Annotated in this window: 54 protein-coding genes (1 of these 54 only partly in view); 22 read left to right on the top strand and 32 right to left on the bottom strand. The window is 60.6% G+C overall.

All coding sequences use genetic code 11. From position 1 onward, the window contains the following. From cysN to VNV36_RS02955, 3 genes are all read right to left on the bottom strand, one after another. Positions 1 to 1,528, bottom strand: the 5' portion of a protein-coding gene (gene cysN, locus VNV36_RS02965; RefSeq protein WP_325716086.1) for a sulfate adenylyltransferase subunit CysN. The gene continues 371 nt to the left of window position 1, outside the view; 1,528 of the gene's 1,899 nt are visible here — the first part of the coding sequence; its start codon is at positions 1,526 to 1,528; its stop codon lies off the left edge, out of view. Between the two features lie 9 nt (positions 1,529 to 1,537). After that, a complete protein-coding gene (cysD, locus tag VNV36_RS02960) occupies positions 1,538 to 2,455 on the bottom strand; it encodes a sulfate adenylyltransferase subunit CysD (protein ID WP_007912374.1) in 918 nt (305 codons plus the stop codon). A 242-nt stretch (positions 2,456 to 2,697) separates the two neighbouring features. After that, positions 2,698 to 3,456 (bottom strand): Nif3-like dinuclear metal center hexameric protein, encoded by a 759-nt coding sequence (locus tag VNV36_RS02955; RefSeq protein ID WP_325716084.1) that lies wholly within the window; start codon positions 3,454 to 3,456, stop codon positions 2,698 to 2,700. A gap of 104 nt (positions 3,457 to 3,560) precedes the next feature. Here VNV36_RS02955 and algW point away from each other — a divergent pair, with 104 nt between their 5' ends. From algW to VNV36_RS02940, 3 genes are all read left to right on the top strand, one after another. Beyond that, entirely contained in the window at positions 3,561 to 4,718 is a 1,158-nt protein-coding gene (algW, locus tag VNV36_RS02950; RefSeq protein WP_016770590.1) for a Do family serine endopeptidase AlgW, read from the top strand. Between the two features lie 88 nt (positions 4,719 to 4,806). Then, complete coding sequence (locus VNV36_RS02945; protein ID WP_325716082.1) at positions 4,807 to 6,912, top strand: TonB-dependent siderophore receptor; 2,106 nt, start codon at positions 4,807 to 4,809, stop codon at positions 6,910 to 6,912. Positions 6,913 to 6,924: 12 nt separating this feature from the next. Further along, positions 6,925 to 7,644, top strand: a complete 720-nt coding sequence (locus VNV36_RS02940; RefSeq protein WP_325716081.1) for a DUF4198 domain-containing protein — start codon at positions 6,925 to 6,927, stop codon at positions 7,642 to 7,644. 116 nt (positions 7,645 to 7,760) lie between these two features. On the opposite strand, the gene hisC is transcribed toward VNV36_RS02940, so the two are convergent. From hisC to VNV36_RS02890, 10 genes are all read right to left on the bottom strand, one after another. Beyond that, entirely contained in the window at positions 7,761 to 8,813 is a 1,053-nt protein-coding gene (hisC, locus tag VNV36_RS02935) for a histidinol-phosphate transaminase (RefSeq protein WP_325716079.1), read from the bottom strand. A 2-nt stretch (positions 8,814 to 8,815) separates the two neighbouring features. Then, positions 8,816 to 10,153, bottom strand: coding sequence for a histidinol dehydrogenase (gene hisD, locus VNV36_RS02930; protein WP_325716076.1), 1,338 nt, complete (start codon positions 10,151 to 10,153; stop codon positions 8,816 to 8,818). A 125-nt stretch (positions 10,154 to 10,278) separates the two neighbouring features. Continuing rightward, positions 10,279 to 10,914 carry an ATP phosphoribosyltransferase gene (hisG, locus tag VNV36_RS02925; protein ID WP_007967226.1) on the bottom strand — a complete coding sequence of 212 codons (636 nt, stop codon included), beginning with the start codon at positions 10,912 to 10,914 and terminating at the stop codon, positions 10,279 to 10,281. Between the two features lie 128 nt (positions 10,915 to 11,042). After that, complete coding sequence (gene murA, locus VNV36_RS02920) at positions 11,043 to 12,308, bottom strand: UDP-N-acetylglucosamine 1-carboxyvinyltransferase (RefSeq protein ID WP_325716073.1); 1,266 nt, start codon at positions 12,306 to 12,308, stop codon at positions 11,043 to 11,045. Positions 12,309 to 12,330: 22 nt separating this feature from the next. After that, complete coding sequence (locus tag VNV36_RS02915; protein ID WP_007953556.1) at positions 12,331 to 12,570, bottom strand: BolA family protein; 240 nt, start codon at positions 12,568 to 12,570, stop codon at positions 12,331 to 12,333. Positions 12,571 to 12,685: 115 nt separating this feature from the next. After that, positions 12,686 to 12,991: an STAS domain-containing protein gene (locus VNV36_RS02910; RefSeq protein WP_325716071.1), complete on the bottom strand. Its 306-nt coding sequence runs from the start codon at positions 12,989 to 12,991 to the stop codon at positions 12,686 to 12,688. Next, a complete protein-coding gene (locus VNV36_RS02905; RefSeq protein ID WP_325716069.1) occupies positions 12,988 to 13,641 on the bottom strand; it encodes an MlaC/ttg2D family ABC transporter substrate-binding protein in 654 nt (217 codons plus the stop codon). The genes VNV36_RS02910 and VNV36_RS02905 overlap by 4 nt, the downstream gene beginning before the upstream one ends. Before the next feature lie 11 nt (positions 13,642 to 13,652). Next, the gene (mlaD, locus tag VNV36_RS02900) at positions 13,653 to 14,120 is read right to left on the bottom strand and encodes an outer membrane lipid asymmetry maintenance protein MlaD (RefSeq protein WP_186547255.1); all 468 of its coding nucleotides are present in this window, start codon (positions 14,118 to 14,120) and stop codon (positions 13,653 to 13,655) included. After that, positions 14,120 to 14,917, bottom strand: coding sequence for a lipid asymmetry maintenance ABC transporter permease subunit MlaE (gene mlaE / locus VNV36_RS02895; protein WP_325716066.1), 798 nt, complete (start codon positions 14,915 to 14,917; stop codon positions 14,120 to 14,122). The genes mlaD and mlaE overlap by 1 nt, the downstream gene beginning before the upstream one ends. Then, positions 14,917 to 15,726 (bottom strand): ATP-binding cassette domain-containing protein, encoded by an 810-nt coding sequence (locus VNV36_RS02890; RefSeq protein ID WP_325716064.1) that lies wholly within the window; start codon positions 15,724 to 15,726, stop codon positions 14,917 to 14,919. Before VNV36_RS02890 ends, mlaE begins: the two co-directional genes overlap by 1 nt. A 272-nt stretch (positions 15,727 to 15,998) precedes the next feature. On the opposite strand from VNV36_RS02890, the gene VNV36_RS02885 reads away from it, so the two are divergent. From VNV36_RS02885 to VNV36_RS02840, 10 genes are all read left to right on the top strand, one after another. Continuing rightward, on the top strand, positions 15,999 to 16,973 hold the full coding sequence (locus VNV36_RS02885) for a KpsF/GutQ family sugar-phosphate isomerase (protein WP_325716062.1): 975 nt from the start codon (positions 15,999 to 16,001) through the stop codon (positions 16,971 to 16,973). Further along, positions 16,973 to 17,497 carry a KdsC family phosphatase gene (locus VNV36_RS02880; protein WP_042608755.1) on the top strand — a complete coding sequence of 175 codons (525 nt, stop codon included), beginning with the start codon at positions 16,973 to 16,975 and terminating at the stop codon, positions 17,495 to 17,497. The genes VNV36_RS02885 and VNV36_RS02880 overlap by 1 nt, the downstream gene beginning before the upstream one ends. A gap of 8 nt (positions 17,498 to 17,505) precedes the next feature. After that, complete coding sequence (lptC, locus tag VNV36_RS02875; RefSeq protein ID WP_186547260.1) at positions 17,506 to 18,078, top strand: LPS export ABC transporter periplasmic protein LptC; 573 nt, start codon at positions 17,506 to 17,508, stop codon at positions 18,076 to 18,078. After that, positions 18,065 to 18,610 (top strand): lipopolysaccharide transport periplasmic protein LptA, encoded by a 546-nt coding sequence (gene lptA / locus VNV36_RS02870; protein WP_325716056.1) that lies wholly within the window; start codon positions 18,065 to 18,067, stop codon positions 18,608 to 18,610. Before lptC ends, lptA begins: the two co-directional genes overlap by 14 nt. Continuing rightward, positions 18,610 to 19,335: an LPS export ABC transporter ATP-binding protein gene (lptB, locus tag VNV36_RS02865; protein ID WP_008085069.1), complete on the top strand. Its 726-nt coding sequence runs from the start codon at positions 18,610 to 18,612 to the stop codon at positions 19,333 to 19,335. Before lptA ends, lptB begins: the two co-directional genes overlap by 1 nt. 167 nt (positions 19,336 to 19,502) lie before the next feature. Continuing rightward, complete coding sequence (locus VNV36_RS02860) at positions 19,503 to 20,993, top strand: RNA polymerase factor sigma-54 (RefSeq protein WP_325716053.1); 1,491 nt, start codon at positions 19,503 to 19,505, stop codon at positions 20,991 to 20,993. 73 nt (positions 20,994 to 21,066) lie between these two features. Next, positions 21,067 to 21,375 (top strand): ribosome hibernation-promoting factor, HPF/YfiA family, encoded by a 309-nt coding sequence (hpf, locus tag VNV36_RS02855; RefSeq protein ID WP_325716051.1) that lies wholly within the window; start codon positions 21,067 to 21,069, stop codon positions 21,373 to 21,375. Between the two features lie 12 nt (positions 21,376 to 21,387). Next, complete coding sequence (gene ptsN, locus VNV36_RS02850) at positions 21,388 to 21,852, top strand: PTS IIA-like nitrogen regulatory protein PtsN (protein WP_325716049.1); 465 nt, start codon at positions 21,388 to 21,390, stop codon at positions 21,850 to 21,852. A gap of 2 nt (positions 21,853 to 21,854) precedes the next feature. Beyond that, entirely contained in the window at positions 21,855 to 22,712 is an 858-nt protein-coding gene (rapZ, locus tag VNV36_RS02845) for an RNase adapter RapZ (protein ID WP_325716047.1), read from the top strand. 15 nt (positions 22,713 to 22,727) lie between these two features. Further along, positions 22,728 to 23,003 carry an HPr family phosphocarrier protein gene (locus tag VNV36_RS02840; RefSeq protein ID WP_325716045.1) on the top strand — a complete coding sequence of 92 codons (276 nt, stop codon included), beginning with the start codon at positions 22,728 to 22,730 and terminating at the stop codon, positions 23,001 to 23,003. A 108-nt stretch (positions 23,004 to 23,111) separates the two neighbouring features. Here the strand turns inward: VNV36_RS02840 and pmbA are convergent, their stop codons facing one another. Next, complete coding sequence (gene pmbA, locus VNV36_RS02835) at positions 23,112 to 24,458, bottom strand: metalloprotease PmbA (RefSeq protein WP_042608767.1); 1,347 nt, start codon at positions 24,456 to 24,458, stop codon at positions 23,112 to 23,114. Positions 24,459 to 24,566: 108 nt separating this feature from the next. On the opposite strand from pmbA, the gene yjgA reads away from it, so the two are divergent. Beyond that, complete coding sequence (gene yjgA / locus VNV36_RS02830) at positions 24,567 to 25,091, top strand: ribosome biogenesis factor YjgA (protein WP_042608768.1); 525 nt, start codon at positions 24,567 to 24,569, stop codon at positions 25,089 to 25,091. 105 nt (positions 25,092 to 25,196) lie between these two features. On the opposite strand, the gene tldD is transcribed toward yjgA, so the two are convergent. From tldD to mreB, 8 genes are all read right to left on the bottom strand, one after another. Next, on the bottom strand, positions 25,197 to 26,639 hold the full coding sequence (gene tldD / locus VNV36_RS02825) for a metalloprotease TldD (protein ID WP_093104683.1): 1,443 nt from the start codon (positions 26,637 to 26,639) through the stop codon (positions 25,197 to 25,199). Positions 26,640 to 26,643: 4 nt separating this feature from the next. Further along, positions 26,644 to 27,504 carry a carbon-nitrogen hydrolase family protein gene (locus VNV36_RS02820; protein WP_325716040.1) on the bottom strand — a complete coding sequence of 287 codons (861 nt, stop codon included), beginning with the start codon at positions 27,502 to 27,504 and terminating at the stop codon, positions 26,644 to 26,646. Positions 27,505 to 27,649: 145 nt separating this feature from the next. Next, positions 27,650 to 31,453, bottom strand: a complete 3,804-nt coding sequence (locus VNV36_RS02815) for a YhdP family protein (RefSeq protein ID WP_325716038.1) — start codon at positions 31,451 to 31,453, stop codon at positions 27,650 to 27,652. Positions 31,454 to 31,528: 75 nt separating this feature from the next. Continuing rightward, positions 31,529 to 32,986: a ribonuclease G gene (gene rng / locus VNV36_RS02810; protein ID WP_325716036.1), complete on the bottom strand. Its 1,458-nt coding sequence runs from the start codon at positions 32,984 to 32,986 to the stop codon at positions 31,529 to 31,531. A 58-nt stretch (positions 32,987 to 33,044) separates the two neighbouring features. Beyond that, on the bottom strand, positions 33,045 to 33,641 hold the full coding sequence (locus tag VNV36_RS02805) for a Maf family protein (protein ID WP_325716034.1): 597 nt from the start codon (positions 33,639 to 33,641) through the stop codon (positions 33,045 to 33,047). Positions 33,642 to 33,678: 37 nt separating this feature from the next. Further along, positions 33,679 to 34,170: a rod shape-determining protein MreD gene (gene mreD, locus VNV36_RS02800; RefSeq protein WP_042608773.1), complete on the bottom strand. Its 492-nt coding sequence runs from the start codon at positions 34,168 to 34,170 to the stop codon at positions 33,679 to 33,681. After that, entirely contained in the window at positions 34,170 to 35,273 is a 1,104-nt protein-coding gene (mreC, locus tag VNV36_RS02795) for a rod shape-determining protein MreC (protein WP_325716174.1), read from the bottom strand. The genes mreD and mreC overlap by 1 nt, the downstream gene beginning before the upstream one ends. A 142-nt stretch (positions 35,274 to 35,415) precedes the next feature. Further along, on the bottom strand, positions 35,416 to 36,453 hold the full coding sequence (gene mreB / locus VNV36_RS02790) for a rod shape-determining protein MreB (RefSeq protein ID WP_002555108.1): 1,038 nt from the start codon (positions 36,451 to 36,453) through the stop codon (positions 35,416 to 35,418). A 210-nt stretch (positions 36,454 to 36,663) separates the two neighbouring features. On the opposite strand from mreB, the gene gatC reads away from it, so the two are divergent. The 6 genes from gatC to VNV36_RS02760 all read left to right on the top strand — a co-directional run bounded on the left by gatC (position 36,664) and on the right by VNV36_RS02760 (position 41,879). Beyond that, positions 36,664 to 36,951, top strand: a complete 288-nt coding sequence (gene gatC, locus VNV36_RS02785; protein ID WP_024011606.1) for an Asp-tRNA(Asn)/Glu-tRNA(Gln) amidotransferase subunit GatC — start codon at positions 36,664 to 36,666, stop codon at positions 36,949 to 36,951. A gap of 16 nt (positions 36,952 to 36,967) precedes the next feature. Further along, positions 36,968 to 38,419, top strand: coding sequence for an Asp-tRNA(Asn)/Glu-tRNA(Gln) amidotransferase subunit GatA (gatA, locus tag VNV36_RS02780; RefSeq protein ID WP_325716029.1), 1,452 nt, complete (start codon positions 36,968 to 36,970; stop codon positions 38,417 to 38,419). A 10-nt stretch (positions 38,420 to 38,429) separates the two neighbouring features. After that, a complete protein-coding gene (gatB, locus tag VNV36_RS02775; RefSeq protein ID WP_325716027.1) occupies positions 38,430 to 39,875 on the top strand; it encodes an Asp-tRNA(Asn)/Glu-tRNA(Gln) amidotransferase subunit GatB in 1,446 nt (481 codons plus the stop codon). A gap of 147 nt (positions 39,876 to 40,022) precedes the next feature. After that, positions 40,023 to 40,394 (top strand): septal ring lytic transglycosylase RlpA family protein, encoded by a 372-nt coding sequence (locus VNV36_RS02770; protein WP_056782925.1) that lies wholly within the window; start codon positions 40,023 to 40,025, stop codon positions 40,392 to 40,394. A 40-nt stretch (positions 40,395 to 40,434) separates the two neighbouring features. Next, on the top strand, positions 40,435 to 41,502 hold the full coding sequence (locus VNV36_RS02765) for a calcium/sodium antiporter (protein WP_325716172.1): 1,068 nt from the start codon (positions 40,435 to 40,437) through the stop codon (positions 41,500 to 41,502). Then, on the top strand, positions 41,499 to 41,879 hold the full coding sequence (locus VNV36_RS02760; protein WP_243242883.1) for a carboxymuconolactone decarboxylase family protein: 381 nt from the start codon (positions 41,499 to 41,501) through the stop codon (positions 41,877 to 41,879). The genes VNV36_RS02765 and VNV36_RS02760 overlap by 4 nt, the downstream gene beginning before the upstream one ends. Before the next feature lie 100 nt (positions 41,880 to 41,979). Here the strand turns inward: VNV36_RS02760 and VNV36_RS02755 are convergent, their stop codons facing one another. The 5 genes from VNV36_RS02755 to kdgD all read right to left on the bottom strand — a co-directional run bounded on the left by VNV36_RS02755 (position 41,980) and on the right by kdgD (position 48,599). After that, the gene (locus VNV36_RS02755; RefSeq protein ID WP_325716024.1) at positions 41,980 to 42,921 is read right to left on the bottom strand and encodes an AEC family transporter; all 942 of its coding nucleotides are present in this window, start codon (positions 42,919 to 42,921) and stop codon (positions 41,980 to 41,982) included. A gap of 159 nt (positions 42,922 to 43,080) precedes the next feature. After that, entirely contained in the window at positions 43,081 to 44,634 is a 1,554-nt protein-coding gene (gene garD / locus VNV36_RS02750; RefSeq protein ID WP_325716022.1) for a galactarate dehydratase, read from the bottom strand. Between the two features lie 11 nt (positions 44,635 to 44,645). Beyond that, positions 44,646 to 46,010, bottom strand: a complete 1,365-nt coding sequence (locus VNV36_RS02745) for an MFS transporter (protein WP_039759710.1) — start codon at positions 46,008 to 46,010, stop codon at positions 44,646 to 44,648. Between the two features lie 161 nt (positions 46,011 to 46,171). Continuing rightward, positions 46,172 to 47,617, bottom strand: coding sequence for an aldehyde dehydrogenase family protein (locus tag VNV36_RS02740; protein ID WP_325716018.1), 1,446 nt, complete (start codon positions 47,615 to 47,617; stop codon positions 46,172 to 46,174). A 70-nt stretch (positions 47,618 to 47,687) separates the two neighbouring features. Beyond that, positions 47,688 to 48,599: a 5-dehydro-4-deoxyglucarate dehydratase gene (gene kdgD / locus VNV36_RS02735; protein WP_039759443.1), complete on the bottom strand. Its 912-nt coding sequence runs from the start codon at positions 48,597 to 48,599 to the stop codon at positions 47,688 to 47,690. 298 nt (positions 48,600 to 48,897) lie between these two features. Between kdgD and VNV36_RS02730 the strand changes: the two genes are divergently transcribed. Further along, positions 48,898 to 49,278 carry a hypothetical protein gene (locus VNV36_RS02730; RefSeq protein WP_325716015.1) on the top strand — a complete coding sequence of 127 codons (381 nt, stop codon included), beginning with the start codon at positions 48,898 to 48,900 and terminating at the stop codon, positions 49,276 to 49,278. A 158-nt stretch (positions 49,279 to 49,436) separates the two neighbouring features. Here the strand turns inward: VNV36_RS02730 and VNV36_RS02725 are convergent, their stop codons facing one another. The 4 genes from VNV36_RS02725 to VNV36_RS02710 all read right to left on the bottom strand — a co-directional run bounded on the left by VNV36_RS02725 (position 49,437) and on the right by VNV36_RS02710 (position 54,001). Further along, entirely contained in the window at positions 49,437 to 50,183 is a 747-nt protein-coding gene (locus VNV36_RS02725) for a FadR/GntR family transcriptional regulator (RefSeq protein ID WP_325716013.1), read from the bottom strand. Positions 50,184 to 50,361: 178 nt separating this feature from the next. Continuing rightward, entirely contained in the window at positions 50,362 to 52,089 is a 1,728-nt protein-coding gene (locus VNV36_RS02720; protein WP_325716011.1) for an ABC transporter ATP-binding protein/permease, read from the bottom strand. 96 nt (positions 52,090 to 52,185) lie between these two features. After that, the gene (locus VNV36_RS02715; RefSeq protein ID WP_003221630.1) at positions 52,186 to 52,746 is read right to left on the bottom strand and encodes a response regulator transcription factor; all 561 of its coding nucleotides are present in this window, start codon (positions 52,744 to 52,746) and stop codon (positions 52,186 to 52,188) included. After that, entirely contained in the window at positions 52,739 to 54,001 is a 1,263-nt protein-coding gene (locus VNV36_RS02710; RefSeq protein ID WP_325716008.1) for an ATP-binding protein, read from the bottom strand. Before VNV36_RS02710 ends, VNV36_RS02715 begins: the two co-directional genes overlap by 8 nt. A 254-nt stretch (positions 54,002 to 54,255) precedes the next feature. Between VNV36_RS02710 and VNV36_RS02705 the strand changes: the two genes are divergently transcribed. Beyond that, the gene (locus tag VNV36_RS02705; protein WP_325716007.1) at positions 54,256 to 54,972 is read left to right on the top strand and encodes an SIMPL domain-containing protein; all 717 of its coding nucleotides are present in this window, start codon (positions 54,256 to 54,258) and stop codon (positions 54,970 to 54,972) included. Between the two features lie 105 nt (positions 54,973 to 55,077). Here the strand turns inward: VNV36_RS02705 and VNV36_RS02700 are convergent, their stop codons facing one another. Further along, the gene (locus VNV36_RS02700) at positions 55,078 to 55,440 is read right to left on the bottom strand and encodes a DUF6124 family protein (protein ID WP_325716005.1); all 363 of its coding nucleotides are present in this window, start codon (positions 55,438 to 55,440) and stop codon (positions 55,078 to 55,080) included. Positions 55,441 to 56,070 lie beyond the last annotated feature (630 nt).

The following is a 56,070-nucleotide window of genomic DNA, read 5'->3' as shown; positions in this document are numbered from 1 at the left end:
CTTTGTTGAGGTCGTGACGCAGGTTCTGACCATCGAGTACGAACACCGCGCGGCCCATGTCGAACAGCTTGCGCTCCACTGCATAGGCCAGGGTGCTCTTGCCCGCGCCGGACAGGCCGCTGAACAGCACGGTCGCCGGTTGCTGGCCGAAGCGCTGTGCACGTTCTTCGGTGGCAACGTGGGCCAGTTTGCCGTGGTGCGTCGCACTGCCATGAGTCACAGGCTGGGCGACGATCATGCCGGCGCCAACGGTGCCATTGGTCAGACGGTCGATGACGATGAAGGCGCCGGTGGTGCGGTTGCTTTCGTAACCGTCGAGGGCGATCGGCGCATCGAGCGCGATCTTGACCTTGCCGATTTCGTTGAGCTGCAACGCGCTCGCCGGGCCTTCTTCGAGGGTGTTCACGTCGACCTTGTTGACGATGCTGGCGATCGAGCCCGGCACGTAACTGGTGGCGCGTTTGATGTCGTATTTCTTGCCTGGCAGCATCGGCTCTTCAGCCATCCACACCAGCATCGCTTCGAAGCTGTCAGTGACCGGTGGCACGTTGTCGGCATGCACTAGCAGGTCGCCACGGGAGATGTCGATTTCATCTTCCATGGTCAGCGTCACCGCCTGACCGGGACCGGCATGCTCCAGCTCACCTTCGAAGGTAACGATGGATTTCACCCGGCTGCTCTTGCCCGACGGCAACACCACGACTTCGTCGCCCTTGTGCACGATGCCGCTGGCCAGGGTGCCGGCGAAACCGCGGAAGTTCAGGTTCGGCCGGTTGACGTACTGCACCGGGAAACGCAGGTCAGTGAAGTTGCGATCGCCCGCCACTTCCACCGTCTCGAGGATCTCCATCAGCGACTGACCGGTGTACCACGGCGAGCGTTCAGACTTGTTCACCACGTTGTCGCCCTTGAGGGCCGACATCGGCACGAAGTGCATGCTGGTGGGCTTCATCTTCAAGCCTTCGGCGAACTTCAGGTAGTCAGCCTTGATCGACTCGAACACGCCTTCGTCGAAGTCCTTCAGGTCCATCTTGTTGATGGCGACGACGATGTGTTTGATGCCCAGCAACGAAGCGATGAAGCTGTGGCGACGGGTCTGGGTCTGCACGCCGTAACGGGCGTCGACCAGAATGATCGCCAGGTCACAGGTGGAGGCACCCGTGGCCATGTTGCGGGTGTACTGCTCATGGCCGGGGGTGTCGGCGATGATGAATTTGCGCTTGGCGGTAGAGAAGTAGCGGTAGGCGACATCAATGGTGATGCCCTGCTCACGCTCGGCCTGCAAGCCGTCGACCAGCAATGCCAGATCGATGTCTTCACCCGTGGTGCCGACTTTTTTCGAGTCGCGGGTGATCGCTTCCAGATGATCTTCGTAGATCATTTTCGAGTCGTGCAGCAGGCGCCCGATCAGGGTGCTCTTGCCGTCATCGACGTTACCGCAGGTCAAAAAGCGCAGCAGCTCTTTACGTTCGTGCTGGCCCAGGTAGGCGAGGATGTCCTCGCTGATCAAATCAGATGCGTGCGACATGACAGCCCCTTAGAAATAGCCTTGACGTTTTTTGTCTTCCATCGAGCCTGCGCCATCGTGGTCGATGACCCGGCCCTGGCGCTCGGAAGTTCGCGTCAGGAGCATTTCCTGAATGATGTCCGTCAGGCTTTCGGCCTCGGACTCCACCGCGCCCGTCAACGGGTAGCAGCCAAGGGTGCGGAAGCGCACTTTCTTTTTGACGATGCGCGCTTTGTCCTCGTCGGACAGGTGCTCGAGGATGCGCTCGTCGTCGATCATGATCAGCGTGCCGTTCTTCTCGATCACTTCGCGTTCGGCGGCGAAGTACAGCGGCACGATCGGGATGCCTTCAAGGTAGATGTACTGCCAGATATCCAGCTCGGTCCAGTTCGACAACGGGAAAACACGGATGGATTCGCCCTTGTTGACCTTGCCGTTGTAGACGTTCCACAGCTCCGGACGCTGGTTTTTCGGGTCCCAGCGGTGCTTGCTGTCGCGGAACGAGTACACGCGCTCTTTGGCACGGGATTTCTCTTCATCGCGACGGGCGCCGCCAAACGCTGCGTCGAAACCATGCTTGTCGAGTGCCTGCTTCAGACCCTCGGTTTTCATGATGTCGGTGTGCTTGGCGCTGCCGTGAGTGAACGGATTGATGTTCTGTGCCACGCCATCGGGGTTGATGTGGGTGATCAGGTCCAGGCCCAGTTCTTCGACCATCTTGTCGCGGAACTTGTACATCTCCTGGAATTTCCAGCGGGTGTCGACGTGCATCACCGGAAACGGCAGTTTGCCCGGGAAGAACGCCTTGCGTGCCAGGTGCAGCATCACGGCGGAGTCTTTACCGATGGAGTACAGCATCACCGGGTTGTCGAACTCGGCGGCCACCTCGCGGATGATGTGGATGCTTTCCGCCTCCAGCTGTTTCAGATGCGTCAGTTTGTCGACCATGGCTACTCACGAAAGCTTTCTTATGAACGGCCAGCGGGCCGTGTTCGAGCGGGGAATCCTAGCACAGCGACCTCTTCTGATCAGGACGCCAACTAGATCGAAAGGGTATATGAATATGCCTGCTCGTTTGGGCGCGCCGACCCATGTAGGAGCTGCCGAAGGCTGCGATCTTTTGATTGTGTTTTAAAGATCAAGATCAAAAGATCGCAGCCTTCGGCAGCTCCTACACAGGGACCGATGTGTCAGATCGGATTCGGGCAATCGATGAAGATGTGTTCAAGGGCAAAGCGCTTCGCCAGGTACTCGCCCAGCGCCTGCACGCCGTAGCGTTCGGTAGCGTGATGACCGGCGGCGATGAAGCTGATGTCGTTTTCCCGGGCGCTGTGGAAGGTCTGCTCGGAGGCCTCACCACTGATGAACAGATCGACGCCCGCCGCCACGCCCTGATCGATATAGCCCTGGCCACCGCCGGTGCACCAGCCGACGCGGCGGATCATGCCGCTGCCTTCGATCAGCAGCGGTTCGCGGCCCATGGCTTCCTGCACCTTGCGCGCGAAATCTCGCGCAGTCATCGGCTCATTCGCCGAACCAACCAAACCGACGACTTTCGGGTTGCTCGGGTCCAGCGGTCCCTCAACGGTGATGTCGAGCTGACGCGCCAGTTGCACGTTGTTGCCAACGTCCGGGTGCAGGTCAAGCGGCAGGTGATAGGCGAGCAGACTGATGTCGTGCTTGAGCAAGGTCTTCAAGCGACGCTGCTTCATGCCGGTGACGCAGGGATTTTCGCCCTTCCAGAAATAACCATGGTGAACCAGGATCAGATCGGCCTCGGCTTCAACGGCGGCGTCGAGCAACGCCTGGCTGGCGGTGACGCCGCTGACGATACGCATCACCTGCGGGCGGCCTTCGACCTGCAAACCGTTGGGGCAATAATCGGCAATTTTCGCACTGGCGAGATAGCGGTCGGCTTCTTCGACGAGGGTGCTGAGGGCAACAGCCATGAAAGACTCCTAAATATCCCGTTCAGAGGCGCGCGCGGCCTCGTATAATGCGCGACATTATGGGCGGTCTGACCTCGCCTGCAACCTTTCCAGGAACGTGCTTAATGCTCAAGGCGCTGCGTTTTTTTGGCTGGCCGCTGTTGGCCGGTGTGCTTATCGCTCTGTTGATTATTCAGCGTTACCCCGAGTGGGTCGGGCTGCCGAGCCTCGACGTCAATCTGCAGCAGGCCCCACAGACAACCATTGTGCAACAAGGGCCGGTGTCCTACGCCGACGCTGTGGGCATCGCCGCGCCCTCGGTGGTCAACCTGTACACCACCAAGGTCATCAACAAACCGGCGCATCCTCTGTTCGAGGATCCGCAGTTCCGCCGCTTCTTCGGTGACAATTCGCCCAAGCAAAAGCGCATGGAATCGAGCCTCGGTTCCGGGGTGATCATGAGCCCGGAGGGCTACATTCTCACCAACAACCACGTAACCAGCGGCGCCGATCAGATCGTCGTGGCGCTCAAGGATGGCCGTGAGACCCTCGCCCGCGTGATCGGCAGCGATCCCGAGACCGACCTCGCCGTTCTGAAAATCGACCTGAAAAACCTCCCGGCCATCACCGTCGGACGTTCCGACAGCATTCGCATCGGCGACGTGGCGCTGGCCATCGGCAACCCGTTCGGCGTCGGCCAGACCGTGACCATGGGCATCATCAGCGCCACCGGGCGTAACCAGCTGGGCCTGAACAACTACGAAGATTTCATCCAGACCGACGCGGCGATCAACCCGGGCAACTCCGGCGGTGCGCTGGTCGATGCCAACGGCAACCTCACCGGCATCAACACGGCGATCTTTTCCAAGTCCGGCGGCTCGCAAGGCATCGGTTTTGCCATTCCGGTAAAACTGGCAATGGAAGTGATGAAGTCGATCATCGAGCACGGTCAGGTGATTCGTGGCTGGCTGGGCATCGAAGTGCAACCGCTGACCCAAGAGCTGGCCGAGTCGTTTGGCTTGTCCGGGCGTCCGGGGATTGTCGTCGCGGGGATCTTCCGCGACGGCCCGGCACAGAAGGCCGGCCTGCAACTGGGCGACGTGATTCTGAGCATCGATGGCGAGCCGGCCGGCGATGGCCGTCGTTCGATGAACCAGGTCGCAAGAATAAAACCGACCGACAAGGTGACGATTCAGGTGATGCGCAACGGTAAAGAGTTAAAGCTGACCGCTGAAATCGGCCTGCGCCCACCGCCGGCACCGGTCAAAGAAAAAGAAGAATAAAAATGTTTTCGCGCCAGCGGCGCGAATAACAGACATTCTCAACAGGCATGTTATATTGTTTCAATTCTGACAATTGGAACAACATAACATGTCGTCTCGCAAAAAGGCCTCGTTGCTGGGCCTGACCTTGGGTTTGCTCTGCGATCCCACCTTCGCCGATGAGCCGCAAGCCCTTGAGCTTGAAGCGATCAGCGTTACCTCCGACTACGAATCCCCCACCGGCCCGGTCAGCGGTTACCGCGCGACCCGCTCCGCCAGCGCGACCAAAACCGACACCGCGATTCGCGATATCCCACAAGCCATCAGCGTGGTACCAGCCAGTGTGCTCAAGGATCTGGGCAGCAGCAGCGTCGAGCGCGCGCTGGATTTCGCCGGCGGTGTATCCAAGCAAAACAATTTCGGCGGCCTGACCCTGTACGAATACAGCGTGCGTGGCTTTACCACTTCCGAGTTCTACAAGGATGGCTTCAGCGCCAATCGTGGTTATCCAAGCACACCTGACGCAGCGAACATCGAGCGCATCGAGGTGCTCAAAGGTCCGGCCGCCAGCCTGTACGGTCGAGGAGATCCCGGCGGCACGGTCAACATCGTCACCAAAAAGCCGCAGCCGGAAGCGTTCACCACCCTGCAAACCAGCGCCGGCAGCTGGGATCGCTATCGCACCGCGCTGGACGTCAACGCGCCACTTGATGAGCAGGGCGATGTGCTCTCGCGCATCAACCTTGCCGTGGAGGACAACAACAGCTTCCGCGACCACGTCGACAGCCAGCGGGTATTTGTCGCGCCTTCGATCAGTTGGCAGCTGAACCCGGACACCTCGTTGCTGGTGGAAAGCGAAATCGTCCGTCACAACTCGACGTTCGATCGCGGCATCGTGGCGCCGAACAATAAATGGAGTGGCGTATCGCGTTCGACCTTTCTCGGCGAACCCGACGACGGCAACATCGACAACCACAACAACCTGCTCCAGGCCACGCTCGAACATCATCTGAACGACAGCTGGAAACTGCGCCTGGCCAGTCACTACAAGGAAGGCAAGCTCTGGGGCGACGCCTCGGAACAACGAGCGCTGAACGCCGACGGCCGCACCGTCAATCGCCGCTTGCGCGAGCGCGATACGAGTTGGCACGACAGCATCACGCAACTGGAGCTGCGCGGTCTGTTCGACCTCGGGCCGTGGCAGCATGAATTGCTGATCGGCACCGAGTACGAGAATTACCGCAAGAACGAGCGCGTCACCACCATCGCCGGCGGCCCGTATGCCATCGACATCTATCAGCCGATCTACGGCCAGCCAAAACCCGATGGCGAGCGCTCGGGCACCGACTTCTTCGAACACGTCGAAAGCCATGCGCTGAACCTGCAGGACCAGATCATCTTCACCGACAAACTGCGCGGCATGGTCGGCGCGCGCGTCGAGCATTTCGATGAGCGCATCGATGACCACAGCCGTAATGCCAAGAGCCAGCAGCGACACGACGCCCTGACCCAACGCGCCGGCCTGCTCTATCAGCTCACGCCGAACACCGGCCTGTTCGCCAACGCCTCGACCTCGTTCAAACCGAACAACGGCCTGGACGCCTCCGGTAAATCCTTCGACCCGGAAGAAGGTGTCGGTTATGAAGTGGGGATCAAGAACGAGCTGTTCGATGAACGCGTGAGCAGCACCCTCGCCTTCTTCCACATCGACAAGGAAAACGTCCTCGCCCTTGATCCGGGAACCGACACCAGCCGCGCCATGGGCAAGGCGCGCAGTCAAGGCTTCGATTGGCAAGTCACCGGCCAGCTGACCGACGCGGTGCGGGTCATCGGCGCCTTCGCCTATATAGACGCCGAGGTAACCAAAGGCGACGCCACCATTCCTACAGGCAGCCGCATCCTCGGCGTGGCCAAACGCAGCGGCAGTCTGCTGGGTGTATATGAGTTTCAGGATGGCCATCTGCGCGGCTCGGATGTCGGTGCAGCGTTCACTTATGTCGGCGATCGCTCGGGTGAATCAGGCAGCGATTTCGAATTGCCGGCTTATCGAACCGTCGACTTGCTCGCGCACTACAAGGCCAGTGACAACGTCACGCTCGGCCTGAACCTGAACAACATTTTCGACGAGAAATACTACGAGCGCTCGTACAGCAACTACTGGGTCAACTCCGGCGAGCCGCGCAATTTCACCGTCAGCCTGACACTCAACCTGTAAAAGGACGTTAACATGCACTACGGCAAATCCCTTCTGCTTATCGCTGCGCTGTTCACCGGCCAGGTCTCGGCCCATGGCCTGTGGACAGAACAACGGCGTGGCAACATCGAAGTGGTCTACGGCCACGGCGCCGAAGACAACGCTTTCAAGGCGCAGAAAATCAGCGGGGCCTGGGCGTATGATGCCGGCGGCAAGATGATCCCGGTCAGCGTCGAGCGCCTGCCCGATCACGCCCGACTGAAACCGTTGAAAGCCCCGGCAGCCATGGCCGTGGCATTGAACAACGGTATGTGGTCACAGACGGCCGACAAGAAGTGGGTCAACGAAGGACGCAGCAAAGTGCCGGGCGCCACCGAGGCTACCCAGACCTTCAAATACAGCCTGGCGATCTATCAGCCGGGGGCGAAGTTACCGAAGCTCGACCAGATCAAATTGCTGATTCTGCCGGAAGTTGACCCGCTGACCGTGGGGCCAGGCAAGTCATTGCCGGTGCGGGTATTGCTCGATGGCAAACCGGCGGCAGGAGTGAAGTTGTATGGCGACTATCGCAGCGCACCGAACACGCTGAGCACCGAAACAGACAAGGACGGGCGCGCGCAGGTGCTGGTCAGAAATGAGGGTTTGAACGTGATCGCGGCGCAGGTTGAAGTGCCGGTAAAGGACAGCGCGGATGTGGATAGCCGGGGGTTGTTCAGTTCGCTGACATTCCTCGGTGAACCGCATCACGAATAATCACCACAAATCCCCTGGAGCGAGCCTGCTCGCGATTGCGCCGGGTCAGCCAACATCAATGTTGAATGTCCATCTGCTATCGCGAGCAGGCTCACTCCTACAGAAAGCAGAGCTGGTCAGAGCTCGCCAAGCCCATCGATCAGTGCCTGATTCTGCTCCGGCGTACCCACCGATATCCGCAGGAACTGCGCAATCCGCTCCTGCTTGAAGTGCCGCACAATCACGCCCTGCTCGCGCAGCCTGGCGGCCAGCCCCGCCGCGTCATGCTGCGGATGGCGGGCGAAGATGAAGTTCGCCGCCGACGGCAGCACTTCAAAGCCCTTGCCCTGCAATTGCGTAACGACCCACTCGCGGCTCTCGATGACTTGGCGGCAAGTCTTGTCGAAATACTCGCGATCGGCAAAAGCCGCCGCAGCTCCGACAATCGCCAGACGATCCAGCGGATAGGAGTTGAAGCTGTTCTTGATCCGCTCCAGCGCCTCGATCAGATCCGGGTGGCCGACCGCCAGACCGACGCGCAGCCCGGCCAGCGAGCGCGACTTGGACAGGGTCTGGGTCACCAGCAGATTCGGATAACGATCCACCAGACTGATCGCTGTTTCTCCGCCGAAGTCGATGTACGCCTCGTCCACGACTACGACCGAATCAGGACTGGCCTTGAGGATTTGCTCGACCGCATCCAGCGCCAGCAGGCAACCGGTCGGGGCGTTCGGGTTAGGAAAAATGATCCCGCCGTTCGGCTTGGCGTAGTCGGCCGGGTTGATCTGGAAGTGCGAATCCAGCGGCACCGCGTCGAATTCAATGCCATACAACCCGCAGTAAACCGGATAGAAGCTGTAGCTGATGTCCGGGAACAGCAGCGGTTTATCGTGTTGCAGCAGACCATGAAAAATGTGCGCGAGCACCTCGTCCGAACCGTTGCCGAGGAACACCTGATTGGTCTGCACGCCGTGGTAATCGGCCACGGCGGTTTTCAGCAGATCGCTGTTCGGATCAGGGTACAGACGCAGGTTGTCGTTGAGCTCGGCTTGCATCGCGGCCAGTGCTTTGGGCGATGGGCCGTAGGGGTTTTCGTTGGTGTTGAGCTTGACCAGTCTGGTCAGCTTCGGCTGTTCGCCCGGCACATAAGGCACCAGATCCTTGACGAACGGGCTCCAGAATTTACTCATGCTCACTCCCCCTGCCCTTCAAGAAAGTCCTGGTCTTTGATGCGGTATTCAGCGCTGCGGGCGTGAGCACTGAGCGATTCGCCACGGGCCAGTACCGATGCAGTCTTGCCCAGCTCGGAAGCGCCGGCCTCGGAGCAGAAGATAATCGACGAACGCTTCTGGAAGTCATGCACCCCCAGCGGCGAGGAGAATCGCGCAGTGCCGGAAGTTGGCAGCACATGGTTTGGACCGGCGCAGTAGTCGCCCAGTGCTTCGCAGGTGTGGCGGCCCATGAAGATCGCACCAGCGTGGCGAATCTGCGGCAGCCACGCTTGCGGATCGGCGACCGACAATTCCAGGTGTTCAGGCGCGATGCGGTTGGCGACTTCGATGGCCTGGGCCATGTCACTCACTTGGATCAGCGCACCACGGCCATTGATCGAGGTTTCGATGATGGTTGCGCGGTCCATGGTCGGCAGCAGTTTGTCGATGCTCGCAGCGACCTTGTCGAGAAACTCGGCGTCCGGGCTGACCAGGATCGCTTGCGCGTCCTCGTCGTGCTCGGCCTGGGAGAACAGGTCCATGGCGATCCAGTCCGGATCGGTCTGGCCGTCGCACACCACGAGGATTTCCGACGGGCCGGCGATCATGTCGATACCGACCTGGCCGAAAACGTGGCGCTTGGCCGTGGCGACATAGATGTTGCCCGGGCCGACCACTTTGTCGACGCGCGGCACGCTTTCGGTGCCGTAAGCCAGCGCGGCAACCGCTTGCGCGCCGCCGATGGTGAACACGCGATCGACACCGGCGATGCAGGCAGCGGCCAGCACCAGTTCGTTGAGTTCACCGCGCGGGGTTGGCACGACCATCACCACTTCGGTGACGCCGGCGACCTTGGCCGGAATCGCGTTCATCAACACCGATGACGGATACGAGGCCTTGCCGCCCGGTACATACAGACCGGCGCGATCCAGCGGTGTGACCTTCTGGCCAAGCACCGTGCCGTCGGCTTCGGTGTAGCTCCAGGAATCCTGTTTCTGTTTTTCGTGGTAGCTGCGCACACGGGCGGCGGCTTTTTCCAACGCTTCGCGCTGCGGCACAGTGATGCGGGTCAGGGCCAGTTCCAGGCGTTCGCGCGGCAGGATCAGGTCGGCCATCGATGCCACTTGCAGGCCGTCAAACTGCTGGGTGAACTCGACCAGCGCCGCGTCACCGCGCTCGCGCACAGCCTTGATGATGTCCAGAACGCGCTGATTGACCGAGTCGTCAGACACACTTTCCCAGCTCAGCAGATGATCCAGATGATGCGCGAAATCCGGGTCAGCAGCGTTGAGTCGGCGAATTGCAGTCGGTGCGGTCATAGCGAGAGCCTCATAGGAATGGCAAATAACTCAGGCGCCCGAAACTATCATTCGATCCGCTTGGGCACCTGAGAATTCTGGCTATGAGGCGGATAGACGGCGCGACCTAGGATCGCGCAAGTGAATCAGCCGCGGTGTCGCGATTCCACTGCGTTGCGCAGGGTGTCGATCAACGCCTGGATCCGGGCGTGTTGCATTTTCATCGAAGCCTTGTTGACCACCAGGCGCGAGCTGATCGTGGCGATCAGTTCCTGCGGCTCCAGGCCGTTGGCGCGCAGGGTGTTGCCGGTGTCGACCACGTCGATGATCTTGTCGGCCAGACCGATCAGCGGCGCCAGTTCCATCGAGCCGTACAGCTTGATGATGTCGACCTGACGGCCCTGCTCGGCGTAATAACGCTTGGCAACGTTGACGAATTTGGTCGCCACACGCAGACGGCCCTTGGGCTCGGCCGCGCCAATCTTGCCGGCGGTCATCAGCTTGCACTGGGCGATTTGCAGATCCAGCGGCTCATACAGGCCCTGGCCGGTGTATTCCATCAGCACGTCCTTGCCGGCGACGCCGAGGTCGGCCGCGCCGTGTTCGACATAGGTCGGCACGTCGGTGGCACGCACGATCAGCAGACGCACATCGTCCTGAGTCGTGGGGATGATCAGCTTGCGGCTCTTGTCCGGATTCTCGGTCGGCACGATGCCCGCTTCAGCGAGAAGCGGCAGGGTGTCGTCAAGGATGCGGCCCTTGGACAGTGCGATGGTCAACATGGGAAACGTCAGTCCTTATCAAGGTACTCATGCCCGGTCACAATTGGCGCCGGACACACATCGAGGGTGCGCACACCCTCGACTCAAAACGAATTCAGTGGACACGTCCCTGTGTCCCGATGCAGCGATCAGCCCGGAACGCGACGGATCTTGGCGCCGAGCATTTGCAGTTTTTCTTCGATGCACTCGTAACCACGGTCTATGTGGTAGATACGATCGATCAGCGTGTCGCCTTCAGCGACCAGCGCCGAGATCACCAGACTGGCCGAAGCCCGCAGGTCGGTCGCCATCACAGGCGCGCCCTTGAGAATTTCGGTACCGGTAACGATGGCGGTGTTGCCTTCGACCTGGATCTTGGCGCCCATGCGGTGCAGCTCGTACACGTGCATGAAGCGGTTTTCGAAGATTGTCTCGATCACCGCACCGGTGCCTTCGGCAATGGCGTTGAGCGAGATGAACTGCGCTTGCATGTCGGTCGGGAACGCCGGGTACGGCGCAGTGCGCACGTTGACCGCTTTCGGACGCTTGCCGTGCATGTTCAGCTCGATCCAGTCTTCACCGCAAGTGATTTGCGCGCCGGCTTCACGCAGCTTTTCCAGCACCGCTTCGAGGATGGTCGGATCGGTGTCCTTGACCTTGACGCGGCCACCGGTCACGGCAGCAGCGACCAGATAGGTGCCGGTTTCGATACGGTCAGGCATGACCTTGTAGAAAGCCGAACCCAGGCGCTCGACGCCATCGATGGTGATGGTGTCGGTGCCGGCACCGGAAACCTTGGCGCCCATGGCGTTGAGGAAGTTCGCCAGGTCGACCACTTCAGGCTCGCGAGCGGCGTTCTGCAACACGCTGCGACCTTTGGCCAGTGCAGCGGCCATCATGATGTTCTCGGTACCGGTCACGCTGACGGTATCGAAGAAGAAGTGCGCGCCGCGCAGGCCACCTTCAGGCGCCTTGGCCTTGATGTAGCCGCCTTCGACGTCGATGACCGCGCCCATGGCTTCCAGCCCGCGGATGTGCAGGTCGACCGGACGCGAGCCGATGGCGCAACCGCCAGGCAGTGCAACTTCGGCTTCGCCGAAACGCGCGACCATCGGGCCCAATACCAGAATCGACGCACGCATGGTTTTCACCAGTTCGTACGGCGCGATCAGGGTCTTGATGGTGCGCGGGTCGATTTCGACGCTGAGTTTCTCGTCGATCACCGGCTCAATGCCCATGCGCCCGAACAACTCGATCATGGTGGTGATGTCGTGCAGGTGCGGCAGGTTGCCAACGGTGACCGGGCCATCGCACAGCAGCGTAGCGGCCAGAATCGGCAGGGCGGAGTTTTTCGCGCCGGAAATGCGGATCTCGCCATCAAGACGAGCGCCACCGGTAATAATCAATTTATCCATAAGAATCTCAACGCCCTAGGGCTCAGGTGCGCTCGGCCCAGGCCGCGCTGCTGAAAAATTTCATAGTGACCGCGTGGATGCTGCCATCGGCGATCCATGGGTTCAAATGGGCATAGATGCTCTGCTGACGCTTGACCGGGCTTAACGCCGCCAGTTCATCGCTAATCACGTTCAGCTGAAAGTTGCAGCCTTCGCCTTCGACTTCCACCTGGGTTCCTGGCAGCTTCCCTTCAAGGAAGCTCTTCACTTCTACGGCCTGCATGCTCAACCTCAATCGGCGCCCTGTGCGCACGGGTCGGACATCATACAAAAAAGCCCCGCGCCTGCGAACCCCGCAACGCAGGACTCTGACGGGGGGCTTCTTTATAGATGCTGGTTCAGGGGTGCGCCAACAGCTCGGTCAATTCACTGACCTGAGCGATTTCGCGCATGTCTTCGGGCATCGCGCGGATGCTGACGGCTTTGCCGGCCGCCTGCGCATCCCGCATGAAGCACAGCAGCAACGACAGCCCGACGCTGCTGGACTTCTGCACCGCCGAACAGTCGATGACCAGTGAAGACGCCTTGCTCGACTTGATCAGCGCCTGACCTTCCTTGCGCAGTTCAGGTCCGGTGCGGTAATCCAGCACGCCGCTGAGCACCAGCTCGTCGACATCACTCATACGTACTGCCGCCTCACTCATTGCGCTGGCTTCGCGGCGGCTTTGTCGGTTTCCTGCTTGGCCTTGGCCACTTCACCGGCCCAGCCATCGATGGTCTTGTCCAGGTCGTTGCCATTGCGCTGCATCGCGTCGGCGAACTGGTCACGGAACAGCTTGCCGATATTGATACCGTTGATGATCACGTTGCGCAGCTTCCACTCGCCGTTGATCTTTTCAAGGGTGTACTGCACCGGATAGATCGCGCCGTTGCTGCCCTTGACGGTCATGTTGACGCTGGTGCGATCGCCGGACTCGTCCTTGGCCGGGTCAACGGTGATGCCCTGGTTGTTGTACTCAAGCAGAGCATTGCCATAGAACTGAAACAGGCCACGCTTGAAGTTTTCCTGGAAGCGTTGCATCTGCTCAGGCGTTGCCTTGCGCGAATACTTCACGGTCATGATGCTTTTGGAGATGCCCTCGGCGTCCACCACCGGGCCAACGATGCTATTCAGCGCCGCGTAGAAATCCTGCGGATCCTGCTTGTACTTCTCTTTGTTGGCCTGCAGGTCGGCAAGCATCCGGTTGGTGGTGTCCTGAATAAGGTCATGGGCCGATTGTCCCGGTGCAGCGTTAGCCATCAACGGCAGGGCCGCGAGCAACACCAACAGGCCACGTCGCAAGATAGAGATCATTTAAAAGCTCCTCATTTGGCGTCTTTGCTAACGGTATTGAGCAGGAATTTACCGATCAGGTCTTCCAGTACCAGTGACGACTGCGTGTCATGGATGGTTCCACCGTCTTTCAACTGGGTGTCCTCGCCGCCGACGCTGATACCGATGTATTTCTCGCCCAGCAGACCCGCGGTGAGGATAGACGCTGTGGAATCGACCGGCAGGTTGTCGACCTTTTTATCCACTTGCAGCGTGACCCGACCGGTGAAGCTGTCGCGATCCAGATCGATAGCAGTGACCTTGCCGATGGTTACACCGGCCATGGTCACTTTCGCTCTGACCGTCAGACCGGCGATATTGTCGAAGTAGGCATAAAGTTTATAAGTGTCGGTGGACGAAGTCGCAGACAGACCGCTGACGCGCAAGGCGAGCAGCAGCAAAGCCAGGATCCCTGCCAGCAGGAACAGGCCGACACCGATTTCCAGGGTGCGGTTTTGCATCAGAAATCTCCAAACATCAAAGCGGTCAGAATAAAGTCCAGGCCGAGCACTGCCAGCGAGGCAAACACCACGGTCTTGGTGGTGGCACGACTGATTCCCTCGGAAGTGGGTTCACAGTCATAGCCTTGGAATACGGCAATCCAGGTCACGACAAAGGCGAAAACGATACTTTTGATCACGCCATTGAGCACGTCACTGGTGAAGTTCACGCTGTTCTGCATGTTCGCCCAGTACGAGCCTTCATAGACGCCCAGCCAGTCGACCGCGACCCACGAACCGCCCCAGATACCCACAACGCTGAAAATCATCGCCAGCACCGGCAGGGAAATGAAGCCGGCCCACAGGCGCGGGGCAATGATGTACTTGAGCGGATCGACACCGATCATTTCCAGGCTGGACAACTGCTCGGTGGACTTCATGTTGCCGATTTCGGCAGTCAGCGCCGAACCGGCCCGCCCGGCAAACAGCAACGCCGTGACCACCGGCCCCAGTTCACGCAGCAGCGTCAGGGCCACCATCTGCCCCACCGCCTGTTCCGAACCATAGCTGGAAAGAATGCTGAAGCCCTGCAGTGCGAGGACCATGCCGATGAAAATGCCGGAGACCACGATGATCACCAGCGACATCACGCCGACTGAATGCAGCTGCTTGACCAGCAGGCCGAAACCACCGCTGATACCGCCACGGCCCAGCAGGGCATGAAACAGGAACAGGGTCGCTCGACCAAACACCGCGACCGCGTCGATCGCCGATTCGCCGAACCGACGCACGCGCTCCATCAATGAAATTCTGCGCATCAGCGCTTCCCCAGAAGATCTGCGCGGTAATCCGTCGCTGGAAAATGATACGGCACCGGGCCATCGGGATCGCCGGTCATGAACTGGCGGATCCGCGGCTCAGCCGAATTCATCAGCTCATCCGGCGTGCCCTGCCCCAGTACCTGACCATCGCCCACTACATAGATGTAGTCGGCAATGCTCGCGGTTTCCGCCAGATCGTGGGACACCACGATGCTGGTAATCCCCAGGGCATCGTTGAGCAGGCGGATCAGGCGCACCAGCACGCCCATGGCAATCGGGTCCTGGCCCACAAAAGGCTCGTCATACATGAGAATCTGCGGATCGAGGGCAATCGCCCGGGCCAGCGCTACACGCCGCTTCATGCCGCCGGACAATTCGTCCGGCATCAGTTCGATAGCCCCACGCAGCCCTACCGCCTGCAATTTGAGCAGGACGATGTCGCGGATCATGTCTTCTGGCAACTGGGTGTGAACCCGCAGCGGAAAGGCCACGTTCTCGAACACATCAAGGTCGGTGAACAGCGCGCCGCTCTGAAACAGCACGCCCATGTGCTTGCGCGCATCGAACAGATCGCTGCGCGACAGCGTCGGCAGGTTCTGCCCGTTGACCCAGACTTCACCGCTTGACGGTCGCAATTGTGCGCCCATCATGCGCAGCAGCGTGGTCTTGCCGCAGCCGGAAGGCCCCATGATGCCGGTGACCTTGCCACGCGGGATGCGGATATCGACGTTATTGAAAATGCTCCGCGCACCGCGCTTGAAGGAGACTCCCTTCAGCTCGACCGCGTAGGCGTTATCGGCACTCATCTAAACTCCTTGCGATGCAGCCTCTCACTGGGATGCCAGACTTTCCTCGGAAACACCTGCATCCCGGGCAGGCCGAACTGGCGGCGAACTATATCACTGCAAAGGCGGAGCGCCCAAGCGAGAACCCGGTCGAGATCGCCGTTAGACGAGGGTCGGAGCAACTTTCAGAATGTTTTGGTAACCAGTAATGACAAAGCACGACGAACTTGCGTGAGGCTTTGCCACATAACCGCTATAATCGCCGCCTTTTCATCGGGCCATACGATTCTGACATGAGCAAAACCCGCGACCTGATTCAATCGGCACAACGCACCATCCGCCTCGAAGTGGAAGCCGTCCAAGGCTTGATGGCCCATATCGACGCCGATTTCGTACGCGCTTGCGAGATGATTCTGGCCAGCAAGGGCCGTGTGGTCGTGGTCGGCATGGGCAAATCCGGGCACATTGGCAACAAGATCGCCGCCACCCTGGCCAGCACCGGCACCCCGGCGTTTTTTGTCCATCCGGCCGAAGCCAGCCATGGCGACATGGGCATGATCACCCGCGACGACGTGATTCTGGCCCTGTCGAACTCCGGCTCGACCAATGAAATCGTGACCCTGCTGCCGCTGATAAAACGCCTGGGCATCCAGCTGATCAGCGTTACCGGCAACCCGCAGTCGCCGCTGGCGAAGGCTGCCGAGGTCAATCTCAATGTGCATGTCGAGCACGAAGCCTGCCCGCTGAATCTGGCACCGACGTCCTCGACCACCGCCGCGCTGGTCATGGGCGATGCCCTGGCCGTGGCGTTGCTCGAAGCACGTGGTTTTACTGCCGAAGACTTTGCTTTCTCGCATCCGGGCGGAGCCCTTGGCCGTCGCCTGTTGCTGAAAGTGGAAAACGTCATGCATGCCGGGCAAGAGCTGCCGCAGGTACAGCGCGGCACCCTGCTCAAGGACGCGCTGATGGAAATGACCCGCAAGGGCCTCGGCATGACCGCCATCCTTGAAGCCGATGGCAAGCTCGCCGGGATCTTCACCGACGGCGATCTGCGCCGCACCCTGGATCGCGCCATCGACATCCGCAGCGCCACCATCGACCAGGTGATGACCGCACACGGCAAGACCGCCCGGCCCGAGATGCTCGCCGCCGAAGCCCTGAAAATCATGGAAGACCATCGAATCAACGCATTGGTAGTCGTCGACGAGGAGGATCGCCCGATCGGCGCCTTCAACCTCTCCGATCTGCTGCGCGCGGGAGTCATGTAATGAACAACGATCTGCTGCAACGCGGCAAAGCGATCAAACTGGCAGTCTTCGACGTCGACGGTGTCCTCACCGACGGTCGCCTGTACTTCCTCGAAGACGGCAGCGAGTTCAAGACGTTCAACACCCTCGACGGCCAGGGCATCAAGATGCTGATGAACGCCGGCGTGCAAACCGCGATCATCAGTGGCCGCAAGACCCCGGTGGTCGAGCGTCGCGCGAAGAACCTCGGCATCCCTCACCTGTTTCAGGGGCGCGAGGATAAATTGGTGGTGCTCGACGGTCTGCTGGCACAACTGGGCCTAAGCTATGAAGAAGTCGCCTACCTCGGTGACGATCTGCCAGACTTGCCGGTGATCCGCCGCGTAGGGCTGGGCATGGCGGTGGCCAACGCTGCCGATTTCGTCCGCGAACACGCCCACGGCGTCACCCGCGCCCGTGGCGGCGAAGGTGCCGCCCGCGAATTCTGCGAATTGATCCTGCGCGCTCAGGGCCGCCTCGAAGCGGCCAACGCCGCGTACCTGTGAGCCAGACCATGTTTAGCAAAAAGTTTCGCAACTTCCTGCTGTTCGGCTGCATCGCGGCGATTTTCGCCGCGGTCGGCTATTGGAACATCAGCCCGGAACGCTTTCTCGACAAGCCACCGGTCTCGACCGCCGAGAACCCGATCGACTGGTACGCGACCAACACGCATACCATTCAGTACCTGCCCGACGGCAAGGTGCAGTACGAGATGACCTCCGACAAGGCCGAGCACGTCAAGGCCACCGATGTCACTCTGGTGACCAAGCCTGACTTGAACATGTATCGCGGCACCGACTTCCCGTGGCACGTGACCAGCGAACGCGGCGAAGTGAACTCGGGCGGTACCGAAGTGGAATTGATCGATTCGGTCCGCGTACAGCGCACCGATGAGAAAAACCGCGGCACCCTGATCACCAGCACGCGCATGACCGTGTTCCCGCAGCAGGAATATGCGCAGACTGCGCAACCCGTTAGAATCGAGGGCGCTGGCGGTGTATCGACTGGCGTCGGAATGAAAGCGTACCTGAAGGAAAGCAGGATACACCTGCAATCGAACGTAAGAGGACAGTATGAGGCTCGTTAAAACCCTCCCTATTTTGCTCAGTCTGGGCGCAGCACTGGGAAGCGCGAGCGCCTGGTCCCTGCCGAACGATCAGCAGCAACCTATCCGCATTCAGGCCGACGACGCGCAACTGGACGACAAGAATGGCATCGCTACCTATAAAGGTGACGTGATCATTACCCAGGGCTCGATGATCGTTAAAGGCAACACGGTGACCATGACTCGCGCGCCCAATGGCGATATCGACGTGGTGACCTCGGTGGGCAACCTGGCTTACTTCGAGCAGTTGCAGACCCAGGGCGATGCCAAGCCTGTTCAAGGCTACGGTGTGACGATTCAATACCTCGCTCAGCAAAACCGCGTGGTGCTGATCGACAAGGCCAAAGTCGTCGACAAAGACGGCAACGTCACCCAAGGCGAAAAAATCGTCTATGACACCGTGAAGAAACTGGCCAGCGCCGGTCGCGCCACGGGCAGCAAGGTCACCGAAGCGCGTCCGCGCATCGACATGGTGATCCAGCCGAAGAAGAAAACCGACGAGAAACCCCAGTAATGGCAACTCTGAAAGCTCAGCACCTGGCCAAGGCCTATAAAAGCCGCCAGGTCGTGCGGGACGTCAGCCTGTCGATCGACAGCGGGCAGATCGTCGGTCTGCTTGGCCCGAACGGCGCCGGCAAGACCACCTGCTTCTACATGATCGTCGGCCTGGTGCAGGCAGATCAGGGCCGTGTGCTGATCGATGATCTGGACGTCAGCCACCAGCCGATGCATGGTCGCGCCAAGGCCGGTATCGGTTATCTGCCGCAAGAAGCGTCGATCTTCCGCAAACTGTCGGTGGCCGACAACATCATGGCGATCCTCGAGACCCGTCAGGAACTCGACAAGGCCGGCCGTCGCAAGGAGCTGGAAAGCCTGCTGCAGGAATTCCACATCAGCCATATCCGCGACAACCTGGGGATGAGCCTGTCCGGTGGTGAGCGCCGCCGGGTGGAAATCGCCCGTGCGCTGGCCACGGCGCCGAAATTCATCCTGCTCGACGAGCCGTTTGCCGGCGTCGACCCGATCTCCGTCGGCGACATCAAACAGATCATCCATCACCTCAAGGCCAAGGGCATCGGTGTGTTGATCACCGACCACAACGTCCGTGAAACCCTGGATATCTGCGAAACCGCTTACATCGTCAACGACGGTCAATTGATCGCTGAAGGCGATGCCGAGACCATCCTGGCCAACGATCTGGTCAAGGAAGTTTATCTGGGTCACGAGTTCCGCCTGTAAGCGCGACAGCGCTGTATCGATTCAAGCAGCATTTAATCCGCTTTAATTGTTACAGCGCTCTAGGCAAACACTTCAGTTTCAGGCATATAATTTGCTTAAGTTTGGCGCTTCGGCGCCCTGTAGTGGATGGCGCAAAGCGCCGGCGAATAAGGTGTTAAGCCCCTGCCATGAAACCATCGCTAGTCTTGAGAATGGGCCAGCAGCTGACGATGACACCGCAGCTGCAACAGGCCATCCGCCTGCTCCAATTGTCGACCCTGGACCTGCAACAGGAAATCCAGGAGGCCCTGGAATCCAACCCGATGCTCGAACGCCAGGAAGACGGCGACGACTTCGATAATGCCGATCCCCTGGCCGACAGCGCCGAACAGAAGCCGGCCGAAATTCAGGAACCTTCCTACCAGGAAGCCGCCCCGACGGTGGACAACCTCGAGGATGGCGAATGGAACGAGCGCATCCCCAACGAACTGCCGGTGGATACCGCTTGGGAAGATGTCTATCAGACCAGCGCCAGCAGCCTGCCCAGCAGTGATGACGACGAGTGGGATTTCACCACCCGCACCTCCGCCGGGGAGAGCCTGCAGAGCCATCTGTTGTGGCAACTGAACCTGGCGCCGATGTCCGACACTGACCGACTGATCGCCGTTACCCTGATCGACTGCATCAACAATCAGGGTTATCTGGACGAAACGCTCGAAGAGATTCTTGAAGCGTTCGATCCGGAACTGGACATCGAACTCGACGAAATCGAAGCCGTCCTGCACCGCATCCAGCAATTCGAACCCGCCGGCGTAGGCGCGCGCAACCTCAGCGAATGCCTGCTGCTGCAACTGCGCCAGTTGCCGGCGAAGACCCCATGGCTGATCGAAGCCAAACGACTGGTCACCGATTACATCGACCTGCTGGGCAGCCGCGACTACAGCCAGTTGATGCGGCGCATGAAACTCAAGGAAGACGAGCTGCGCCAGGTCATCGAGCTGGTGCAGAGTCTCAATCCGCGTCCCGGCTCGCAGATCGAGTCGACCGAAGCCGAATACGTCATTCCCGATGTAATCGTACGCAAGGACAACGAGCGCTGGCTGGTCGAGCTGAACCAGGAATCGGTGCCACGTCTGCGCGTCAACGCCCAGTACGCCGGTTTCGTGAAGCGCGCCGACACCAGCGCCGACAACACTTTCATGCGCAATCAGTTGCAGGAGGCCCGCTGGTTCATCAAAAGCCTGCAGAGCCGCAACGAAACCCTGATGAAAGTGGCCACGCAGATCGTCGAACACCAGCGCGGTTTTCTGGAATACGGCGACGAAGCCATGAAGCCGTTGGTACTGCATGACATCGCCGAAGCGGTCGGCATGCACGAATCGACGATTTCCCGGGTGACCACACAGAAATTCATGCATACCCCGCGCGGTATTTATGAGCTGAAATACTTTTTCTCCAGCCACGTCAGCACCTCCGAAGGCGGCGAATGCTCGTCCACGGCGATCCGCGCGATCATCAAGAAACTGGTCGCTGCGGAAAATCAGAAAAAGCCGTTGAGTGACAGCAAGATCGCTGGTTTACTGGAGGCACAAGGCATTCAGGTGGCTCGCCGCACGGTCGCCAAGTACCGCGAATCTCTCGGGATCGCGCCTTCGAGCGAACGCAAGCGGTTGATGTAAGCCACGTTACAGCGTTCCAGTGGCAGGCTTTTCGGCCTGCCGCTTTATGCACTGGCAACGAAGGAGAAGCTGTATGCAAGTCAACATCAGTGGACACCAACTGGAAGTGACCCAACCTCTGCGTTCCTACATCGAGGAAAAACTCCAACGACTGGAGCGACATTTCGACAAGATCACCAACGTGCAAGTCACGATGTGTGTCGAAAAGCTGAAGCAGAAGATCGAAGCCACCTTGCATATCCCCGGCAACGAAGTGGTCGCCAACGCAGAAGATACTGACATGTACGCTGCGATCGACTCACTCACCGACAAGCTGGATCGCCAACTCAAAAAGCATAAGGAAAAGACCCAGAGCCTCCTTCAGGGCGCGACCGGTCGTTAACACCCCTATCCCATGATCCGACTTGAAACCATCCTGACCCCCGGCCGTTCCCAAGTGAACGCGCCGGGCGGCAGCAAGAAAAAAGCCCTCGAACAGATTGCCAACCTGATCCACCGCGAAGTGCCGGATCTGGTTATGCAGGATGTCTTCGAGGCGCTGATCGCCCGTGAAAAACTTGGTTCTACGGGTTTTGGCAACGGCATCGCCATTCCGCACTGCCGTCTAAAGGGCTGCACAGGCCCGGTGAGTGCCTTGCTGCACCTCGAAGCGCCTATCGATTTCGACGCCATCGACGGCGCCCCGGTTGACCTGCTGTTCGTGTTGCTGGTCCCGGAAGCCGCGACCGATGCGCATCTCGAACTATTGCGTCAGATCGCCAGCATGCTCGATCGCAAGGAAGTGCGTGAAAAGCTGCGCAGCGCTCCGACCAACGAAGCCTTGTACCAGGTAGTACTGGACGAGCAGAACGGGCACTGAACATGCGTTTGATTATCGTCAGTGGCCGTTCGGGCTCCGGCAAGAGTACCGCCCTGAATGTTCTTGAGGACAACGGTTACTACTGCATCGACAACCTGCCGGCCGGTTTGCTGCCGGAACTGGCCGAACGCGCGCTGATTCACACCGAGCTGGCACAACCGTTGGTCGCCGTGTCTATCGATGCGCGCAACTTGCCCAGTCATCTGTCACGTTTCCCGGAATTGCTCGAAGATGTCCGCGCCAAGCACATCCAGTGCGATGTGCTGTATCTGGACGCCGACGAAGAAACCCTGCTCAAGCGTTTTTCCGAGACGCGCCGTCGCCACCCGCTGAGCAACGCCAATCGCTCGCTGGCCGAGGCGATTCAGGATGAAACCGCCCTGCTCGGTCCGATCGCTGATCTGGCCGACCTGAAAATCAACACCACCAACCTGAATCTGTACCAATTGCGCGACACCTTGAAGTTGCGCCTGTTGAATCAGCCGGAGCCCGGCACCGCGTTTCTGGTCGAGTCATTTGGCTTCAAGCGCGGCATGCCGGTCGATGCCGATCTGGTGTTCGATGTTCGCTGCCTGCCCAATCCTTACTGGAAACCGGAATTGCGCGCGCAATCGGGCCTCGATGCCCCCGTGGCCGAATATCTGGCGCAGCAGCCCGATGTCGAAGAAATGTATCAGGACATCTTCGCCTACCTGCACAAGTGGCTGCCGCGCTTCGCCGCCAGCAACCGCGCCTACGTCACCGTTGCCATTGGCTGCACCGGCGGGCATCACCGCTCCGTCTACCTGACCGAACGCCTGGGTCAGGCCCTGCAGAAAACCCTGAAGAACGTCCAGGTTCGCCACCGCGACCTCACCTAAAGGATTCACACCGCGATGCCTGTTCGTGAAATCGAAATCATCAACAAACTGGGTTTGCATGCGCGTGCGTCGGCGAAATTCGTCGGCGTTGCTGGCAAGTTTCCAGAGACCACGATAAGAGTTGGCCGCACAGCCGAGACCACGGTGGATGGTAAAAGCATCATGGCAATGATGATGCTGGCGGCGGGCAAAGGCACCAAAATCCATTTGAGCACTGAAGGCGACCAAGCTGAGGAAGCCATGGAGGCCTTGGTGGAATTGATCAACAACTACTTCGATGAAGGTGGTTGAAAGTCAAAAGCAAAGATCGCCGCCTTCGGCAGCGCGTATGCGAGAACAAAAAAAGGCGCGCCATCCAGATCGGATGGCGCGCCTTCTTTTGCCTGGCTAGATCGCAGTTCAGCTGCCCGCGACAGTCATCCGCTCGATCAACACCGAACCGGTGCGGATGTTGCTGCGCAGTTCCAGGTCGTTACCCACCGCGACAATCTGCTTGAACATGTCGCGCATGTTGCCGGCGATGGTCACTTCCTGCACGGCGAACTGGATTTCGCCGTTCTCGACCCAGAAACCCGCCGCCCCGCGCGAATAATCGCCGGTAACCATATTCAGTCCGTGGCCCATCAGCTCGGTAACCAACAGGCCTCGGCCCATGCGCTTCAACAGCGCTGCCTGATCCTCATCGCCATGGGTGACGAACAGATTGTGCACGCCGCCCGCGTTGGCGGTGCTCGGCATGCCCAGTTTGCGCCCGGAGTAGGTGCCAAGAATGTACGAGACCAGTTCGCCCTTCTCGACGAACGGTTTGGCGTAGGTCGCCAGACCATCGCCATCGTAGGAAGCACTGCCCATGGCGCGCATCAGGTGCGGACGCTCATCAATGGTCAGCCATTCGGGGAACAGCTTCTGCCCCAGCGTGCCCTCCAGAAACGACGATTTGCGATACAGACTGCCACCGGACACCGCCGACAGAAAGCTGCCGAACAGACCGCCCGCCAGCTCAGCGGAAAACAGCACCGGCACTTCGCAGGTCGGTACCGGACGCGCGCCCAGACGGCTCGCCGCCCGTTGCGCTGCACGCTGACCGATGCTCACCGGATCGGCGAGCAAACTGCCCTGGCGATTGACGTCGTACCAGTAATCACGCTGCATCTGGCCGTCGGCTTCAGCGATCATCACGCAACTCAGGCTGTGCCGGGTCGACGCATAACCGCCGATGAAACCGTGGCTGTTGCCGTAAACACGGCAACCCTGATGGGTGCTGAGGGTGGTGCCATCGGCGTTTTTGATACGCGCATCGGCATCGAAAGCCGCTGCCTCGCAGAGCAGGGCCTTTTCGATGGCCTGCTCAGGGGTGATGTCCCATTCGTGAAACAGGTCGAAATCCTGCACGTCCCTGGCCATCAGTGCCGCATCAGCCAGGCCCGAGGCTTCGTCCTCGGAGGTATGTCTGGCGATGGCCAGTGCAGCGGCGACCGTTTCGCGAATCGCCTCAGGGCCAGTGGCCGAGGTGCTGGCCGAGCCTTTGCGCTGGCCGACGTACAGGGTGATGCCAAAGCCTTGATCACGATTGAATTCAACGGTTTCAACCTCACGCTGGCGCACCGAGGTCGACAGCCCCTGCTCCAGCGACACCGCGACTTCACAGGCGCTGGCGCCCTGGCGCTTGGCTTCGGCGATGATCTGCTCCACCTGTTCTTGCAGTGCCGGCAATGCCTGCGGGCCGACGCTTTGAACTGCACTCATGCTCATCTCCACTCAAATTCTGCTTTCGGCTGGGGTCATCGAGCGACCGGGCCGGACAAGCGGCCCCCGACTGGTTATCATGGCGGCGTTTCTTTGCGGACTGCCACCATGGTTGATTCTTACGACGACTCCCTCGATACGGGAGAAAAAAGCAAATCTCAGGTCAAACGCGAGTTGCATGCGCTGGTTGACCTCGGCGAGCGCCTGACCACACTCAAGCCTGATCTGGTCGCCAAACTGCCGTTGACCGACGCCTTGCGCCGCGCACTGGCCGATGCGCCCAAGCACACCGCGAACATCGCGCGTAAACGGCATTTGCAGTTCATCGGCAAACTGATGCGCGACCAGGACACTGACGCGATTCTGATTCTGCTCGATCAACTCGATGCCTCCACTCGCCAGTACAACGAGCGTTTCCATAATCTGGAACGCTGGCGTGATCGCCTGATCGCGGGCGATGACGCCGTGCTGGAGAAATTCGTCGTCGAGTACCCGGACGCCGATCGCCAGCAATTGCGTTCCCTGATCCGACAGGCCCAGCATGAGGTTGCGCAAAACAAACCACCTGCTTCCAGCCGCAAGATCTTCAAATACATCCGCGAGCTGGACGAGACACAACGCGGCCTGCGTTAAACCTCGCCCCCTGTAGGAGCTGCCGAAGGCTGCGATCTTTTGCTTGTGATTTTAAAAAACAAGATCAAAAGATCGCAGCCTTCGGCAGCTCCTACACACGTTCATTTATGCGCCCGTGCCACCCACGGTGATCGCATCGATTTTCAACGTAGGCTGGCCGACACCTACCGGCACCGATTGCCCATCCTTGCCGCACGTGCCCACACCGCTGTCCAGCGCCAGATCGTTACCGACCATCGACACCCGGCTCATCGCTTCGGGGCCGTTGCCTATCAAGGTCGCGCCTTTGACCGGCGCGGTGATCTTGCCGTCCTCGATCAGATAAGCCTCGCTGGTAGAGAACACAAACTTGCCGCTGGTGATGTCGACCTGACCGCCGCCGAGGTTGGCGCAGTAGATGCCCTTCTTCACCGAAGCAATGATTTCCGCCGGATCGCTTTCGCCACCGAGCATGTAAGTGTTGGTCATGCGCGGCATCGGCAGATGCGCATAGGATTCGCGGCGACCGTTACCGGTGCGGGCCACGCCCATCAGGCGTGCGTTGAGCTTGTCTTGCATGTAGCCCTTGAGGACGCCGTTTTCGATCAGCGTGGTGCACTCGGTCGGCGTGCCTTCGTCATCGACACTCAGCGAACCGCGCCGGCCGCTCAAGGTGCCGTCGTCGACGATGGTGCAGAGTTTCGACGCAACCATCTCGCCCATGCGCCCGCTGTAGGCGGAACTGCCTTTGCGGTTGAAGTCGCCTTCCAGACCGTGACCGACCGCTTCGTGCAGCAGCACGCCGGACCAGCCGGAACCGAGTACCACCGGCAAGGTACCGGCCGGGGCCGGAATCGCTTCCAGATTGACCAGCGCCTGACGCAGTGCTTCACGGGCATAGCCCATGGCGCGGTCTTCGGCGAGGAAATAACGGTAATCGGTACGTCCGCCGCCGCCATGTCCGCCACGTTCGCGACGGCCGTTCTGTTCGACGATGACGCTGACGTTGAAGCGCACCAGTGGACGCACATCGGCGGCCAGGCCACCGTCGGTGGACGCGACCAGAATCCGCTCCCAGACACCGGCCATGCTCACGCTGACCTGTTGGATGCGCGGGTCGAGGGCGCGGGTGGCGACGTCGATGCGTTTGAGCAGCTCGACTTTTTCGGCGCGGCTCAGCACTTCCAGCGGGTTATCCGGCGCATACAACTGCGCGACATCCTGGGTGCTGAACGCCTGCACCGTGCCGTTCTGCCCGGCGCGGGAGATTGAACGCGCAGCACGGGCCGCAGCACCGAGGGCCTCAAGGGTGATCGCGTTACTGTAGGCAAAACCGGTCTTCTCACCGGACTGCGCACGCACGCCGACCCCTTGGTCGAGGTTGAAACTGCCTTCCTTGACGATGCCGTCTTCCAGCGCCCACGACTCGGAGATCTGGCCCTGAAAATACAGGTCGGCGGCATCGATGCCCGGCCCGGCCAGATCGCCGAGCACGCCTTGCAGGCTCTCGATCGTCACACCGCCGGGTGCCAACAGGTGATCACTGACTGAGGACAACAACTCGCTCATAGGTTTACGCCTTAAATTCGTGTTCTGAAGCAGGCCGCTGGGCGCCCTGCGAGAAAAACCGCCGATGACGCGTCACCGGCATGCGCGCCCGGATGGACGCCTGTTCATCGCTGTCGCGTGCGGCCAACAGTACCGCCTCGCCTTGATCCTGCTGGGCCAGTACGCGCCCCCACGGATCGACGATCGCCGCATGCCCGAAGGTATCGCGCGGCCCCGGATGGCTGCCGCCCTGTGCGGCCGCCAGCACATAACATTGTGTTTCGATGGCCCGCGCACGGATCAGTACATCCCAATGCGCAGCGCCGGTCACGGCAGTAAACGCCGACGGTGCGGTAATCAACTCGGCCCCGGCGGCGCGCAATTCGCTGTACAGCTCCGGGAAGCGCAAGTCGTAACACACGCTCAGACCGACGCGGCCTACCGGCGTATCGGCGACCACTACGCCAGTGCCATAAGCATAGTCATCGGATTCGCGGTACCGGCCGCGATTGTCCGCGACATCGACATCGAACAGGTGCAGCTTGTCATAGCGCGCGACGATCTCGCCGTGGTCGTTGACCAACAGCGAGCAGGCATTGGCTTTGGCCGTGGGCTGACCCTGCGGCGGCAACGGTAATGTGCCGGCGACTATCCATAAGGTGAGGTCGCGGGCGGTCTGTTTCAACCACGGCAGGATCGGCCCTTCGCCCAGGGCTTCGGCGCGGCCGATGGCGGCGACGTCGCGACGGCCCATGGCAGCGAAGTTTTCCGGCAGCACCGCGAGTTTCGCCCCGGCGGCGGCCGCCTGTTCGAGCAGGCGCCGGGCCTGGGCCAGATTGGCCAGCACGTCACTCTGGCTGACCATTTGAATCACCGCGAAAGACATGGCAGCTCCTCGGGATTTACGCAGAACTGTGTAGGAGCTGCCGAAGGCTGCGATCTTTTGATCTTGATCTTCAAAAACAAGATCAAAAGATCGTCCGATCGCGGCCCGAGCCTTCGGCAGCTCCTACCGGGGTAGTGTCTGCTAGTTAAAAAGGCTTGTCGAAGGTGATTTTCGGTTCTTTCCATGGGCCTTTGACGGTGTACTTGACGCTGGCGAAGCGCGCCACGCGATCACCGATCAGTTTATCGATGAGGAACAGTGCACCGCCGACCGCCGGTGCGCCGACGATCAGCGCGGCGATTGGCAGGTTGTTGGTCACCGGCAAGGTCACCAGCAATTTTGCATCGACCTTGTCGTCGACCAGATCCAGCGTGCCGTCCAGTTCAAGGTTGCTCGAAGGCCCGGTCAGGCGAATCGGCTCACGGGTGACATAGACGCCATTGTTCGCCACCAGCAGACCTTTGACCCGGTCGTAGCTCAAGCCTTTGCCGAACAGGTCGGAGAAGTCCAGCCGCAGACGCCGGCCGATCGAGTTGAAGTTGAGCAGACCGAACACCCGCAGCGCCTGGGCACCGCCCTCCACTTCGACGAACTGGCCCTTGTTCAGCGAGGCATCGAGGGTGCCGGAGAAGCGCTTGGTCGCCAGCCACGCCGGCGAACCCGGCCAGCGTCCGTCGACGTCCATATGGAATTCTTCGCTGGTCACGCTCGGCGCAAACCCCCAGCCCTTGAGCACGTCAGCCAGATTCTTGCCACCAATGCGGCCCTTGTACCAACTGCTGGTCGAACCCGGCGTGCCTTCCCAGCCGCCGTTGCCTTGCAGGAGGATGCCCTTGAGGCCCATGTCGAGGTTGTTCAGCGCGATGCCTTTGGCGGTCGGCCTTATTTTCAGCGACCAGCCACCGACCAGATCCGGGCCAAGGAACAATTGGTTGAGGGTGATATCCAGCGCTGGAATTTTCGTCGGGTCGACCGACGCCAGCGGATCAGGCGCGTTCTCGTCAGCCTGCACTGCCGGGTCCGGCGCCGGCAGCTTCACGTATTGCAGATTCACCGCAATCGGCACGCCCTTGGCATCCGGCAGGCTGGCGGTGCCCTTGGCCTGTTGACTGTCGAGCGCCAGATTCCACGCGCCGGGCTTGCGATTGATCTGTACCGAGGCCTGATCCAGGGTCGTGCCGAACGCGGTGAGTTTGCCGACCTTGAAGTCAGCGCTGCTGAGCAATTGCCTCGCGCTGCCGCCCGGATCCTGCCCGGCATATTTACTGGCCAGGTCCTGCCACGGCGCAACGTCCAGCTCCGACAGCACCCCACGAATCCGCAGGCCCTTGGCGCCGGGCAATACCGCTTCGCCGGCACCGAGAAACAGCTCGCCACGGCCCTCGGCAAAATTGCCCGGCGGTGCGGCAAAGGTGAAATTGGCCAGTTGATCGTAATTGACCCAGTAACGCCGCTCCGGCCCTTGCAAGGTCATGCGGAACACCGTGTCCCGCCCGACATCGGCCGCCATGCCGAACGGCGCCGGCAAGTCGACCGCCACGCCTTTGAGGCTGGAGCTGACCATCAACTGGCTGTCAGCCCCCTCAAGATTGACCTGCAGTTGATAGGGAATCGTCCCGGACACCGGCAACGGCTGCGTCACACCCAACCAGTCGGTGAGCTTTTTGACTTCGACCTGCCCCGCTGCAGCGACGCGGGTCTTGATCTGGTTGGGGCTGCCGTCAGCGAAGATCTGCGCGGTCACCGGTTTATCGAAGGCCCGCGCCGAGATGTTCTGGCCGCTGAGGCCTTTATTGCTGTCGAAGCGGAAATCGCCTTTGAGTTGGCTCAGTTCCAGCGCCGGTTCGGCCAGCTTCAGCCGCGCATTGGCGGTTTTGAAATCGACGAGGATTTTCGGCTGATCGCCCTTGGCCAGAGGAATGTCCAGCTTGAGCTTGCCAGTCAGGTCACCCGCGCCTTCCCACCCGGCAAACGTCTCGCCTGTGCCGATCGGTGCGTCCTGGAGAATCTTCAAGCCGTCGCCCAGACCGCCGGCAAAGGCGCCATCGAGCAGCAAATGAGTGTTCTGCCCGCTCGGCACATGAGGGATATTGACGAACACGTCGCTGACTTGCGTGTCGAGCAACTGGCCTTTGCTGGCCCAGATACGCACGCCGCTGTCTTCGATGAACACGTCGCCGCTGACCTTGCTCACAGGCGGCCAGCCCGGCTGAAACGCCAGTTCAGCATCATGCACCTTGAAAAACAGACTGATACTGCGGTCCGCCTCACCGGCATTCTTGTTCAGCGAGCCCTGATACTGAAAGAAGCCCTGATCCACCGCACCTTTGACGATTGCCGTGCGCAGCCACTCATCCAGCGCCGGGCTCAACACGGCCGGCAGGTATTTAGCGGTATAGCGACCGTCGCCATCGACGAGGCCGACGCGCAGGTCCATGTAATCTTCCTGGCTATGGTCGAAGTGCAGGCGGATCAGGAAATCGCCGGCAATCTTGCCCTCCTCGCCCAGCACCTTCAGGTACGGCGCGATCAGGGTGAAACCATCCTTGTCGAGCTTCCAGGTCAGTCGTGCATTGGCCTGCAGGTACTGCCACGGCTTGGCGAAAATCGGATCGAGGTGCAGAACGAAGTCCTTGCTGTCGAGGCGCAGCTCGCCGCCGTCGAGGTTGCCGCTGAGGCTGCCGCTGACATTCCGCGCCGCCGGAGCACCGTGATACGCATCGAAGCCAACGTTATCGAGGTTGGCGGCAAAGCCGAATTTGTTGCCATCGGTGGCGGTCGGACGGAAGTCCAGCAGCACATTGCGCAAGCCGCCAGTCACCTTCAAACGCTCGACCACCGTGGCGAAACTCTGCGGCAACGGCCCCAGAGCATTGAGCAGCGGGGTGATCGGCGTCAGGTCGAGGCGATCGGCCTGTAAATGCCAGAGCTCTTCAGCCTTGGCACTGGCGCGGGTCTGCTGCACCTGCACCCGCGACTCCCAGCGAGTCTCGCCGAAGCTCATCGCCAGCGAATCGAGGGTGACGCTCGCACCCTCGGCGCTGTTGCGGTAGTAAGCGTTGAGCGCCAGATTGTTGATCTGGATGGGCTTGCGCTCGGCGTAGGCTCCGGTCACTTGAGGCGCGTTCAGGCGTAGCGCTGCGCTTTGCAGGCTGCCTTCAACCCAATCGACCCAGAGTTCGCCGCCAGCCTTGATCTCCGAAAAATTCCACTGCTGGGTCAGGCGTTCGGGCAGCCACTTCGACCAGTCGCTCTGTGGCAGGCTGGCGTAACCCTCGATGGCGCTGTTCTGCCATTGATCGGGACGCAGCCGGGTGCGCAGGTTCAGCGCCACAGGCTGGCCGTCAGGCAAGGTCAGACGCGCGTCGAGGCGCTGGCGGCTGGCGCCGGTGCGCAAATTGAGACCGACATAGGTGAGCGTCATCGGCGGATGATCGAGCGGTTGCAGGGTCACCTGGCTGTCGAGCACCGACAGTTGCCTGATCATCTGCGAGCGCTGGAACAACTGCGCCGGATCGAACGGCTGATCCTTCTGCACCGGCAAACCTTCCAGTGCCCAGCTGCCGTCTTCGGCTTCCTTGAGGCTGATCTTCAAACCGTTGAGTTCGATATGCGCCAGGCGCACTTCGCGGGCGAGCACGCTGGCCCACAGATCCGGCACCACCCGCACGCGGTCCAACCGTAGCGCATTGGCGCCGTCACCGACCATTACGTCATGGGCCAGCAGAATCGGCGCGAAACCGCTCCAGTTGCCTTCCAGCTCGCCGATCTGCAAAGGCATGCCGAGGGCGGCGCTGGCCTTGTCTTCGATGTCGGCGCGGTATTCGGCCACTAGCGGAGTCAGCTCGCGGCCGAGGCTGACGTACAACGCCATCAACACCAGAACCAACGCGCACAGGCCCAGCCCCCAACGGGTGAGTGCGGCCAATATGCGTGTCAGACGGTCCATGTCAGTTGGCTCCCATGGCAAAAATACTGCGAAAAGCTGAGGCCAGCCGCGTTGATTGAAAGGTGAAGCAGGGATTCAGAGCAGCACCACGTCATATTGTTCCTGGGAATACATGGTTTCCACCTGAAAGCGTATGGTGCGACCGATAAACCCTTCAAGCTCGGCGACGTTGCCGGACTCTTCGTCGAGCAGGCGATCAACCACTTTCTGGTTGGCCAGCACCCGGTAACCCTCCGCCTGATAGGCCCGGGCTTCGCGCAGAATCTCGCGGAAGATCTCGTAGCAGACGGTTTCGGCGGTCTTCAGTTTGCCGCGTCCCTGACAGCTGCTGCACGGTTCGCACAGCACCTGTTCGAGACTCTCGCGAGTACGCTTGCGCGTCATCTGCACCAGCCCGAGTTCGGTGATGCCAATGATGTTGGTCTTGGCGTGATCGCGCTCCAGCTGTTTCTCCAGGGTGCGCAAAACCTGACGCTGGTGCTCTTCATCTTCCATGTCGATGAAGTCGATGATGATGATTCCGCCGAGGTTGCGCAGGCGCATCTGCCGGGCAATCGCGGTGGCCGCTTCGAGGTTGGTCTTGAAGATGGTTTCTTCGAGGTTGCGATGGCCGACGAACGCGCCTGTGTTGACGTCGATGGTGGTCATGGCTTCCGCCGGATCGATCACCAGATAACCGCCGGACTTCAGCGGCACCTTGCGCTCCAGCGCCCGCTGGATTTCGTCTTCGACACCGTACAGGTCGAAGATCGGTCGTTCGCCCGGGTAGTGCTCCAGACGATCGGCGATTTCCGGCATCAGTTCGGCAACGAATTGGGTGGTCTTCTGGAACGTTTCCCGGGAGTCGATGCGGATCTTCTCGATCTTCGGATTGACCAGATCGCGCAAGGTGCGCAGGGCCAGGCCGAGGTCTTCGTAGATTACGCTCGGCGCGGCGATGGTCTTGATCTGCTCATTGATCTGGTCCCAGAGGCGGCGCAGGTAGCGGATGTCCATGAGGATTTCGTCAGCGCCCGCGCCTTCAGCGGCCGTGCGCAGAATAAAACCGCCGGCCTCCTTGATGCCTTCTTTGGCCACGCAATCGCTGACCACCTGTTTGAGGCGCTCGCGCTCGGCTTCGTCTTCGATCTTCAGGGAAATGCCGACGTGGGCAGTGCGCGGCATGTACACCAGATAGCGCGAGGGGATCGACAGCTGCGTGGTCAGGCGCGCGCCTTTGGAGCCGATCGGATCCTTGGTGACCTGCACCACCAGACTCTGGCCTTCGTGCACCAGCGAACTGATGCTTTCCACTGCCGGACCTTCGCGCAGGGAGATTTCGGCAGCGTGAATGAAAGCGGCGCGATCGAGGCCGATGTCGACGAATGCCGCCTGCATGCCCGGCAGGACACGGACGATCTTGCCTTTATAGATGTTGCCGACGATCCCGCGTTTCTGCGTGCGCTCGACGTGGACTTCTTGCAGCACACCGTTTTCGACCACCGCCACGCGCGACTCCATCGGCGTGATGTTGATCAGAATCTCTTCACTCATGGCAGGATCTCGTTCAGGCATGTTCACGATAGTGGCCGCATCTGGTTTCGTACGACGCTCAGGGCGTGTTCAGGTTTTGCCAACAGGGTATGCCGAAATGGCCCAACACCTCGCAGGTTTCGCACAGCGGCAGGCCGACCACCGCCGAGTAACTGCCTTCGAGCCCGGCCACGAACACCGCACCCAGGCCCTGAATGCCGTAGCCACCGGCCTTGTCTCGCGGTTCGCCGCTGGCCCAGTAAACGGCCGCTTCGTCCCGGCTGATCGTGCGAAAGCGCACCCGACTGCGTACCACCCGCGACTCGCAGCGCTCGCCTTCGAGCACGGCGATGGCAGTCAGCACTTCGTGTTCGTTGCCGGACAACATCATCAGCATGGCGCATGCATCCGCTTCGTCCACCGGTTTGCCAAGAATTTTGCCGTCGAGCACCACAGCGGTGTCGGCGCCCAGCACGCAGAACGGCTGGTCAGAGACCACCGAGCGGCGACCGGCCTCAGCCTTGCCACGCGCGAGGCGTTCGACATAGGCCGAAGGGGACTCTTCAGGGAGCGGGGTTTCGTCGATATCCGCGCTGATGGCGCAGAACTGCACGCCAATCTGCGTGAGCAGTTCACGGCGACGTGGCGATCCGGAGGCGAGGTAAAGCAGTTTCATCAAAACATCTCCCTGTTCAGTGCCCTGCTTCACCGGCTCAATAAATTCTGTAGCGTCGGCACATTCCGCGTAAGGCAAAGCTGACCCACGGCCAGAGCAAGGCACTGACCAGTGCCGGCAAGACCAACGCCAGGGTTGGCTGGCGGTTGCCGGTCAGGGCACTGAGCCACAGTTGCGCCAATTGCGCGAGGCCGAAGATCACCAGGATCACCAGGCACTGCTGCCACATCGGGAACATGCGCAGACGTTGCTGCAACGACAGTACGAGGAAGGTGATCAGGGTCAGGATCAGCGCGTTCTGCCCGAGCAGGTCGCCTTGCAGGACATCCTCGGCCAGCCCCAGACAGAAAGCCGTGACCATGCCGACCGTGTGCGGCATGTACAACGCCCAGAAGGTCACGAGCAGCGCCAGCCACAGCGGGCGAAGGATTTCCATGAAGATCGGCAATGGTGAAACGCTGAGCAGGATGCCGACGAAGAAGGTCAGCCAGATCATCCAGCCGTTTGCGGATTTTTTCGCGCCGACCATTATTCTCGTCCCCCGGTAGTCGCAGGCGGTTTCGCCGGTGGTTTGCTGGCGGCTGGCGGTTTGACAGCGGCTGGCGCGGCGGCCGGCGGTTTGCTCGTCGCTGGTTTGGCAGGTGTAGCGACAGGTGCTGCTGCTTCAGCGGCCGGCGCAGCGGTAGCGGTGGAAGGCGTGGCAGGCATGATCAACGGTTTCGGCACGCTGGCCGGCAACATCGGGCCGCCGCCGTGAGCATCGAGCTGTTCCTGCGCCTGGGCGGCGTCATTGGCGCGCTCTTCGGCGGTGCGACTGTCGCTGAACACCAGCAGCAAATAGCGGCTGCGGTTCAGGGCGGCGGTCGGCACGGCGCGAACAATGGCGAACGGCTGGCCGGAATCGTGAATGACTTCCTTGACCGTCGCCACCGGATAACCGGCCGGGAAACGCTGGCCGAGCCCGGAACTGACCAGCAGATCGCCTTCCTTGATGTCCGCCGTGTCGGCGACATGGCGCAATTCCAAACGCTCCGGGTTGCCGGTGCCACTGGCAATCGCGCGCAGACCGTTGCGGTTTACCTGCACCGGAATGCTATGTGTGGTGTCGGTCAGCAGCAGGACACGCGAGGTGTAAGGCATCAATTCGACCACCTGGCCCATCAGCCCGCGTGCATCGAGCACCGGTTGACCGAGCACCACGCCGTCGCGCTCACCCTTGTTGATGATGATGCGATGGGTGAAGGGGTTGGGATCCATGCCGATCAACTCGGCCACTTCGACCTTCTCGTTGACCAGCGCGGAAGAGTTGAGCAACTCGCGCAGCCGAACGTTCTGCTCGGTCAGGGCCGCGAGCTTTTGCATGCGTCCCTGCAACAGCAGGTTTTCGGTCTTGAGTTTTTCGTTTTCGGCGACGAGCTCGGTGCGGCTGCCGAACTGGCTGGCGACCCCTTCCCACAAGCGACCGGGCAAGTCAGTGATCCAGTAGGCGTCCATGAGCACCAGCGACGCTTGCTTGCGCGCGGGCTTGAGCAGATCGAAACGCGCATCGACCACCATCAGCGCGACCGCGAGTACGGCCAGCACCAACAGGCGCACGCCCAACGAAGGGCCTTTGGTGAAAAGCGGTTTAATAAGCCGCTCCTCCCAGGCAAATGTTCTGTTTATTCATACGGCATCAAACCGGCCTGGATGAAGACTGACAGAAGATAAACGCCAACAGGCAGCACTGCAAAGTGCTGCCTGTGCGTTCACCCACGTATTGCAAACCAGCGAGTTATTCGCTGGAGAGCAGATCCATGGTGTGCTTATCCATCATTTCCAAAGCACGGCCACCGCCGCGAGCCACGCAAGTCAGCGGATCTTCGGCAACGATCACCGGCAGACCGGTTTCCTGGGCCAGCAACTTGTCGAGGTCACGCAGAAGCGCGCCACCACCGGTCAGCACCAGGCCACGCTCGGCGATGTCGGAAGCCAGTTCCGGCGGTGACTGCTCCAAGGCACTTTTCACAGCCTGAACGATGGTTGCCAGCGACTCTTGCAGAGCTTCCAGCACTTCATTGGAGTTCAGGGTGAATGCGCGTGGAACGCCTTCGGCCAGGTTGCGACCGCGAACATCGACTTCGCGTACTTCGCCGCCCGGATAGGCCGTGCCGATTTCCTGCTTGATGCGCTCAGCGGTGGATTCACCGATCAGGCTGCCGTAATTACGGCGCACGTAGGTGATGATCGCTTCGTCGAAACGGTCGCCGCCGACACGTACGGATTCGGCGTAAACCACACCGTTGAGGGAGATCAAGGCGATTTCAGTGGTACCACCACCGATATCCACGACCATCGAACCGCGTGCTTCTTCAACCGGCAGACCGGCGCCGATCGCAGCGGCCATCGGTTCTTCGATCAGGAACACTTCACGGGCACCGGCACCAAGGGCCGATTCACGAATGGCACGACGCTCGACCTGGGTGGACTTGCATGGAACGCAGATCAGCACACGAGGGCTGGGCTGCAGAAAGCTGTTTTCATGAACCTTGTTGATAAAGTACTGCAGCATCTTTTCGCAGACGCTGAAGTCGGCGATCACGCCATCCTTCATCGGACGAATGGCAGCAATGTTGCCCGGCGTACGGCCGAGCATGCGCTTGGCTTCTGTGCCGACAGCGACGACACTTTTCTGGTTACCGTGTGTCCGAATGGCCACAACCGATGGCTCATTCAGGACGATACCGCGCTCGCGCACGTAAATAAGGGTGTTGGCAGTGCCCAGGTCAATGGAAAGATCGCTGGAAAACATGCCACGCAGTTTCTTGAACATGGGAAAGGGACCCTAGGCAACGCGTGGGTAAAAAAGTGCGGCAAACTCTAACAACGACAGGGATTTTGGGCAAGGCGCCAATATGTTAAATTGGCCGCTTTTCTGTGCACCAAACCCCACAATCGCGGGTATAGACCCGTAGAAATGCGGTAGTGTTCCGACAATCTAACACACGGACGCCGTCCGTTCTGTTTCCACTGGAGAATCCCGATGGCGCTAGAACGCTCCGACGTGGAAAAAATCGCGCACCTGGCCTGCCTTGGCCTCAACGATGCCGATCTTCCGCACATTACTTCCGCCCTCAACAGCATTCTCGGGCTGGTCGACGAAATGCAGGCCGTCGATACCGACGGTATCGAGCCGCTGGCCCACCCCCTGGAAGCCAGTCAGCGCCTGCGCGCCGACGTGGTGACCGAGACGAATAATCGCGAGGCCTACCAGTCCATCGCACCAGCGGTCGAAAACGGCCTGTATCTGGTTCCGAAAGTCATCGACTAAAGGGAAAGAGCCTGCAATGCATCAAATGACTCTGGCCGAGATTGCCCGCGGTCTCGCCGATAAAAAGTTTTCTTCCGAAGAGCTGACCAAAGTCCTGCTGGCGCGTATTAGCCAGCTCGATCCGCAGCTCAACAGTTTCATCAGCCTCACCGAAGAGCTGGCCATCGAGCAGGCGAAAGCCGCCGACGTTCGCCGGGCCAACGGTGAGAGCGGCGCCCTGCTCGGCGCGCCGATCGCCCACAAGGATCTGTTCTGCACCCAGGGCATCCGCACCAGCTGCGGTTCGAAGATGCTGGACAACTTCAAGGCCCCGTATGACGCCACTGTGGTTGCGAAGCTGGCCGCTGCCGGCGCCGTGACCCTGGGCAAGACCAACATGGATGAATTCGCCATGGGTTCGGCCAACGAGTCGAGCTGGTACGGCGCGGTGAAAAACCCGTGGAACCTGGAACACGTGCCGGGCGGTTCGTCCGGTGGTTCGGCGGCGGCGGTTGCTGCTCGACTGTTGCCAGCGGCCACGGCCACTGACACCGGCGGATCGATCCGTCAGCCGGCGGCGTTCACCAACCTCACCGGCCTGAAACCGACCTACGGTCGCGTTTCGCGCTGGGGCATGATCGCCTACGCCTCCAGCCTCGATCAGGGCGGCCCGTTGGCGCGCACGGCCGAAGACTGCGCAATTTTGCTGCAAGGCATGGCCGGCTTCGACCCGAACGACTCCACCAGCATTGATGAGCCGGTGCCGGATTACTCCGCCAGCCTGGGCGATTCGCTGCAAGGCCTGCGCATCGGCGTGCCGAAGGAATACTTCAGCGCCGGTCTCGACCCGCGCATCGCCGAGCTGATCCAGAACAGCATCCAGCAATTGCAGAAGCTCGGTGCGGTGATCAAGGAAATCAGCCTGCCGAACATGCAGCACGCGATTCCTGCGTACTACGTGATCGCTCCGGCAGAAGCCTCCTCCAACCTCTCGCGTTTCGACGGCGTGCGTTTCGGCCATCGCTGCGAGAACCCGGAAAACCTCATCGACCTGTACAAGCGTTCCCGTGGCGAAGGCTTCGGCGCGGAAGTGCAGCGTCGGATCATGGTCGGTGCCTACGCGCTGTCCGCCGGTTACTACGATGCCTACTACCTGAAAGCGCAGAAGATCCGTCGTCTGGTGAAGAACGATTTCATGGCTGCCTTCAATGAAGTCGACATCATCCTCGGCCCGACCACACCGAACCCGGCGTGGAAACTCGGCGCCAAGAACAGTGATCCGGTCGCTGCCTATCTGGAAGACGTCTACACCATCACCGCCAACCTCGCCGGCCTGCCGGGCCTGTCGATGCCGGCCGGTTTCGTCGACGGTCTGCCGGTGGGCGTGCAGTTGCTCGCGCCGTACTTCCACGAAGGCCGTTTGCTCAATGTTGCGCACCAGTATCAGTTGAACACTGACTGGCACACCCGCACCCCAACCGGCTTCTGAGGAGACACACATGCAATGGGAAGTCGTGATCGGGCTGGAGATTCACACTCAGCTCACCACCCGGTCGAAAATCTTTTCCGGTAGTTCCACCACATTCGGTTCCGAGCCGAACACTCAGGCCAGTCTGATCGACCTGGGCATGCCCGGCGTGCTGCCGGTGCTCAACCGGGAAGCGGTGCGCATGGCGGTGATGTTCGGTCTGGCGATTGACGCCGAGATCGGCCGGCACAACGTGTTCGCCCGGAAAAACTATTTCTACCCTGACCTGCCCAAGGGTTACCAGATCAGCCAGATGGAATTGCCGATCGTTGGCAAGGGCCACCTGGACATCGCGCTCGAAGACGGCACGGTCAAACGCGTCGGTATCACCCGCGCGCACCTGGAAGAAGACGCCGGCAAGAGCCTGCACGAAGAATTCAACGGTGCCACCGGCATCGACCTGAACCGTGCCGGCACGCCGCTGCTGGAAATCGTCTCCGAACCGGACATGCGCAGCGCCAAGGAAGCCGTGGCTTACGTCAAGGCGATCCACGCGCTGGTGCGCTACCTGGGCATTTGCGACGGCAACATGGCCGAAGGTTCGCTGCGTTGCGACTGCAACGTTTCCGTGCGTCCAAAGGGCCAGGTCGAGTTCGGTACCCGCTGCGAGATCAAGAACGTCAACTCCTTCCGCTTCATCGAGAAGGCGATCAACTCCGAAATCCAGCGTCAGATCGAGCTGATCGAAGATGGCGGCAAGGTGATCCAGCAGACCCGTCTCTACGATCCGAACAAGGACGAGACCCGTCCGATGCGTTCGAAAGAGGAAGCCAACGACTACCGTTACTTCCCCGATCCGGATCTGCTGCCAGTGGTCATTGAAGAGTCGTTCCTGGGCGAGGTGCGCGCCACCCTGCCGGAACTGCCACCGCAAAAACGCGAGCGCTTCCAGAGCCAGTTCGGTCTGTCGGCCTACGACGCCAACGTGCTGGCGACCAGCCGGGAACAGGCAGATTACTTCGAGAAAGTCGCGGCTATCGGTGGCGATGCGAAACTGGCGGCGAACTGGGTGATGGTCGAGTTGGGCAGCCTGCTCAACAAGCAAGGCCTGGACATCGAGCAATCGCCAGTGTCCGCCGAGCAACTGGGCGGCATGCTGCAGCGCATCAAGGACAACACCATCTCCGGCAAGATCGCCAAAGTGGTGTTCGAAGCGATGGCCAACGGCGAAGGCAGCGCTGACGAAATCATCGAAAAGCGCGGCCTCAAGCAGGTAACCGATACCGGCGCGATCTCCGCGGTACTCGACGAAATGCTCGCGGCCAACGCCGAACAGGTCGAACAGTATCGTGCGGCTGATGAAGCCAAACGCGGCAAGATGTTCGGCTTCTTCGTCGGTCAGGCCATGAAAGCTTCCAAAGGCAAGGCCAACCCGCAGCAGGTGAACGAACTGCTGAAAAGCAAGCTCGAAGGCTGACCACCATGGAGCCAGATCCAAAGCCTGGCTCCATCCCCTGTGGGAGCGAGCCTGCTCGCGATCGCGAAATGTCAGACACTAAAAGTTGACTGTCGAAACGCTATCGCGAGCAGGCTCACTCCCACATTTGTATTCGGGAAACCTTGAATGAAGCGTCTGTTGCTGAGCAGCGCCCTGCTCTCCCTGCTGGCCGGTTGCGCCAGTACCGACACCATCGACCCGCACGGTTACGACCAGACCGGCGTCGCCTCCTATTACGGAGCCAGACATCACGGTAAGCGCACCGCCAGCGGCGAAGCGTTCAACCAGCATTCCCTGACCGCCGCCCACCGCCAGTTGCCGTTCGGCACGCGGGTGAAGGTCACCAACCTGAAAAACGATGAATCCGTCGTGGTTCGCATCAATGACCGTGGCCCGCACACCCGCGGCCGCTTGATTGATCTGTCGCGCGAGGCCGCCGACGAAATCGGTATGCTGCGCAGCGGCACCGCACGGGTTCGCGTGCAGGCCCTCGACTGATGGAGCGCCGACCATTTTCGGATTAGCCGACTTACCGCTGATCAACGTCATCGAATTGCTCAGCGGCCTGTTCCTGCTGATCATCGGCGCCGAACTGATGGTGCGCGCCGCCGTGCGCCTGGCCGAGCGCCTGCATGTGCGCCCGTTGATCATCGGCCTGACCATCGTCGCCCTCGGCAGCAGCGCGCCGCAGATGACCGTCAGCCTGCAGGCGGCGCTCACGCACAACCCGGACATCGCCGTCGGCAGCGTGCTCGGCAGCAGTATCTTCAACATTCTGGTGACCCTCGGCCTGTCGGCGTTGATCATCCCGCTGCGCGTGTCGCGGCAACTGGTGCGCCTGGATATCCCGCTGATGATCGCTGCCAGCCTGCTGGTGTTCATCCTCGCCTGGAACAAGGACATCGGGCGCTTCGATGGCGTCCTGCTGCTCGGCGCTTTGGCGCTCTACCTCGGCTTGTTGTTGCGCCAGTCACGGCATTCGACCCGACCACACAGCGCAAGACCGCAGGAAACGCAGCAGTCCTGGCTGATCAGCGTGCTGATGATTCTCACCGGCCTGGCCATGCTGGTATTTGCCGGCCGTTTGCTGCTCGGCGCCGCCGTGGCTGTAGCCACCGATCTGGGTCTGTCGGAACGCGTCATCGGCCTGACCGTGGTCGCGGTCGGCACCTCGCTGCCGGAACTGGCGACCTCGCTGATCGCCGCGTTGCGCGGGCAGCGCGACATTGCAGTGGGCAACGTGATCGGCGCCAATCTGTTCAACCTGCTCGGTGTGCTGGGGCTGACCGCGTTGCTCGCGCCGGCGCCGCTGTCCGTTTCACCCAACGCGCTGGATTTCGACTTGCCGGTGATGCTCGGCGTCGCCGCGCTGTGCCTGCCGGTGTTCTATTCCGGCTATCGCGTGACCCGGGCCGAAGGCTTGTTGCTGCTCGGTTTGTATCTGGTCTATGGCCTGCATGTGGTGTCGTTCACCACCGGCATGCCGCTGGCCGGCAAACTCGAGCGCTTGATGCTGTTTTATGTCCTGCCGGCGCTGCTGACGTTTCTGTTGTTCACGTCGATCCGCGCCTGGCGTCGCCAACACCACAAGAGAGATGTGCCATGAGCGAGTCGAAGCAGTCCGGGGTTGAAATCCGTCGTCAGGTCATGGGCGATGCCTTTGTGGATCGCGCGCTGGGCAATGCCACCGAATTCACCCAGCCGTTGCAGGATTTCGTCAATGAACACGCCTGGGGCGGCGTGTGGAACCGCGAAGGCCTGCCGCTGAAAACCCGCAGCCTGATCACCCTCGCCGCGCTGACCGCGTTGAAGTGTCCGCAGGAGTTGAAAGGCCACGTGCGCGGTGCCCTGAACAACGGCTGCAGCGTGGAGGAAATTCGTGAAGCGCTGCTGCATTGCGCGGTGTATGCCGGCGTGCCGGCGGCGATCGATGCATTTCGCGCGGCGCAGGAAGTGATTGATACCTACCAAAAACCGGAGTGACCGCCTTCGCGAGCAGGCTCGCTCCCACATTTGAAATGCATTCCAAAGTGGGAGCGAGCCTGCTCGCGAAAAGGCCCTGCCAGACACTGCAGATCTTTGGTCAGATCCACCCACCCCACTGCAACACAAAGATCCCGACATTGGTGGTAATCGCCGCCATCAACGTGGTCATCACAATGATCGCCGCTGCCAGCTCATGATTGCCCTGCGCCGCGCGGGCCATGACAAAACTCGCCGCCGCCGTCGGGCTACCAAAATAGAGAAACAGAATCCCCAGCTCCGCCCCGCGAAAGCCCCACAACCACGCGCCGAGCGTCGCCAGCAATGGCAGACCGACCATCTTCACCAGACTCGAGCTGAGCGCCATGTTGCCACTCTTGCGCAACGCCGCCAGCGACAGCGTACCGCCGATACAGATCAGCGCCAGCGGCAAGGTGGTCTGAGCCAGATATTGACCGGAGGTTTCCAGCCAGCCCGGCAGTCCGATCTTGAAATAGGCGAACGGCGCCGCCGAAATCACGCTGATGATCAGCGGGTTGCTGAACACGCTTTTGCAGATGCTCCACGGATCGGACTTGATCACCGGGCTGTAAACGGCCAGCACGATGGTCGACAGCGTGTTGTAGAACAGGATCACCAGCGCCGCGAGAATCGCCCCGAGGGAAATACCGTAATCGCCGTACATGCTCGCGGCGAGCGCGAGGCCGATCACGCCGTTGTTGCCGCGAAACGCGCCCTGGGTGTAGATGCCGCGATCTTCACGCGGGCACTTGAAAATCGCCCAGCCCCAGGCCACGGCGAAACTCACCAGAGTGGCCAGAGAAAAGTAGATAAGCAGTGAGGGTTGCAGCGCGGCGTGCAGATCCGCGTGCAGGATGCCGAGAAACAGCAGCGCCGGCATGGTCACGTTGAACACCAGCGACGAGGCGGTGTGGATGAAGTTGTCGTTGATCCAGTCGATGCGCTTGAGCAGCACACCGAGAAACAGCATGGCAAACACCGGCGCGGTGATGTTCAGGGTTTCGAGAAAAATTGCCAGCATGCCGGAGAGCCTTGGGTGAGCGTCGATAGGGGGCTAATGATAAGCCACTGAACTCTATTGAAGATCAAAAGATCGCAGCCTGCGGCAGCTCCTACAGGAAAAAACGCATTCCAAGGTAGGAGCTGCCGCAGGCTGCGATCTTTTCAAGGCAACTGGGTCTCAGGTAATCGGCGCCGGGTTGAACAACGTAATGTCGTTATGCAGCTTGTGCTTCTCCGCCCAGGTCTGTTGCCTGCCACTGGCAACGTCCAGGTAATAGTGAAACAACTCCCAGCCCAATTCTTCGATGGTCGCGCGCCCGGTGGCGATGCGCCCGGCATCGATGTCGATCAGATCCGGCCAGCGCTGCGCCAGTTCGGTTCGCGTTGACACCTTCACCACTGGAGCCATGGCCAATCCGTATGGCGTGCCGCGTCCGGTGGTGAACACGTGCAAATTCATCCCCGCCGCCAATTGCAACGTGCCGCAAACAAAATCACTCGCCGGCGTCGCACAGAAAATCAGGCCCTTGTGCTTGAAACGCTCGCCCGGGCCGAGCACGCCGTTGATCGCGCTGCTGCCAGACTTGACGATCGATCCCAGCGACTTCTCGACAATGTTCGACAACCCGCCCTTCTTGTTGCCCGGCGTGGTGTTGGCACTGCGATCAGCCTCGCCCTTGGCCAGGTAACGGTCGTACCAGTCCATCTCGCGCACCAGCTCTTCGGCGACGGTTTGCGTCTGCGCCCGTGAGGTCAGCAGGTAGATTGCATCGCGCACTTCGGTGACTTCGGAAAACATCACCGTCGCCCCCGCACGTAACAGCAGGTCGGAGGCATAACCCAACGCCGGGTTGGCGGTGATGCCGGAGAACGCGTCGCTGCCGCCGCACTGCATGCCCAGAATCAGCTCCGAGGCCGGCACGGTTTCGCGGCGGCGCTGGTCGAGTTTCTTCAAACGGACTTCAGCCAGCTCCATGATCTGCTCGATCATTTCGCTAAAACCGTGACTGGAGTCCTGCAAGCGGTACAGCCACGGATCACTGAGATCCACCGACGCGTCGTCCTCGTGCATCACCTGCGCGGCCTGCAATTTCTCGCAGCCCAGACTGATCACCAGCGCCTCGCCCCCAAGGTTCGGGTTGCGCGCCAGATTGCGTACGGTGCGAATCGGGATATAGGCGTCGGTGGCGGTGATCGCCACGCCGCAGCCATAACTGTGAGTCAGCGCCACCACGTCATCGACGTGCGGGTACTTGGGCAGCAGCTCATCCTTGATGCGCTTGACCGCATGATCGAGCACGCCGGTGACGCATTGCACCGTCGTGGTGATGCCGAGAATGTTGCGCGTGCCGACGGTGCCATCGGCGTTGCGATAACCCTCGAAGGTGAAGCCTTCCAGCGGCGCCTGGGCGGCCGGCACGTCGGTGGACAGCGGCAAGCTGTCCAGCGGCGGCGCGGTCGGCATGCGCAGTTGATCTTCCTTGACCCAACTGCCACGACGGATCGGCTGCAACGCGTAGCCAATGATCTGCCCGTAACGAATCACCGGACCGCCCTCGGGAATATCCTCCAGGGTGACCTTGTGGCTCTGCGGGACGAAATCCACCGTCACCAGCCCATCGGCAAACTCGGTACCGGCCGGTACGCCCTGGTCGTTGACCACCACTACAACGTTGTCCCGCTCGTGCAGGCGGATGTAGCGCGGCGAGTCGGAATGTTCAATCAACTGCATGACGCCGCTCCTCAGGAATGCGCTTGAGACAAATTGCCGGTGGCTTCATTACCGCCCTTGGCTGGCGGCTCTTTCAAGACCACCCGCTTGATCGGGCCGACGATCACCAGATAGCTGAACACCGCGACCAGTGCGTTGGCACCGACAAACACCAGCGCCCATTTGAACGAACCGGTGGAGCTGATGATGTAGCCGATCACGATTGGCGTGGTGATCGAGGCGATGTTGCCGAAGGTGTTGAACAGGCCACCGCTCAGACCGGCGATCTGTTTCGGCGAGGTGTCGGAGACTACCGCCCAGCCCAGTGCGCCGACGCCTTTGCCGAAGAAGGCCAGGGCCATGAAGCCGACCACCATCCATTCCACGTCAACATAGTTGCACGCGACGATGCTGCTCGATACCAGCAGACCGGCAATGATCGGCGCCTTGCGGGCGAAGGTCAGCGAGTGGCCCTTGCGCAGCAGATAGTCGGAAATCACCCCGCCGAGCACACCGCCGATAAAGCCGCAGATCGCCGGCAACGAAGCGATGAAACCGGCCTTGAGAATGGTCATGCCACGCTCTTGCACCAGATACACCGGGAACCAGGTCAGGAAGAAATAGGTGATGCCGTTGATGCAGTACTGGCCCAGATACACGCCGAGCATCATGCGGTTGGTCAGCAGCTGACGGATGTAGTCCCACTTCGGCCCATCGGCTTTTTTGCCTTTGTTCTGGTCCATGTCGACCATGCCGCCGTTGTCAGCAATGAAGTTGACTTCAGCTTCGTTGGCCATCGGGTGTTGACGCGGGCTGTGGATAACCTTCAGCCACACCAGCGAGAAGATGATGCCCAGAATACCCATGACGATGAACACGTGTTCCCAGCCGAAGCTGTAGACGATCCAGCCCATCAGCGGCGCGAACAACACGGTGGCAAAGTACTGCGCCGAGTTGAAGATCGCCGAAGCGGTGCCGCGTTCAGCGGTCGGGAACCACGCGGCGACGATGCGCGCGTTGCCGGGGAACGATGGCGCTTCGGCCAGGCCCACCAGAAAGCGCAGCATGAACAGCGCAACCACCGCCGTGGACATGCCGAATTCACCGACGAAGCCTTGCAGCACGGTGAACAGCGACCAGGTGAAAATGCTCAGGGCATAGACTTTTTTCGAGCCGAAGCGATCGAGCAGCCAGCCACCGGGAATTTGCCCGGCCACGTAGGCCCAACCGAATGCGGAGAAGATGTAGCCGAGGGTAACGGCGTCGATGCCCAGATCCTTTTGCAGGCTGGAGCCGGCAATGGCGATCGTGGCACGGTCGGCGTAGTTGATCGTGGTCACCAGAAACAGCATGAGCAGGATCAAATAGCGGACGTGAGTCGGCTTGGAGGATTGCATGTAAAGGTACTCCCACTGATTATTTTTATGCGCGGGTGAAGCTTCTTTGGTCCCCGGTTTGCCGGGTGTTCCCTGTAGGAGCTGCCGAAGGCTGCGATCTTTTGATCCTTAAAAGCAAAGATCGGAGCCTTCGGCAGCTCCTACAGGGGGTACTGCGTGTATCAGGATCCGATGTAACTGGTCTTCACGACCGTGTAGAACTCTTGCGCATAGCGGCCCTGCTCGCGGGAGCCGTAGGACGAGCCTTTACGGCCGCCGAACGGTACGTGGTAATCCACACCGGCGGTCGGCAGGTTGACCATCACCATCCCGGCCTGGGAGTGACGCTTGAAGTGGTTGGCGTACTTCAGCGAGGTAGTCGCGATGCCGGCCGACAGGCCGAACTCGGTGTCGTTGGCCATCGCCAGCGCGGCTTCGTAATCGGCCACACGGACAACGTTGGCCACCGGGCCGAAGATCTCTTCGCGGCTGATACGCATCGAAGCTTCACTGTCAGCGAACAGCGTCGGCGCGAGGAAGTAGCCTTCGGTGTCGCAGGTCACCACGCCACCGCCGCTGACCAGACGTGCACCTTCGGACTGGCCGATGTCGATGTACTTCATGTCCTGCTCAAGCTGCGCCTGGGACACCACCGGGCCGATGTCGGTACCGGCCTTCAGCGCGTGGCCAACCTTGATCGACTTCATGCGCTCGGCCATGGCTTCGACGAATTTGTCGTGAATGCCGGCAGTGACGATCAGTCGGCTCGACGCCGTGCAACGCTGACCGGTGGAGTAGAACGCGCTCTGTACCGACAGCTCGACCGCTTGCTTGAGGTCGGCGTCGTCGAGAATGATCTGCGGGTTCTTGCCGCCCATCTCCAGCTGAACCTTGGCCTGGCGCGAAACGCAGTTGACTGCGATCTGACGACCAACACCCACCGAACCGGTGAAACTGATGCCGTCGACCTTCGGGCTCTGCACCAGGGCATCGCCGACCACGCGACCGCTGCCCATCACCAGGTTGAACACACCGGCCGGGAAGCCTGCGCGAGAGATGATTTCCGCCAGCGCCCAGGCGCAGCCCGGCACCAGATCGGCAGGCTTGAGCACCACGCAGTTGCCGTAGGCCAGGGCCGGGGCGATTTTCCACGCCGGGATGGCGATCGGGAAGTTCCACGGGGTGATCAGACCGACCACACCCAGCGCTTCGCGGGTGACTTCAACGTTGACGCCCGGACGCACCGACGGCACGTAGTCGCCGGAGAGGCGCAGGCATTCACCGGCGAAAAACTTGAAAATGTTGCCGGCGCGGGTCACTTCACCGATCGCTTCCGGCAGGGTCTTGCCTTCTTCACGGGCAAGCAGTGTGCCGAGCTCTTCGCGACGGGCGAGGATTTCCGTGCCGACTTTATCCAGTGAGTCGTGACGGGCCTGAATGCCCGAGGTCGACCAGGCCGGGAACGCAGCGCGGGCGGCGTCGATGGCGGCGTTGACCTGGCTCAGGTCAGCCTTGGCGTAGTCGCCGATGGTGTCGCTGAGTTCGGACGGGTTGATGTTGGCCGAGTAATCGGCACCGGCGACCCATTCGCCATTGATGTAGTTGTCGTAGCGTTTTGCAGTTGTCACAGGGCAGCCCTCAACTCTAAAGCCTTCACGCAAAAAGCCGCTGATTGCTCAGCGGCCTCGCTTTTCTCGTTTACTGCGCGCCTTGCTTGTCGATCAGCGCAGCGAGCATTTCGTACTCTTCGCCGGTCAGGTCGGTCAGTGGCGCACGCACCGGGCCTGCGTCATAGCCGGCGATTTTTGCGCCTGCCTTGACGATGCTCACGGCGTAACCGGCCTTGCGGTTGCGGATGTCCAGATACGGCAGGAAGAAGTCGTCGATGATCTTGCCGACAGTGGCGTGATCTTCACGAGCGATCGCGTGGTAGAAGTCCATCGCGGTTTTCGGGATGAAGTTGAACACCGCCGAGGAGTAAACCGGCACGCCCAAAGCCTTGTAGGCAGCGGCGTAGACTTCGGCGGTCGGCAGACCACCCAGGTAGCTGAAGCGATCACCGAGGCGGCGACGGATCGACACCATCAACTCGATATCGCCCAGACCGTCCTTGTAGCCGATCAGGTTCGGGCAGCGCTCGGCCAGACGTTCCAGCAGCGGCGCGGTGAGGCGGCAAACGTTGCGGTTGTAGACGACCACGCCGATCTTCACCGATTTGCACACGGCTTCAACGTGCGCGGCAACACCGTCCTGGCTCGCTTCGGTCAGGTAGTGCGGCAGCAGCAACAGACCTTTGGCGCCAAGGCGCTCGGCTTCCTGAGCGTATTCGATGGCCTGACGGGTCGAGCCCCCGACACCGGCGAGAATTGGCACACTGGTGGCGCAGGTGTCGACGGCAGTCTTGATGATTTCCGAGTATTCGCTGGCGGCCAGGGAGAAGAACTCACCGGTGCCGCCGGCAGCGAACAGAGCCGAAGCGCCATACGGAGCCAGCCATTCCAGGCGTTTGATATAGCCCGCGCGGTTGAAATCGCCCTGCGCGTTGAAATCGGTCACCGGGAAAGACAGCAGGCCGGCAGAGAGGATGGACTTCAGTTCTTGTGGATTCATTATTCGAACACCCTGGTAGCAACGTTTTATTGTGAGTGGACCGTTCAGCCTTCGCCGAAGTTGTAGGTCATCGTACAACTTAAAAAATAACCGTCAACTGCATTTCATCGTTGGCAGCGCTTTTTTGTCGGACAAGATCGACTTTTGCGCGTTGCGAAATGGCTGCAAGGCCCGTCCCTGGCGCTTTCGATGGCTGAAACATCTGGTCTGGATTCGTTTAATCGCCACGGCGCGAGCGGCTCGTAAAGTACGCCGACTGCCACGAAGGATCGTGGCGGACCACTCAAAGGAAGCCACTATGTCGATGCATTTTGCCGCCCCCACCCTCCTCCACGTCGCCCCCGCGCAGGACGACTGCGTCACTGTTCAGCTGTCGCAATTGCCGGACATCCTCACTGTGCAGGTGCCGGATTCCAGCGATTTCGCGGCGAACTGGAGCGTCTACGCAATTCTCGGCAGCGATGCCGAAGAACCCGAATGGGAAGGTGACGAAGTAGACACTGGCGCCTGGGATGACGCCGAAGACGAGATGGAAAAACTGTTCGACATCGAGGTGCAGCTGCCAAAAGAGGCGCTGCAACCGTACCTGAACCGCGAGGTGGAGTTGCGCTACAAGTTTCGTGATGAGTCGAGTATGGAGCCGTATTCGCAGGCGTTGCGGTTGCGGGTTGAGGCGTGAGGGCTTGGGAGGTCAAGGTCTGACCGTTCGTCGGGACTGGTATTTCTTAAAGGTGCCAGACATATCCGGAGTCCGCCCTAATGACTGCGGAGTTAACCAACCGACTCCTGGCGCAAAGTCTGCGCGCGAAACCGTAGAACTCCAAAAGTAGGTCGCACTCACCCCTGCGCCTGCGCCTCTTCATGGGCCTGGCGCAGTCTTTCACGGCTGTTGGTCAGGTGCAGACGCATCGCCGCACGGGCAGCATCAGAATCCTGACGGGCAATCGCGTCGTAGATTTCTTCGTGCTCACGGCTCAGGCGGCTCATGTAATGCTGCTGGTCGTCGTGAGCCAGTCGCGCCGAGTTCAGCCGCGTACGCGGAATGATGCTGGTACCCAGGTGGGTCATGATGTCGGTGAAGTAACGGTTGCCGGTGGACAGGGCGATTTCCAGATGGAAAGCAAAGTCAGATGACACCGCGTCACTGGCGTGAGCGGCGCTCTCGTTCAAGGCGTCGAGGGCAGCGCGCATGGTTGCCAGTTGCTCGGGGCTGCGACGTTGCGCGGCGAGGCCGGCGGACTCCACTTCGAGGCTGATGCGCAATTCGAGAATTGCCAATACGTCACGCAGGGTGACGACGGTGGCCGGGTCGATGCGAAAACCGCTCGGGCTCGGCGTGTCGAGCACAAAGGTACCGATGCCGTGGCGGGTTTCCACCTGGCCGGCGGCCTGCAGACGGGAAATCGCCTCACGCACCACCGTGCGGCTGACGCCATGGGCTTCCATGATTGCCGACTCGGTAGGCAACTTGTCGCCGCGCTTGAGCAGGCCATCGCGGATCTGCTCGCTCAACACCGTCACCAATTCCTGGGCGAGGCTGCGGCGCTTGCGGGGGAGGCGCGGGGTGTCGATCAGCTTTTCCATGGTCTGCATCTTGTCTCGAAAGTTCGGCTTGGCGCCATCATAGCTCAAGCGGGTTGTACGATCACTGTCAACACGACCTCCATCATATAGGAGCCGCCGAAGGCTGCGATCTTTTGACCTTGATCTTTAAGGCCAAAAGATCGCAGCCTTCGGCAGCTCCTACAAGGGATCCGTGGGGTCAGGCAGTCACGGGTTGCTCCACCAAATGCCCGCTGTCGATCCTCACATGCCGTGGATGGAATCGTTTCAAACTGCTTCGGTGGCCGACGCTGACAATGCTTAGCCCCGGAATTTCATCGATCAACGCCTGATACAGCGTCGCCTCGTCCTCTTCATCCATCGCCGAAGTGGCCTCGTCCATGTACAACCATTGCGGCGCATACAGCAGCGCGCGGGCGAAGGCCAAGCGTTGCTGCTCGCCCGGCGAGAGCATGCGCTGCCAGTGATTGGCTTCATCCAGCCGCCCGACCAAGTGCGGCAAACGGCAGGTGTCCAATACCTGTGCATAACGCTCCGGCGCGTAGGTATCGCCCGGTTGTGGATAACTCAACGCATCACGCAGTGTGCCGATCGGCAAATAGGGCTTCTGCGGCAGGAACAGATAGCGCGCCGCCGGCAACCGAATATTGCCGTGGCCCGCCGGCCACAGATGTCCCATCGCCCGCAGCAGAGTGGACTTGCCGCTGCCGGATCGCCCGCTGAGCATCACTCGCTCACCCGGTTCCACAGTCATGTCGGCGTTGCTCAGCAGGTGACGACCATCGGCAAGATCCAGGCCGAGTTTGTGCACTTGCAGATCCTTGCCCTGATTCTGCACATCGATGGCCGGGGTGCGTTCCTCGTTGTCGGTCATGGCCTGACGGAAACTCAGCAGACGATCGCAGGTGGCGCGCCACGCCGCCAGATCCGCATAGGCCGTGATGAACCAGCTGAAATTCTCCTGCACGTTGCCGAACGCCGAGTTGATCTGCATCAGTTCGCCCAGCTCGATTTTGCCGGACAGGTAGCGCGGCGCCGCGACGATAAACGGGAAAATGATTGCGATCTGGCCGTAGCCGGAGGTGAAGAACGTCAGACGCTTGGACACCCGCATGATGTCCCAGAAGTTGTGCCAGACCAGGCCGAAGCGATTGCTCAGGCGGCGGTTTTCATTGGGTTCGCCGTTGTACAACGCGATGCTTTCAGCATTCTCGCGCACCCGCACCATGGAGAAACGCAGGTCCGCTTCGAAACGTTGCTGCCGGTTGTTCAGGCCGATCAAACGCCGGCCAATGAGGTGCGTCAGCCAACTGCCGACCGCCGCATACAGCAGCGCACACCAGAACATATAGCCGGGAATTTCGATGCCGAACACTTCGATGCTGCCCGATACGCCCCACAGGATGATCGAGAACGACACCAGACTTACGATCGTGCGCAGCAGCCCAAGGCCCAGGCTCAGGGTGTTGGCGGTGTAGGTGTTGAGGTCTTCGGAAATCCGCTGGTCGGGGTTATCGGTGTAGCCGCCCTGCTCCAGCTGATAGTAGTTCTTGTGGTCGAGCCAGCGCGTGAAGTGCTTTTCCGTCAGCCACGCCCGCCAGCGGATAGTCAGCATCTGCGTCAGGTACTGACGATACACCGCACCGAGAATCGCCACGGCGGCAATGCCGCAGAAATGCAGGATCAACTGCCAGAACGCAGCCTCGTCCTTCTTCTGCAACGCGTTGTAAAAATCCCTGAACCAACTGTTGAGCCACACCGAAATCCACACGCTGAACAGCGTCAGCGCAATCACGGCAATCAGCAGCGTCCAGGCCTTGCCCTTCTCTTCGCTGCGCCAGTAAGGCGTGGTCATCGCCCAGACCTTGCGAAAAAACTGCCCGCGCACAGCATCGTTGACCGCGGAGTATTCAGCGTTCTGATTCATGGAAAAGGCTCGATAAAGAAAACAACAGACACGCGCCGATCATAAATGATCGGCGCGTTTTATCACGAGGGCGGGCGATAGTCGTTCAGCGCAGGTTCAGCGACGCACCGGACGCTTCTGCAGTTTGCGCTGCAGGGTGCGGCGGTGCATGCCCAGCGCGCGGGCCGTGGCGGAGATGTTGCCTTCGTGCTCGGTCAGTACGCGCTGGATGTGTTCCCACTGCAGGCGGTCGACCGACATGGGGTTTTCCGGCACCAGACTGTCGAGGTCGGCGTGCTCGGACAGCAGCGCCGCCAGCACGTCGTCGGCATCGGCCGGTTTGCACAGGTAGTTGCAGGCACCGCGCTTGATCGCCTCGACCGCCGTGGCAATGCTCGAATAACCGGTGAGGATCACCACGCGCATTTCCGGATCGAGCTCCAGCAGCTTGGGCAGCAGGACTAGGCCGGAGTCGCCGTCCATTTTCAGGTCGAGCGCAGCGTAATCAGGCAGATCGGCCTGGGCGATGGTCAGGCCTTCTTCTGCGGAACCGGCAGTGCTGACGCGAAAGCCACGGCGGGCCATGGCGCGGGCCATGACGCGGGTGAAGGTCGCGTCGTCGTCGACCAGCAGCAGATGCGGCAGTTCTTCGCCTTCGACTTGGATTTCGTCACTCATGTTGGTCTCCTCGGGCGCCGTGGGGCAGGCGCAGCTCGGTGAGCGTGCCGCCTTCCTCATGACTATAGAGTTTCACTGAGCCACCGGCGCGTGTCACGCTGGCCTTGCTCAAAAACAGGCCCAGGCCGAAACCTTTGCCCTTGGTGGTAAAAAACGGTTTGCCGATCTGCTCGGCGATGGCCAGCGGCACACCGGCACCGTGGTCGCGAATGCTGATAGTCAAAGTCTCTGCATCCCAGTCCAGCGTTACCTGGAGGTTCTCCGGGCAGGCATCGGCAGCGTTGTTGAGCAGATTCAACAAGGCCTGGGTCAGATCCGGCGGCGGCGCCATGCGCGGCACAGCGCCCTGGCCGAGGCGCTGGAAGCGATAACTGGCTTCCGGGCGCATCAGATGCCAGCGGTTCAGCGCTTCGTCGAGCCAGGCGGTGACGTCCTGCATTTCCACGGCCAGACGCCGATTGGCTTCGGCGGCGCGAACCAACTGTTGCAAGGTCTCCTTGCACAGCTTGACCTGATCCTGCAGCACTTTCAGATCGTCCTGCAGCAGTGCGTCGGGGTGATCCTGCTGCATTTCCTTGAGCAGCACGCTCATGGTCGCCAGCGGCGTACCCAGCTCATGCGCGGCACCGGCGGCCTGAGTCGCAACGGCCAACAATTGTTGATCGCGCAGGCCCTCTTCGCGACGAATCGCGCGCAACTCTTCCTGCCTGCGCAGCTCTTCGGCCATGCGCGCGGCAAAGAATGTGATCACCGCCGCCGCCAGCGCGAAGCTCAACCACATGCCATAGATCTGCAGATTTTCGCGAGCGACCGGCAAGGTTTCCAGCGGATAGAAACGCGTCAGCATCACCGTGTACAGCGCCAGCGCGATACCCGACAGAATCACCGAATAACGCCACGGCAGCGTCACCGCCGCGATCGTCAGCGGCACCAGGTAATAGGAAACGAACGGGTTGGTCGAACCGCCGGAGAAATACAGCAGCGCACTGTGAATCACCAGATCGCAGGCCAGTTGCAGCGCATATTCAAGTTCAGTCACCGGCCATGACGTGCGCAGGCGTACGGCGGTGAACACACACAGCAGAATCGAACAGCCCAGCGTCATCGCCAGTTGCGCCCACGGCAATGGCAACAATTGCAGCCAGTAGGCCAGGCCCACGGAACCGGCCTGCGCGGCCAGCACCAGGGTGCGAATGAAAGTCAGCCGCCAAAGATTCTGGCGAGTGGCGGAAGTCAGTTGTACGGGGGCGAGCATGAGCTCTCCTGATGAGCGCTCCAGGCGGATCGCACGGAGTATAACCAAGGCGCGGGCTTGAGAGGCGAAAGTGCGGCAAACGACCACACCGCAGCTGCAAGCTGCAAGCTGCAAGCTGCAAGCAAGAGCAAGAGCAAGAGCAAGAGCTGCGGCGCTTTTGATGTAGCTTGAAGCTTGAAGCTTGCAACTTGCAGCTGCTTTATAGAGTCTGATGATCCACGCAGCGCCCTCTGCGCCTCATTCAAGGAGCCTTCATGCACACATTTCGCCGCAGCGCCGCCCTCCTCGCCCTGACCGTCGGCAGCGTCGCCAGCCTTCCGGCGCTGGCCGCCGATGAGCTGCACTACAACCAGATTTCCCTGCGCGCCGAAGTCAGCCAGGAAGTGGCCCGCGACCAGATGATCGTGACGCTCTACACCGAAGAGCAGAACACCGACCCGGCCAAACTCGCCGCCGCGATCAGCACCACCATGAACAAGGCGCTGGCCCAGGCCAAGCAAGTCAAAGACATCACGCTGCGCCAGGGCAGCCGCAATAGCTATCCGATCTACGACACCAAGGGCCAGAAGATCACCGGCTGGCGCGAACGCGCCGAACTGCGCCTGGAAAGCACCGACTTCGCCGCCCTGTCCAAACTCACCGGCGAACTGCTGACCGACCTGAAAATGGGCGGCATGGACTTCGCCATCGCCGACCCGACCCGCAAGGCCAGCGAAGACCAATTGCTCAAGGAAGCCGTCACCGCCTTCAAGAACCGCGCGCAACTGGCCACCGATGCACTGGGCGGCAAGGGCTACAAAATCGTCAACCTGAACCTCAACAGCAACGGTTATCCACAACCCTACCTGCGCGGGCCGATGATGATGAAAGCAGCGGCCATGGATTCAGCCCCGGTGACCCCGGAAGTTGAAGCCGGCACCAGCCAGGTCAGCATGACCGCCGATGGCTCGATTGAAGTGTTGATGCAGTAATTTGATGTGAGCTGAATGAAAAACCGCCGATCTGTGAAGGGTCGGCGGTTTTTTTTGTGCCTGGAATTTGCAGCGAACAATCGACCGCTATCGCGCGGTATCCGATCAGGTATGCGGATCAACCCGATCCAGCGCCCGATTCACCGCCAGCTCCGCCAGCATGATGATTTGCTGAATGGCCAGCGCCGTATTGCGCTGCGGCCGACCCAACTGATCAGCGAAATCGCTGGCCAGCGTATTGGCTGAAGCGAGGGATTCACACGCGTGAGCGAGCAGGCTTTCGGTGTCGATGCCGGGCTGGATCAGAAACATCGTGCTGGGTGGATGGGGTTTGCTGGGTGCCGGGCAGAGATAGAAATCGAGGGCACGCTTGATGGCTTCGCGGTTTTTTGCGAGGTCATCGGCGCGCAGCGCAGCTTCGAGGGGGGTTGTGGGTTCAAGGGGTGGATCGGGGACTGGTTTGGTCATGCGCTTCACCTATGAGGTTGAGCCATCCCGATGCCGTTTCTCACACGGCGAAGAGGTGGCAGCTTTGTGCGGGGTGAGAAAACCGGTCATAGGCACCCGGCCGGACATACGTCCGCCCGCACAGAGCCGCCATAACGCACTTTGCAGGCAGCAGACTTGCTGGCGGCAATTATGCGGATCTGGGCACTGAATGACTATGAATGTCGAGTTCTCACACCCGATCGCTGAACAACCAGCGACGACCCCAGACTAGAGAGCAGACGTCCGACGGACAACCTGAAAACATTGTGGGAAGGTTCGGGTTATTTGGCATCGAATTTAAACAACCTCGACTCCTTGGGTGCCTGGATAGGCCTAATCGCGAGCAGGCTCGCTCCCACAGAAAGCAAAATCAAAAGATCGTCCGAACGCGGCCCGAGCCTTCGGCAGCTCCTACACACGATGAGCGTTAGCTCGAGTAAAGCTTTTGATCTTGATTTACGGGCGACTTCGGAAGGCTGAGTGGAGGGATTGATCCGGGGGTGGGAGCGCAGCGACCGTTTGGCGCAGCCAAACACAGCGAGTGTAGGTGCAGCGAAGCAAACCGGAGCCGCTGCGCCCGGATCGATCCCGCAGCGAAGGAACCCGAGC

The organism is Pseudomonas sp. (assembly GCF_035554175.1).
Classification (GTDB): Bacteria; Pseudomonadota; Gammaproteobacteria; order Pseudomonadales; family Pseudomonadaceae; genus Aquipseudomonas.
Note: the sequence above shows the minus strand (reverse complement) of the source record. Positions and strands in the feature narration are given on the sequence as shown.

What these genes read in the sequence shown, in the direction of transcription:
- cysD (WP_007912374.1), bottom strand. Translation starts at nt 2,455, where the DNA reads ATGGTCGACAAACTGACGCATCTGAAACAGCTGGAGGCGGAAAGCATC.
- VNV36_RS02955 (WP_325716084.1), bottom strand. Translation starts at nt 3,456, where the DNA reads ATGGCTGTTGCCCTCAGCACCCTCGTCGAAGAAGCCGACCGCTATCTC.
- algW (WP_016770590.1), top strand. Translation starts at nt 3,561, where the DNA reads ATGCTCAAGGCGCTGCGTTTTTTTGGCTGGCCGCTGTTGGCCGGTGTG.
- VNV36_RS02945 (WP_325716082.1), top strand. Translation starts at nt 4,807, where the DNA reads ATGTCGTCTCGCAAAAAGGCCTCGTTGCTGGGCCTGACCTTGGGTTTG.
- VNV36_RS02940 (WP_325716081.1), top strand. Translation starts at nt 6,925, where the DNA reads ATGCACTACGGCAAATCCCTTCTGCTTATCGCTGCGCTGTTCACCGGC.
- hisC (WP_325716079.1), bottom strand. Translation starts at nt 8,813, where the DNA reads ATGAGTAAATTCTGGAGCCCGTTCGTCAAGGATCTGGTGCCTTATGTG.
- hisD (WP_325716076.1), bottom strand. Translation starts at nt 10,153, where the DNA reads ATGACCGCACCGACTGCAATTCGCCGACTCAACGCTGCTGACCCGGAT.
- hisG (WP_007967226.1), bottom strand. Translation starts at nt 10,914, where the DNA reads ATGTTGACCATCGCACTGTCCAAGGGCCGCATCCTTGACGACACCCTG.
- murA (WP_325716073.1), bottom strand. Translation starts at nt 12,308, where the DNA reads ATGGATAAATTGATTATTACCGGTGGCGCTCGTCTTGATGGCGAGATC.
- VNV36_RS02915 (WP_007953556.1), bottom strand. Translation starts at nt 12,570, where the DNA reads ATGCAGGCCGTAGAAGTGAAGAGCTTCCTTGAAGGGAAGCTGCCAGGA.
- VNV36_RS02910 (WP_325716071.1), bottom strand. Translation starts at nt 12,991, where the DNA reads ATGAGTGAGGCGGCAGTACGTATGAGTGATGTCGACGAGCTGGTGCTC.
- VNV36_RS02905 (WP_325716069.1), bottom strand. Translation starts at nt 13,641, where the DNA reads ATGATCTCTATCTTGCGACGTGGCCTGTTGGTGTTGCTCGCGGCCCTG.
- mlaD (WP_186547255.1), bottom strand. Translation starts at nt 14,120, where the DNA reads ATGCAAAACCGCACCCTGGAAATCGGTGTCGGCCTGTTCCTGCTGGCA.
- mlaE (WP_325716066.1), bottom strand. Translation starts at nt 14,917, where the DNA reads ATGCGCAGAATTTCATTGATGGAGCGCGTGCGTCGGTTCGGCGAATCG.
- VNV36_RS02890 (WP_325716064.1), bottom strand. Translation starts at nt 15,726, where the DNA reads ATGAGTGCCGATAACGCCTACGCGGTCGAGCTGAAGGGAGTCTCCTTC.
- VNV36_RS02885 (WP_325716062.1), top strand. Translation starts at nt 15,999, where the DNA reads ATGAGCAAAACCCGCGACCTGATTCAATCGGCACAACGCACCATCCGC.
- VNV36_RS02880 (WP_042608755.1), top strand. Translation starts at nt 16,973, where the DNA reads ATGAACAACGATCTGCTGCAACGCGGCAAAGCGATCAAACTGGCAGTC.
- lptC (WP_186547260.1), top strand. Translation starts at nt 17,506, where the DNA reads ATGTTTAGCAAAAAGTTTCGCAACTTCCTGCTGTTCGGCTGCATCGCG.
- lptA (WP_325716056.1), top strand. Translation starts at nt 18,065, where the DNA reads ATGAGGCTCGTTAAAACCCTCCCTATTTTGCTCAGTCTGGGCGCAGCA.
- lptB (WP_008085069.1), top strand. Translation starts at nt 18,610, where the DNA reads ATGGCAACTCTGAAAGCTCAGCACCTGGCCAAGGCCTATAAAAGCCGC.
- VNV36_RS02860 (WP_325716053.1), top strand. Translation starts at nt 19,503, where the DNA reads ATGAAACCATCGCTAGTCTTGAGAATGGGCCAGCAGCTGACGATGACA.
- hpf (WP_325716051.1), top strand. Translation starts at nt 21,067, where the DNA reads ATGCAAGTCAACATCAGTGGACACCAACTGGAAGTGACCCAACCTCTG.
- ptsN (WP_325716049.1), top strand. Translation starts at nt 21,388, where the DNA reads ATGATCCGACTTGAAACCATCCTGACCCCCGGCCGTTCCCAAGTGAAC.
- rapZ (WP_325716047.1), top strand. Translation starts at nt 21,855, where the DNA reads ATGCGTTTGATTATCGTCAGTGGCCGTTCGGGCTCCGGCAAGAGTACC.
- VNV36_RS02840 (WP_325716045.1), top strand. Translation starts at nt 22,728, where the DNA reads ATGCCTGTTCGTGAAATCGAAATCATCAACAAACTGGGTTTGCATGCG.
- pmbA (WP_042608767.1), bottom strand. Translation starts at nt 24,458, where the DNA reads ATGAGTGCAGTTCAAAGCGTCGGCCCGCAGGCATTGCCGGCACTGCAA.
- yjgA (WP_042608768.1), top strand. Translation starts at nt 24,567, where the DNA reads ATGGTTGATTCTTACGACGACTCCCTCGATACGGGAGAAAAAAGCAAA.
- tldD (WP_093104683.1), bottom strand. Translation starts at nt 26,639, where the DNA reads ATGAGCGAGTTGTTGTCCTCAGTCAGTGATCACCTGTTGGCACCCGGC.
- VNV36_RS02820 (WP_325716040.1), bottom strand. Translation starts at nt 27,504, where the DNA reads ATGTCTTTCGCGGTGATTCAAATGGTCAGCCAGAGTGACGTGCTGGCC.
- VNV36_RS02815 (WP_325716038.1), bottom strand. Translation starts at nt 31,453, where the DNA reads ATGGACCGTCTGACACGCATATTGGCCGCACTCACCCGTTGGGGGCTG.
- rng (WP_325716036.1), bottom strand. Translation starts at nt 32,986, where the DNA reads ATGAGTGAAGAGATTCTGATCAACATCACGCCGATGGAGTCGCGCGTG.
- VNV36_RS02805 (WP_325716034.1), bottom strand. Translation starts at nt 33,641, where the DNA reads ATGAAACTGCTTTACCTCGCCTCCGGATCGCCACGTCGCCGTGAACTG.
- mreD (WP_042608773.1), bottom strand. Translation starts at nt 34,170, where the DNA reads ATGGTCGGCGCGAAAAAATCCGCAAACGGCTGGATGATCTGGCTGACC.
- mreB (WP_002555108.1), bottom strand. Translation starts at nt 36,453, where the DNA reads ATGTTCAAGAAACTGCGTGGCATGTTTTCCAGCGATCTTTCCATTGAC.
- gatC (WP_024011606.1), top strand. Translation starts at nt 36,664, where the DNA reads ATGGCGCTAGAACGCTCCGACGTGGAAAAAATCGCGCACCTGGCCTGC.
- gatA (WP_325716029.1), top strand. Translation starts at nt 36,968, where the DNA reads ATGCATCAAATGACTCTGGCCGAGATTGCCCGCGGTCTCGCCGATAAA.
- gatB (WP_325716027.1), top strand. Translation starts at nt 38,430, where the DNA reads ATGCAATGGGAAGTCGTGATCGGGCTGGAGATTCACACTCAGCTCACC.
- VNV36_RS02770 (WP_056782925.1), top strand. Translation starts at nt 40,023, where the DNA reads ATGAAGCGTCTGTTGCTGAGCAGCGCCCTGCTCTCCCTGCTGGCCGGT.
- VNV36_RS02760 (WP_243242883.1), top strand. Translation starts at nt 41,499, where the DNA reads ATGAGCGAGTCGAAGCAGTCCGGGGTTGAAATCCGTCGTCAGGTCATG.
- VNV36_RS02755 (WP_325716024.1), bottom strand. Translation starts at nt 42,921, where the DNA reads ATGCTGGCAATTTTTCTCGAAACCCTGAACATCACCGCGCCGGTGTTT.
- garD (WP_325716022.1), bottom strand. Translation starts at nt 44,634, where the DNA reads ATGCAGTTGATTGAACATTCCGACTCGCCGCGCTACATCCGCCTGCAC.
- VNV36_RS02745 (WP_039759710.1), bottom strand. Translation starts at nt 46,010, where the DNA reads ATGCAATCCTCCAAGCCGACTCACGTCCGCTATTTGATCCTGCTCATG.
- kdgD (WP_039759443.1), bottom strand. Translation starts at nt 48,599, where the DNA reads ATGAATCCACAAGAACTGAAGTCCATCCTCTCTGCCGGCCTGCTGTCT.
- VNV36_RS02730 (WP_325716015.1), top strand. Translation starts at nt 48,898, where the DNA reads ATGTCGATGCATTTTGCCGCCCCCACCCTCCTCCACGTCGCCCCCGCG.
- VNV36_RS02725 (WP_325716013.1), bottom strand. Translation starts at nt 50,183, where the DNA reads ATGGAAAAGCTGATCGACACCCCGCGCCTCCCCCGCAAGCGCCGCAGC.
- VNV36_RS02720 (WP_325716011.1), bottom strand. Translation starts at nt 52,089, where the DNA reads ATGAATCAGAACGCTGAATACTCCGCGGTCAACGATGCTGTGCGCGGG.
- VNV36_RS02715 (WP_003221630.1), bottom strand. Translation starts at nt 52,746, where the DNA reads ATGAGTGACGAAATCCAAGTCGAAGGCGAAGAACTGCCGCATCTGCTG.
- VNV36_RS02710 (WP_325716008.1), bottom strand. Translation starts at nt 54,001, where the DNA reads ATGCTCGCCCCCGTACAACTGACTTCCGCCACTCGCCAGAATCTTTGG.
- VNV36_RS02705 (WP_325716007.1), top strand. Translation starts at nt 54,256, where the DNA reads ATGCACACATTTCGCCGCAGCGCCGCCCTCCTCGCCCTGACCGTCGGC.
- VNV36_RS02700 (WP_325716005.1), bottom strand. Translation starts at nt 55,440, where the DNA reads ATGACCAAACCAGTCCCCGATCCACCCCTTGAACCCACAACCCCCCTC.